The sequence below is a fragment of the Martinezella paranaensis genome (genome assembly GCF_014200235.1).
In the GTDB taxonomy this organism is placed as follows: domain Bacteria; phylum Pseudomonadota; class Alphaproteobacteria; order Rhizobiales; family Rhizobiaceae; genus Rhizobium; species Rhizobium paranaense.
Map to the genome: position 1 here is coordinate 1 of NZ_JACHBI010000023.1, position 57,671 is coordinate 57,671.

The following is a 57,671-nucleotide window of genomic DNA, read 5'->3' on the forward strand; positions in this document are numbered from 1 at the left end:
CGACGACGTCAATCGCCATCCCGTCATCCACACATGGTCCTATAAACTCGCCGACGCCGCCTGATAGGATTCGAACCACGAAAACGTTGAACTAGCTCGGGGCCTTCCTCGTCGCAGTCGTGATCTACTGGTGATCGCCTTTGCCGTAACCCAGATCGCCGATAGGACGGAGCGAGCCCTAAGGGTACGCCCCAAGGGGCGGCTCGCTAGGCTCGAATGAGGTGCTGCGGCCGTCAGAAATCTGTATTCCCTCAGCGCTCCTCTGGAGGTTTGTGGTGCCGGAACTGCAACAACAAGAGCAGATCGTAGGCGATCTTCAATGTTCCGCAGATGAGGAGCGGCCAAGCGCGGTACGATGCGGCGAACAGCACCCCTGCCAGCGCCGGGCTGGCGGCCGCGGCAAGGCTGCGCGGCACGGAGGTGAAACTTGCGGCCGCGGCCCGCTCCGCCTCCGTCACCACCGCCATCACGTAGGAAGATCGCGTCGGCACGTCCATCTGCGAAAGCGCGGCGCGGATTGTCAGCAGTAGCAGGACCTGTCGGCTCGAAGCTGGGATTTTGGCCACGTTGAAAGAACGTTGTGGGAATATGGCTGCGGTGATTGACGGTTGAATTCGTGAGGAATGACGGTCTGCTCCGAATTCTGGAGTAGATTGAGGGGTTGAGTCTTTCGAATGAGGATTTGATCGGGCGCTGGAGCCTGAGCTTTTCCGATATGGAATTTGTGAACGGCAAGCCGGCCCCGGCGCGACTGGGATTGGCGGTTCAGCTTAAGTTCTTCGCCGCGCACGCCTTCTTTTTACAGGACCATGCCTCGTTCCCGCCGACAGCGTTTCCTGGCTGGCCAAGCAGCTTGGTGTCGAAGCTGACGCCGTGACCCAGTATGATTTCTCCGGCCGGACTGCGCGCCGGCATTGTGCCGAGATTTTGCAGCATCTCGGCTTTCGACGCTTGAAGCCGTCCGATCGGGAAGAGCTGACGTTGTGGATCGCTGGCGAATTGTGCCCGACCGGGCAATCGGTTGGCACCATGCTCGAGCAGGTTTTTCTGTGGTGCCGGAACCGTTGTATATACGGCCCGTCGCACAAGGAATTGGAACGCCTGGTGCGTTCGCAACGGCAGCAATATCTCGATAGCTGGTTGACCGGGGTGAGCGCTCGCCTCTTTCAGCAGGCACGGTCGCATTGTTGAAGCGTCCATTGCCGATCCGGACGGCCAGACCGGCTTCAACACGATGAGAGCTGATGTCGGCCAGGCGTCGCTTGAAAACATCCTCAGCATAACGGCGAAACTTGCTTTCATTCAGAAACTTGATCTGCCACGGGATATTTTGGCGACGACCGGCAAGACATGGGTGGAACAGATTGTTCGCCGTGTCGCCGGCGAGAAGGCCTGGGAGATGCGGCGGCACGCGCCGGCCAGACAAATCGGCCTCTACGCGATTTATCTTTCGTCACGGCAAGCGCAGCTCACGGACGTGATGGTCGATCTGCTAATCGAGACGGTTCACAAGATCGCAACGCGCGCGAAACGCAAGGTGGTGGGCGATGTCGCGAAGGACATCGAGCGGGTCTATGGCAAGGAAAGATTGCTTGTCGAGATTGCCGTTGCCTCGATTGACGAACCGGCGGGGCGCGTCTGCGATGTCATCCTCCCATCGCCGGCAACGACAGGCTGGCGGCGATCGTCAAGGAAAGCCAGGCGAAAGGGGCTCTCGAGCGGCGCATATATAAGGTGATGCGCTCGTCCTGGGCCAATCATTACCGGCGCATGCTGCCCAGCCTGCTTTCGGTTCTGGAATTCCGGTCGAACAACACCGTGTGGCGCCCGGTTCTGGCGGCGCTGGATTGGATCAGGAGCAAGGTGGATGACGGCTGCCGGATTGTGCCGATGGAGGATGTGCCGAACGACGAGGTTATTCCGGCCAGATGGCGGAGTTCGGTCATCGATGACGATGGCCGTGTGAACCGGATCAGCTATGAGCTTTGCGTTCTCACCCAGTTGCGTGACCGCATCCGCTCCAAGGAGGTTTGGGTTGTCGGCGCGGATCGCTATCGCAATCCTGACGACGATCTTCCCAAGGACTTCGAAATCCGGCGTGACGCCTATTACACGGGCCTGAACCTGACCCCGGACGCGCAAGCGTTCACGACCGGCATCCGCCGGGAGCTTGAGCATGAGTTGCTGCTTCTGAACGAAACGATCCCGCGAAACGACAAGGTCCGGCTGCTATGGCGCGGCGAAAACCGCATCTCGATCACACCGTTCAAGCCTCTGCCGGAACCGAAGAGGCTGGAAGCGATCAAGGGCGAGATCGGTCAGCGCTGGCCGATGACGGGACTGCTCGACGTGCTGAAGGAAGCCGCCCTCGACACCGGTCTGCTGGAGGCCTTCGAAACATCGGCGTCGAGACTTGCCCTGTCGCGCGAGGCGCTGGATCGGCGGCTTCTGTTGTGCCTTTATGGTCTCGGAACGAATGCCGGGCTCAAGCGGGTCGCCGGCGCGACTGCGGATGTCAGCTACGAGGAGTTGCTGCATGTTCACCGCCGCTTCATCCATGCGCCGGCTCTGAGGGAGGCCTGCGCACGGGTGGCGAGCGCGACGCTGGCGAGCCGCGATGCCGCTGTCTGGGGAGACGCGGGGACGGCCTGCGCGTCCGATTCGACAAAGTTCGGCGCGTGGGACCGGAACCTTATGACGGAATGGCATGCCCGTTACGGCGGGCGCGGTGTGATGATCTACTGGCATGTCGAAAAACGCGCGACCTGCGTCTATTCGCAATTGAAACGGTGCTCATCCTCGGAGGTCGCCTCCATGATCGAGGGCGTGCTGCGTCATTGCACAGATATGGAAATCCAGCGCCAGTATGTCGACAGTCATGGTCAGAGCGCCGTCGGTTTCGCATTTTGCCACCTTCTCGGCTTTGAACTCGCCCCACGCCTGAAGGCGATTGCCCGCCAGAAGCTGGCCATCCCGGATGCGGCGATGCGCACAAGGCTGCCGAATCTGCTGCCAGTCCTTTCCGGCACGATCAACTGGGACGAGATTGAGCAGCAATATGACGAGATGGTCAAATATACGGCCGCCATGCAGACGAGAACGGCGGACCCGGAGGCGATTTTGCGCCGGTTTGCCCGTGCCGAAATAATGCACCCGACCTACAAGGCGCTGAGCGAGCTCGGCCGCGCGGTCAAGACGATATTCCTGTGCCGCTGTCTTCGCCAGGAATCGTTCCGTCGAGAAATCCACGAGGGGCTGAATGTCGTCGAGAACTGGAACAGCGCCAACGGCTTTGTCTTCTTCGGCAAGGGCGGCGAGATCGCCACCAATCGGATCGATCAGCAAGAGATCTCTGCCCTGGCTTTGCATCTGCTGCAAGCGTCGCTGGTTTATGTAAACACACGCATGCTTCAGACCGTGCTTGTGGAACCGAAATGGGCTGATCGGATGGCGCCGGAAGACTATCGCGGCTTCACGCCTCTGATCTACAGTCACGTCAATCCTTATGGCCGCTTCGATCTCGACTTGAATAGTCGGATCGATTTTGATCGGCTGGCGGCATAATTCTTGGAGACGATAGTGGTTAAAATTGCTGAAGCATGCCTGAATGTTCTCTACCAACATGGGTTGTCGTCGGCGCAGTTCCAGTTCTGTTTCGAGAGAGCAAAGCATGATCTCCTGGCCGATGACATGGCCTGCGACGCCATCGTTGCGGAGGTTATGCAGTCCATCGATGATCATCCGGATGCGGCAACCTTGTTGGGATTGTTGCTGGATGAGGCCCGAATGGGCGTCGAGAACGATAGCCCATATGGAAAGGCTTTCCTGGAAAATGCAGAGAAGGCGATCAACACTCACATTGCTGCCGGTACTGGCGAGCCACTTCATCGTTTGAAAATCGCTGGCTTGTATCGGCGTGCCGGTCTGCCCGTACCGGACATACTGATGCTCGACCCGGTTGGGGAAAATCCCGCCGACGAGATCCCGATGCCGGATCTTGATGGTGCGCTTGCCGTTTTAGCGGCAGAAGTTGAAGCTGAAGGCGGCGGCGCGTATGAGTTCTTCAGTGGCTTGGATGAAATGTCGGCAGGAATGCCCGAGGAGGTCAAAGCCGCGTTTGTCCGTCATCTGTTGAGGCTCGACAATCCCTTTCTGGAGCGCTGTGCGCTCTATTGGCTGGTGTCCGGCGCATCATTGACGCGAGAGGCCGTGGCTGCCGCCCTGCGCGAAAGGCTCATGCGCGGGAAGCTGGAGCCTGAAACTTTATCCTATTTGCCGATCATTCGCGGCTGGTTGCCGGCGACTGCCGCCCGGGTGGCTATTGATGACATTGGCAAGCTGGCTCGGCGACAAGGTCTTGCCGATGTTTCCAATCAAAACAGGGCGGAGCTGATAGTCAGCGACATCATGGCGACCACCGCTGACGGTGTCGGAGCGCAAGGCCTGACTATTGTCGGAAAACTGCAAGCCCGAACATTTGTCGCGATGATCCTGTTAAAGATCGGATACGGCATCAAAGATGCCTTTGTCATTCGTTGCCGTTCAAAGCGCGAAGCAACCAACATCGTCTCTTATGCCCGCCAGGAAGCAAACGGCGTCCGAATAGATCGAATGACTGCCGAGCTGCTGCTGGAAGCGGCTCTGGCGGATGGGATGGAAAACGGCCATCCACCAGCGCCAGGCTTCATTGACGTCATGGAGGCTTGCAGCTTGAGCCAATTGCGGCCCCAGGAAAGGGATCTGCAGGCTTTGCTGGATTACGTAGATCCGCAAAAGGAAATCCAGAATGCGACAGCGGCAGAGCTGGATCGGATGCTCCGCAACGAGCCTGCACTGGATGCGCTCGTCCCGTTCACCGACAGCTGGTTTGAAGACACAGGAGAAACACGCAGCATCATCCAAGGATCTCGGTCGGCAAGGACTGTTGAAAAAAGAATCTGGGCCTTTCTCGAAGGCCGGCGAGACATTTGGGCGAGACGATTTCTGCAAACCGCGATCATTCTTAAATCGGCGAAGAAGGAGCGGATGTCAAAAGCACTGGTAGCCGCGGCCTTCGCGCTGATGCACAAGCATCCTCTACAAGACATCCCGCTCGTGGAAGATATCGTTATGACCACACTGGACGCGGGCGGCGGATCTCCGTGGTGAGAATTTTGCGTATACCCATCATGAACGCGGCGCGAGCGGCAGGCTGAGGGTATCGCCGCTGCCAGGAAACGTGGCATCTACAAAGGTCGCCCACCGAAGATTGACCGCGCAGAAATCCTGCTTCGCCTCCAAAAGGGTCAGGGACCCAGCAAGATCGCCCGCGATCTCGGCATATCGCGTGGCACGGTCTATCAGGTACGCAACAGTGCTTCCGAATGAGCAAGGCCAACCGCATCACCCGTTTGACATCCGCCGCCTGCGAGCAGATTCAGGCCCGCATGCTTGAGGCTTGCAGACAGATCACCTCAGATCACGGATTGGTCATCGAAAGTGCCGGGTGGCGTGGCCTGGACGCGCCAGACGGTAAGCCTCTCAATCTGGTTAAGGAGATGTTCGCCTTGCTGGCCGAACAATACGGCCTGGAGGCTGCTGACTTCGAACGCGAGTTCATCACTAGCGGTGAGCGCTTCCGCATCACCGGCATTGATCCTCGAAGGCCCAAATACCCTATCTCCGTAGAGCGTATTCCCGATCGCCGCGGCTTCAAGTTCACCGCCGACAATGTTGCCATGCTGCTTAAAGCACAGGTTAAACCCTGACGTTCACCAATCGTTCTTCAACTTGGCCAAAATCCCAGCTTCGAGCCGACAGGGCCTTCCACGAGCCCTGCAAGCCTTGTTGCTGTGTGATGCTGACGCTTTGGGCCAAAAAGATTGCATAGTCCATCGAAGGGAACCAACGCCAGAGGCGAACAAAGACGATAAGCGTTAGCAGGTACTTAGCTATTCGCGCAGGTGGTTTCCAGTTCGATTCCGTTCAAGGCGAAGCCATTCGTGCTCTTTACTCAGACAGCTTCTTGGACCCATGAAAAGTACCGAGCCTACAAGCCGAAGATGCTTTGCCCGTTACGATCTTGCCTTGGATGGACTGATCCTGAAGGCTTCAGTTAACCAGCGGTGCCGACACTGGGTTGCGTTCAGGGTTAATGCCGAAGTTGGCTCGGCGGCGGAAACGACCCAACTGTCATTAACAGTGAGCGCGAAATTCAGAACGTTGGCCCGTGGGCCTGGCCACGCCTTCGTTTTCGTCGGTATGCCCGCCGACAACAGCAACAAGTCTATCGGCGTGTGAACCACATTGAGGAAAACACCACCCAATTGGAAAGTGACGCCTGTAACCAGTGCTGGAAGGACGACGGCGTTACTCAATTGGTTTGGTGTGGGGGATTCGAGGTTCAAACTAGGACAGCCAGCGATAAGAGAAGTGCGGGAACCATCACCACTAGCCCCACCTTCAGAAACGAGCTCGCGCTGACACTAAAGCCCTCCCGGCGAAGCGCAGAGAGCCACAGTATCGTCGCAAGCGAACCTGTCACAGAGAGGTTGGGGCCGAGATCGACGCCAATGAGGACCGCGCCTGCTACACGATCCGAAACCTGCGCGGTTTGAACGGCGCTCCCCGCGAACAGCCCGGCGGGCAGGTTGTTGACGAGGTTTGAGACAAACGCGACGCCGATACCGGCGATTGCGATTGCCCGCGCCTCGGACTGCACGCTAATCGTCCTCAATTCATTGGCAAGCATTGCGGTCATGCCAGCATGATTGATGGCATCGACGATAACGAACAAGCCGGCCACCAGCGGCAGCACGCTCCAGCTCACACCTCGGATAATGCCGATCGGATGTTGCCGGATGATTGTCATAACGAGCAGGGTCGTCAGGACTCCGGCGACAAAGGTGGGCAAGCCGAGGTCGAGATGCATCGCCGATGCCGAGAGGAGCAAGATCGCGGTCAAGATCAGGCCGCCTCCCGCCAGTTTGGCGGATAGGGTCAGTGGCGGGCGATCGACGTGCGGAGCAATCGTGTCACCGGCCAAGGCACGTCTCTGGGACCAGTAAAGCGCCACGAACGTCACGACGATCGACACGACAGAAGGCACCAGGAATATGCCCATCCAACGGGACAGCGGCGGCATTTCTCCGCCCGCGAAGATCACCAGATTGGCAGGATTGGAAATAGGCAGCACAAAGCTTGCGGCATTGGCGATGAATGCGCAGATCAGAAGATAAGGGAGTGGATCCTTTACGTTGGCCGCACGACATGCCGCGTAGACGGCTGGCGTCAGGACAACGGCGGTCGCGTCGTTTGAAAGCAATGCGGTCACGATGATGCCAACGACATAGACAAGCACGAACAGTCGTCGCGAAGATCCCTTGGCGTATGAGGTGGCGATAGCGGCGATCCAGTCGAATAGACCTTCCCGCCGAGCGAGTTCCGACAGCAGCATCATGCCGATTAGAAAGAGATAGACGTCGAAGCCCTTGGTGATCCCTGACCAGACTTCGTCGGGTGGTATGATGCCGAGGATGAGGATCAGCGTTGCCCCGGCGACAGCCCAGACGGCTTCGGGCAGTCGAAAGGGACGGGTGACCACCCCAGCGGCTGTGGCTGCGGCGATGGCTGAGGTATAGAGCGGTGTATTCATGCTTTGCCTCGGATATGAAACTGCTGATCGACGTCCTGGTCCGCGGATCGAGCTCTCATCTGCCCAGCGGCCCCGTTGCGAAGCCTGTCGAACAGTAGATAGATGACGGGGGTCGTATAAAGGGTCAGCAACTGGCTGACCAGCAGCCCGCCGACGACGGCATAGCCGAGTGGTTGGCGCAGCTCGGAACCGGTTCCATGCCCAATGGCGAGCGGGAGACCGCCGAGAAGAGCTGCCATCGTCGTCATCAGTATAGGGCGGAAGCGCATCTCGGCCGCTTTGACGATGGCGTCCTCGCTGTACAGGCCTTCGCCTCGCTCTGCCTGGATCGCGAAATCGACAAGCATGATGCCGTTCTTCGTGACGATGCCGATCAGCAGGATAATGCCGATCATCGCCACGAGACCGAAGTCGAACCCCGCCAACCGCAAGGCCAGCAACGCTCCTAGACCTGCAGAGGGCAGGGTGGATAAGATTGTTAATGGATGAATGAGGCCTTCATAGAGAACGCCGAGAATAATGTAGACTACCACCAGCGACGCCAGGATCAACAACGGCACTGTACCAAGCGAATCCTTGAAGGCCTTGGCGCTTCCGGAGAAACTCGTCTGCAGCGAGACCGGCGGATGCATGTCCGCGACGGCGTTCTCGATTGCCTGTGTCGCCTCCCCAAGTGCCACGTTTGGCGCCAGATTGAACGAGATGGTGACGGCTGGCGACTGGCCCTGATGCGCGATTGAAACCGGAGAGACGCCATCCGTCGTCCATTTCGCAACGACCGAAAGCGGCACCAAGGTGCCGTTATTTGCGCGGACCGAAAGGCGATCAAGCGTTGCAATGTCGCGCTGGAGATTTGGTAGGACCTCCAGCACGACCCGGAACGTATCCGTCTGCGTTGAGTAGGAGGCGACTTGCCGCTGACCGAAGGCGTCGTAAAGCGTCTCATCGATTGTGGACGGGAGGACGCCGTAGAGCGATGCTGCGGCACGGTCCATCTTGATCGACAGATTGGGGGCTTCGGCCTGCTGATCGCTGCCGACATCGCGCAGCGCCGAGATCCCCTGAAGGCGGTTCGTCATCTTCGTTGCCCAGTCGCCCAACTCCTGGATATCGGCGTCCTGCAGCGTGAACTGATACTGGGTCTTGGCCGGGCGTGCTCCGATGTTGATATCCTGCGCCGACTGCATAAACAGCTTGATGCCTTGCTGGGTGGCCAGTGCTGTGCCCAATCTGTCGATGACCTGTTTGGCACTTGCGTCCCGATCTTCCAACGGTTTCAACGTGATGTTGACGTGACCCTGGTTGAGTGCATTGCCACCATTGCCGCCACCGATGTCCATGAACACGCTATAGACGGCCGGATCCTTCATGATGATCGCGCTGACGCGTTCCTGCAGCTTGGTCATTTCCGTGAAGGAGATGTCGGGCGAGGCTTGGGACAGGCCAGCAATGAAGCCGGTATCCTGCTCGGGGAAAAACCCCTTCGGCGCAACAATGAACAGGTAGGCTGTTGCAACAATTTTGCCGATAAAGACGATGAGCGTCAGAAACCTGTGGCGGATGACGGGCTTAAGGCTGCGGATGTAGAGGGCGGTGAGCCGCTCGAAGAAGGCTTCGCCAACCTGATAAAAGCGTCCACGCTGATGTTTGCCGACTGGAGGAATGAACTTCGACGCCAGCATAGGTGTCAGAGTTAGAGAGACAACTGCGGAAATCACGATCGCGACCGTCAAGGTGATCGCGAACGCGCGAAACAGCCGGCCGACAATGCCACCCATTAGGAGGATCGGGATCAACACGGCGATCAGCGAAAGGCTGATCGAGATGATCGTGAAGCCGATCTCGCGAGCACCCGTGCGTGCTGCCTCGAGCGGCTTGACGCCATCCTCGATGTGCCGGGTTATGTTTTCGAGCATGACGATCGCATCATCGACGACAAAGCCGATGGCGACCACGAGTGCCATCAGCGAGAGATTGTCCAGGCTGAAGCCGAGAACCCACATCGGCGCGAGAGAGCCGGCGAGCGCGATCGGCAAAGTCAGCACCGGAATGATGGTGGCGCGCAGGCTTCGCAGGAACAGGAAGATCACGACGACGACAAGGCCGATCGCCAGCATCAGCGTGAATTGGACATCATCGACCGATGCCCTGATCGTGTTGGTGCGGTCCGTCACCAGATCAAGCTTGATAGACTTCGGCAGGGATGCCTGAAGTGCGGGTAGCTGCTTTTTCACCGCATTGACGACGGCAATGACATTGGCACCCGGTTGGCGGAAGACGTCGAGCGCGATGCCGCGCTCGCCGTTCGTCCAATGCGCCATCTTATTATCCTCGGCGCCATCGATTGCCTGACCGATGTCGCGGATGCGAACAGGGCCGCCGTCGCGATAAGCGATGACCGCATCATTCCATTCGGTGCTGCTGTTGATCTGATCGTTGGTATCGATCGGGAAGGTTCGCGTTGGATCGTCGATGTTGCCCTTGGGTGAGCTGAGGCTGAGATTGCCGATCGCGGTTCGAACGTCCTCCAGGGTGACATCCGCCTGAGCCAGCCGACCGGGATCGACGGCTATGCGGATTGCCGGCTTTTGCCTGCCGCCGATGTTGACGAAGGCGACTCCGGAAACCTGGCGGATCTTCGATGCGACGTTGCGTTCGATATATTCGTCGAGTTCCGGAAGGGTAAGGGTATTCGAACTGGCCGAGAGTTGCATGACCGGAGCGTCGGCGGGATTTGCCTTATGTACCGTCGGCAACGACGTCATGTCCTTCGGCAGTTGGCCGGCTGCTTCGCTGACGGCGGTTTGAACGTCGCTCGCCGCTGTCTGGATATCCTGATCGAGGCCGAACTGCACCGTGATTGATGTCGTCCCCAGCGAACTGTTTGATGTCAATTCGGTAATGCCGCTGACACGCGACAGAGCATCCTCGATCGGCTGCGCAACGCTCGCCGCCATCGTCTCCGGTGACGCGCCGGGAAGGTTCGCGGCAATCTGTATGGTCGGGAAGTCGATCTGGGGCAGAGCCGAGACCGGCATGAACGGATAGCAGATCGCTCCAAGCAGGAAGATGCCGCTCATGATCAGACCCGTCGCCACCGGATGCGTGATGAAGAAATCGAAGAACCCAATGGTCCTTGCCGGGCCGATATCTTGCTCGCTGATCATGGCGTTGCCTTCTCGGCGAGCTCACCCGTCGGCGATCCGGACCAGGGGGTGACCGAAACCTTGACGCCATCGCCGATACGCGACTGACCATCCATGACGACCTCATCACCGTCCTGTATGCCGTCGGTCACGAGCGCCTTTGCGTCCGTGACGAAAGCCGTTTTGACCTCCTTCTTTTCGACGTTGCCATCAGGCCTGATGATGTAAGTGTAGAGACCGTCACGGCCTCGAGCGAGCGCCTTATCCGGAACGACGATGCCGGTTCGTTTTTCCACTGTCAGCGTCGTCGCAACCGGGAGGCCCGGCCAGAGAATGCCACCCTTATTGTCGAAGATTGCCTTGAGGTGGATGGAGCCGTTTGAAGCGTCGACGGCATTGTCCAGGGTGGTCAGTTTCCCCTTGGCAAGGATGTGGCTGCCGTCCGTGCTTGTCAGCGTAACCTCGGCGATACCCTGGTTAAGCGCATCCCTGATTTCACCAAACCGGTCGCCCGGTGCTACGAAGGAGACGGCGATGGGGTCCATTTGTGTGATGGTCACGATCCCGTTGGCCGAACTCGCGCTGACAACGCTTCCAACATCGATCTGCTTGAAGCCGGTGCGCCCGGAGAGGGGCGCGGTGACCGTTGCAAATCCGAGTTGGGTCTCCGCGCTCTCGATAATGGCGTCGTCGTACCGCACCGCAGCCGCGTATTGCTCGCTGGACGCCGTTTTCTGTTCGAGCGTCGAGGCGGAAGCGATGCCTTTTTCGGCGAGTGCCGCATAGCGCTGCGCGTCTGTCCGCGCGCTGTTCAACTGCGCTTCGTCCTGAGCTTTTTTTGCCTTCGCGGAGGCCAGCGCCGACAGGAGCTCACGGTCGTCCAGTTTGAGGAGGACCGCTCCCTTCTCCACCATCTGTCCCTCGGCAAAGGGCATGTCGACGACTTGGCCGTCGATACGCGGACGAACGGTGACGGACTGAAGAGGCGCGACGGTGCCTATGCCGTTGATAACCCGGTCGATCGTCTCGGTGTGCGCCTTGATGGCGGTCACTGGAACGACAGCAGTGTCTCCCGCCGACAAGGGACTGGCATGGATGGCGACAACGCTTATCAACGCAACGCCGCACACGCTTTTGCCGGAGGTGGCAAGCCGTTGAACCAAAGGACTTATCATACCTGCCACTCCCTGAAGGTCGACTGATCGCGCCGACGAGGTTGGTTCAACGGCACTCTCAAGTCGCACCAGCCAGCTAATTACTGCACGATTACGGTCTCAATCGTTTGAGGAAGTCCTCAATCGGTCCGCCATGCGGAGGCCGGCGGGGCGGGGAACGAAGCACATCGGTCTTGCCGTCCTGATGGACGATGTAGCTCGCATGCAGAAAACCGTGATCGAAGCGGCCCTGTACACTGACGGTCTCGCCAATGCTGACAAGCTTGCTGTCGTCACCGGCCGGCCCCGTTTCGATCAATGCGCGTCCGCTGTCGTCCTGAACGATGAATTTGTTGCCGAAGATCTCGGCGACCTTGCCCTTTACGGTCACCACACTCAAATCATCATTCAGGCTCGATATGGACACGGGAGTCAAAGGTGCCAACTCGACATTTGGGCGGGTAAACTTCATTGCCGCCGCACCCCCTGCCGCTCCAATGGCGAGGATTGCGACAGCCGCAATGCCAAAGGCAGCAAGGTGCGTGGCAGGTCGGCGTCTCGGCCCTTTGCCCCGACCGTGCTCTGGCGATACTTGGGAAGTGTCGTTTTCGTCGGACATGGTATCGTCTCCAATTTGTTTGATTGGAAAACAATAGTCGGCGTGAGCTCGATCCACGCTGAATGTGGCGGTTCAGTTTCAGTTAAGCAACGTCGCCCTAGTTCATTGGGAACAACCGGTCACAAGCGAGTGTGCGATGCGAGTCCTCCTGGTCGAAGATGATGCCGATCTGTCCAAACGCATTGCGGCGAGCCTGCGGGCGGAAAACTTCGTGGTCGACATCGCCAGGAACGGAGAAGACGCCGAACACGCGGGCCTCACCGAGATTTTCGACGTCGTCGTGTTGGACCTCGGCTTACCTAAAATCGACGGCGTGACGGTGCTTAGGTCCTGGCGGAGCGCGGAACGGACCCTTCCGGTGCTTGTTCTCACAGCGCGGGATGGCTGGCCCGACAAGGTCGCCGCCTTCAAGGCAGGAGCCGACGATTTTCTGACGAAGCCGTTCAAAATTGAGGAACTCATCTTACGTCTTCGTGCCTTGGTGCGGCGGGCCACCGGTCACGCTGCCTCGGTGATCGCCTGCGGAGACCTTTCGTTCGACGCGCAACTGGGAACGTTCGAACTTGCCGGCCTTCCACTGAAGCTGACGGCATTCGAATGGCGAGTCCTCTCCTGCCTGATCCTTCGCAAGGACGTGATCGTGGATAGGCGCGAACTCATCGAGCGGGTCTACGAGGGAGACGCGGACGTAGATTCCAATTCGATAGAAGTGATCATCGCCAGGCTGAGGCGCAAGATCGGCGCCGGTAGGATCGAGACCGAGAGGGGACGCGGCTACATGTTGAGGACCGGCCAGTGAAGCTACCGTTGCCGTCACCGCGCAAAACAATTGCCGGTCGCCTGATCGCGTTTTCGATGTTCTACGCCATGGCGGCATTGATCGTCGCCGCTTTTGTCCTCTGGTTCATCGTCGCGGCTGTGGTCAGGCAACAGGTCGATCAGCGCCTCGATCTCCAAATCGATGCTGTTCGCAGCACTCTGGTTCTAGGACCCGATGGCGTATTTGGCCTATCAGGTAATCTTGATGGTCCTCCCTTCGATCGAACTGGCTCGGGTTGGTACTGGCAGGTCACCGCGGATGGCCGGCATCTATCCTCAAGATCACTTGATGGCGGTAGTATTGCCAGTCCGCCGCGAGCGCTTGACTGGAAAAGGCTCTTTATGGGCAAGCCACAGCCGGCGGTGGGGTCTGGAGATAATGGCGAAGCACTGTACTTTCGTGTGGCGCGGACCTTCGTGAGTGGCAAGGCAGTCGAGATCCTCGCGTCCGCCCCAAAGGTCGCGCTGACGGCTCCCGCTGCAAGAGCGCTCGCACTTCTGGTGCCGGCGATGCTGGCTCTTGGCGCCATTCTCGGCGTGGGGATTTTGTTTCAGGTTCGATATGGTCTCTTGCCGCTGCGTGCGTTGTCGGGACAGATTTCAGAAATTTCGTCAGGGCGGCTCCGTGAACTGCCGCAAACCGAAGTCGATGAGCTTCGCCCCGTCATTGGGGAAATCAATCGTCTGGTCGAGCACAATCGCAAGCGGCTTGCCGAGACCCGGCTCCAGTTTGCCAATCTGGCGCATGGACTGAAAACGCCGGTCGCGAGCCTTTATCTCGCGCTCGATGGCAAAAACGACCCGACCGGCGAGGCGCGACACCTTGTTGGTCGAATTGATCGAAGGATTCGACACCATTTGGGAAGGGCGAGGGCTGGAGTTTCGGAGGCGGGATTGGCTTCGTCGACAGATCTTCGGTCGCGCGTGGACGACATAGTGCAGATGATGTCGAAGCTTTATGCAGAGCGACGCCTTAGTGTCGTTACAACCGTCGGTTCCGATCTCCGCATAAGCTGTTCAGCGGAGGATACTGACGAGGTTCTCGGTGGGATCATCGACAACGCGTTCAAATGGGCGGCAAGCTCAGTTCGAATAACAAGCACCGCCGAAGGCGCTATGGTGCTGATCTCAATAGAGGACGACGGGCCAGGTATTGAGCAAAGCCGGATCGCCGAAGCGATGAAACCGGGCGTCAGGCTTGACGAGACCGTTGCGGGTGACGGCTTCGGGTTGTCGATCGCCAAAGAGGTCGCCGAGCTTTACGGCGGGTACGTCAAATTGCAAGCCAGGCCAGAAAACGGACTTATTGCCGTCGTGGCGTTACCAGATGCACATGCGCGCGATTTTGCGCGGTCTTCGTGAGGGCGCTTATCCTAGCCAACGCTCCCGGGTACTTGGATTCGAACCTCACCAAAAGCAAGGCAGTGCCAACTCCGATGGTTCCAGACACAGGCAGAGCCAAATGCTGAGTCTGTTTTAGCTCTGGCGGTTTTCCCAGAGTGTTGTTTGTCGCAAACGTCGGTCGACCCATCCCGAGGATGTGGCCACCGAGTGTTCATAGGCGCCGAACAGGGATGCGGGGTTCACAGGTGCTTGGCAGCCGTTCGTCACAATCTGCCGTCCTCTTTTTCGCCCGAGAGCATGACCAACATTCGGCTGAAAGGGTTCCAAAGCCGCAATGAGTTCGATCAATACATCGCCGAACTAGAAGAAGACTTCGATGTAGATATTGAGGAGTCTGAAGAACCGGACGAGCTAGAGGCTGCAAGGAAGAGATCGTGTGGCTGCGCAGGGAAGTAGCCGACCTCCGGCAGCGGCTAGCCGTCATCCGCGCACAGACGGAAGGAACAGTTAACAGCGAAAATCCCAATCTGTGGCCTGGAACTGCAACAACATTGGCGGCTATTTTTATGCTGGGGAAGATCGTACAGCATCTTCGGCGGGGCGATCTGCAGTTCGACTATTGCGGACCAAGGTGAGGCTGCGCCGATGCCTTCGGCAGCGTGTCACGGCGCATCTTCAAGGGGAGCCATGAATCCAAGAGTTCACGGCGTCCTCGAACCTGAAAAGGGAGCTCAAACAGCCTGCGCAACTGAGAGCGGCGCGATCTCTTGAGGACGTTCTTTTTTCCCTTTAATGACACTTCGAAGCTCGTGCAAAATTTGCGGCGATTACCGGGCTTCTCAACTCGGATCGCCAATTTATTCTTCCTTTCCGCATTGTTAGCAGCAACGTTGCGGGAGTGCTAATTTTTTTGTTTCCTCCCCTTGAAATCGAAAAATCCCAAAACCAGATCATTTCGCGCAAAAAGCTCGATCGAGGTTTTGCACCCGCCCGGACTGGTCATCCGGTCCGGCCAGGGGAACAACGTTACTATTGATTGTCCATCGGAGGAAAACATGTCGTTCCGACCACTTCACGATCGCATTCTCATCCGCCGGGTCGAATCGGAAGAAAAGACCAAGGGCGGTATCATCATTCCGGACACCGCCAAGGAAAAGCCGCAGGAGGGGGAGGTTATCGCCGTTGGCCCCGGCGCGCGCAGTGATGCCGGCCAGATCCAGGCACTCGATGTCAAGGCCGGCGACCGTATCCTGTTTGGAAAATGGTCGGGCACCGAGATCAAGATCAATGGCGAAGATCTCCTGATTATGAAGGAAAGCGATGTCATGGGCATCATCGAAACCCAGGCCGAGTAGAAGACTGCTTGAGCCATCTACCCGAAATCATCAGTCAGATAGCTGCCTATTGAGGAGTTGAAGAAATGGCTGCGAAAGAAGTCAAATTCCACACCGATGCACGTGAACGCATGCTGCGTGGGGTCGACGTGCTCGCTAATGCCGTGAAGGTTACGCTCGGCCCGAAGGGCCGCAACGTCGTGATTGACAAGTCCTTCGGCGCTCCGCGCATCACCAAGGACGGGGTCACCGTCGCCAAGGAAATCGAGCTCGAAGACAAGTTCGAGAACATGGGCGCGCAGATGCTGCGCGAAGTCGCTTCCAAGACCAACGACATCGCTGGCGATGGCACGACAACCGCGACGGTGCTTGCCCAGGCCATCGTAAAGGAAGGCGCCAAGGCGGTTGCTTCAGGCATGAACCCAATGGATCTGAAGCGGGGCATCGACCTTGCCGTCGAGGCCGTCGTCAAGGAACTGAAGACCAACGCCCGCAAGATATCCAACAATTCCGAGATTGCCCAGGTTGGTACCATTTCTGCCAATGGCGATGCAGAAGTCGGCCGATTTCTTGCCGAGGCGATGGAAAGGGTCGGAAATGAAGGCGTCATTACGGTGGAAGAAGCCAAGACCGCAGACACCGAACTCGAAGTCGTCGAAGGCATGCAGTTCGACCGTGGCTATCTCAGCCCCTACTTCGTGACCAACCCGGACAAGATGCGGGTTGAGTTCGAGGATCCCTATATCCTCATACATGAAAAGAAGCTGTCGAATCTGCAGGCCATGCTGCCCATCCTTGAAGCCGTAGTACAGTCGGGGAAGCCGCTCCTTATCATCGCTGAAGACGTCGAAGGCGAAGCGCTGGCAACGCTCGTCGTCAACAAGCTGCGCGGTGGCCTGAAGATCGCTGCCGTCAAGGCTCCGGGCTTCGGCGATCGCCGCAAGGCGATGCTGGAAGATATAGCCATCCTGGCGGGCGGCACTGTCATCTCCGAAGACCTCGGCATCAAGCTCGAGAATGTGACGTTGAACATGCTTGGCCGGGCAAAGAGGGTTACCATCGAGAAGGAAAACACGACGATTATCGACGGCGTCGGCTCGAAATCTGAGATCGACGCGCGTGTTGCCCAGATCCGGGCCCAGATCGAAGAAACCACCTCCGACTACGACCGCGAAAAACTGCAGGAACGCCTTGCCAAGCTCGCTGGCGGCGTTGCCGTCATCCGCGTCGGTGGCTCGACAGAAGTCGAGGTGAAGGAAAAGAAGGATCGCGTCGACGATGCACTGCATGCGACGCGGGCCGCCGTCGAGGAAGGTATCCTGCCGGGTGGTGGCGTGGCGCTGCTGCGCGCTGTCAATACTCTCGACGGACTAAAGACCGACAATGACGACCAACGCGTTGGCGTTGATATTGTCCGGCGGGCGATCGAGGCGCCGGTTCGCCAAATCGCTGAGAATGCTGGAGCGGAAGGCTCGATCATTGTGGGCAAGCTGCGCGAGAAAAGCGAGTTCTCGTTTGGCTGGAATGCTCAAACTAACCAATATGGCGACCTTTATGCCCAGGGTGTTATCGATCCGGCCAAGGTCGTGCGCACGGCACTTCAGGATGCCGCTTCGGTTGCCGGCCTGCTGGTGACGACCGAGGCCATGATCGCCGAAAAGCCGAAGAAGGAAGTCCTTCCCGCTTTACCTCCGGGCGCCGGAATGGACTTCTGATGCGACCAAAGAGGCCTGCCCTCGGGTGGGCCTCCCCTTCACATGATCAAACTATTCAAGTTCCATCGGTGAAGATCTATGGAGTCAACGATGAGAAAGGAAAGCATTAGCAACTCGATACCGGAGGAAGCCACGGCAGCGATCAGCGCCGCGCATCTGCTTCATCCGGCTAAACATTTCGAACACCCGCGTGATGTGCTTGCGGCCCCTGGCATCGGCAAGCAAGAGAAGCGGGCCATTCTTGCCTCTTGGGCATCCGACATCTTTGCCGTCGAGTCCGCTCCGGCCCTTCGCCTTTATCCCGGGTCGAACAAAGCGGTCTCCTATGATGAGATCATTGAAGCGTTGAAGGCATTGGACGAGGACGGCCAGCGATCTGTAGGCCAGGACCCATCCGGTTCCTTCAATCAACCGCATCGCCGACAACGGCAAACACGCGGGTTTGGCGGCTTTGGCCTATGTAGCTACCGGAAAGGAGACCGTCGCCCACCACCGCTTGAGATATAGGCCGTGCTTGCTGCCGCGCCGCTTTGAGGACGCGGACCTGATTTTTGCCGACGACTCTTTGCTCAATAGCGGAGGTTTTGCCGATGAAGATCGCACAGATAGCGCCGCTCGCTGAAAGTGTTCCGCCCAAGCTCTATGGAGGAACCGAGCGGATTGTCTCCTATCTTACAGAGGAACTTGCCGCCCAAGGCCACGACGTAACTCTTTTCGCCAGCGGCGATTCAGTGACGGGCGCCAAGCTCGTGGCGTGCTCGGACGTCGCGTTGCGGCTCAACCCGGCCGTCAAGGATAACCTGCCGCATCAGATCGTAATGCTGGACGAGTCCGCCGGCGTGCGCAGGAATTCGATATACTCCACTTCCATATCGATCTCCTACATTTCCCACTGATCCGCGATTTTGCCGACCGTACCATCACTACGCTTCATGGGCGGCTCGATCTTCCGGATTTAAAGCCATTCTATAAAGCTTTTCCCGACATTCCGCTGGTCTCGATCTCCAACGATCAGCGCCGGCCGATGCCGCCGGTCAACTGGTCCGGAACAGTTTATCATGGACTGCCGGTTAATCTGCTGCCCTTTACGGAAAAGCCGAAGGGCAACTATCTCGCGTTCCTCGGACGAATATCGCCCGAGAAGCGGCCGGACCGAGCAATCCAGATTGCTGTGAAAGTCGGCATGCCGCTGAGAATCGCAGCCAAGATCGATGATGCCGACAAGGCCTATTGGGAAACAGTGATCGAACCGATGGTCAGGAGCCATCCGAATGTCGAATTCATCGGCGAGATCAACGAGCATCAGAAAGCCGACTTCCTCGGCAACGCCCGCGCGCTGCTGTTCCCGATCGACTGGCCTGAGCCCTTCGGGCTGGTCATGATCGAGGCCATGGCGTGCGGCACGCCAGTCATCGCCTTCCGCTGTGCGCTGGTCGATAGCGTCGAGGAAGCAGTGGAACACATCGAATGGGTGCTGCGCTTCGATCGCCGCAGGGTTCGGGCTACTTTTGAGAAGCGTTTCACAGCTGAGCGAATGGCTCAGGACTATCTCAGCCTCTATCGACAATTGCCTGGCACCCTGACGAAAGCCGCGCGGCTTCGCCCCATCAAAGGCCAAGCAGTCGATCTACAGATCGTCGCTTAGAAAGGCCTAGGCCTTTAGCGATCGCTTCCGCGGACGGTATTCGACTGCACCCTGAAGAGCGGCTCGCCCTCCCGCGGCGGCGCATGCGCACCATTCGTTCACGCAAGGGTGGGAATACGACACAGGCGTTGGAAGACGTCCGCGTCATTCCTTGAAACCGAATATAATTACGGCGAAAATTAACTTTTTATGGGTAATTCCATTTCTCTTGAAAGCGCAAACCGCTGAATTATATTAGTATTGTTCGATTGCCCAATTGGGATCGACAAGTCCAGGAGACGCCACGTGCTCTTGGCGTCTCCTTGTATCCATGTTGCTTATAAGGAGGATATGGCTATGAGGACAAACCTCGATTTTTCCCCCTTGTTCCGATCGAGTATCGGTTTCGACCGCATGCTAAATGCGCTCGAGGCCGCAAGCCGCACCGAGATGGTCGACAACTGGCCTTCGTATGACATCGTCAAGACAACTGAGGACGATTACCGCATTGCTATGGACGTGGCGGGCTTCTCGCCGGACGAACTGACGATCACCCAGGAGCAGAACATGCTTTTGGTCTCCGGCCAAAAGACAAACGGTGAAGAGGTCCATTACCTGCATCGCGGCATTGCGAGCCGCTCGTTCCAGCGTCGGTTCGAGCTTGCCGACCACGTCAAGATCGTCGGTGCTGGCCTCGCCAACGGTCTGTTGACCGTCGATCTCAAGCGCGAAATCCCTGAAGAGATGAAGCCGCGCGAGATCGAAATAAAGACCAACATCGCTCTGCCGAAGGCGGAGAGCAGACAGATCGAGGCCGAGAAGGCGGCTTAGGCTCCCGATAGCAGAGTAAAAGCGCCGGGCCACGTCCGGCGCCTCCAGGAATTCCCCGAATTGTACAAACAGAAAGGAGAAAACCATGAGTGTTCGTGATCTGATACCCTGGGGCCGCGATAACGGCAACCAGGTTCCAAGTCTCTTCCGCGATGACGACCGTGATCCCTTCCTGTCGCTTCATCGCGAGGTGAACCGTCTTTTCGACGATGCATTCCGAGGCTTCGGTTCCGGCCTGCGATCCGTCGGAAGCGGCTCCGCTTTTGGAGCCGGCTGGCCAAGTGTCGAAATCTCCGACACTGACAAGGAGATCAAGGTGACGGCCGAAGTGCCCGGGCTGGAGGAAAAAGACATCGAGGTCCTGCTCAATGATGGCGTGCTGACGCTGAAGGGCGAAAAACGTTCCGAGAGCGAGGATAACAATCGGCAGTTCTCCGAGCGCTATTATGGCCGGTTCGAGCGCCGCATCCCCCTCGGCGTCGAGGTCAAGGAGGACCAGGTCGATGCGCATTTTAAGAACGGCGTACTGACCGTCAGCTTGCCGAAAAGCGAGAAGGCACAGTCGCAGGTCAAGCGGATCGCTATCAAGAGCTAATCAGTCCGACGCTATGGCGGCCGCGGGTATAAACTGCGGCCGCTCCAGCCAATTTTGCAGTTAGCTTGAGTTCTTCTACGCGATTGTCGAGTCAACTGGACTGTGAAGGCGCTATGCACACGTGGAAGCGCCCGCCGCCCGTAGATGAGTTCGGGCGGCGGGCATGGTCGCCCTTATAAACTGAACGACACGGTGGGCCGACCAACCCGGCCAGGACGCCAAACCAAATAAGCGAAACGTTGTTCCCATCTGATGTTCAACGTGATGGAGCAGTCGCGTGTGCTTGGAAAGAGGAATGAAAGCAAATGTTCGACACGAAGTTTGCCAAAAGCAGCGATGCACCGGCGCGATTCTGCCAATCACCCGGGTTCATCGACGTTCAAAGGCAATGGACGACTTTTCCGGTCCAGGTGAAAAGCAATCATGTCGCGATTGGCGTAGTGTATCAGCAGCGTCTCGTAAAAGGCTGCCAGAATGTGTTCTGCCAATTCGGTGTCTAAGCTCCCCTTGCGAAGTAAGGTAGGTTTCCGCTCCTGCTCCAGCACTTGTTGCTCGCATTCGGCGATATGGTGATCGACCATCTTAAGGTCGGCTTGGGTGAACATCTCCTCCCCTTTCAGCCTAGGCTGAGTGTCGCCGGGAAGTGAAAGCGTAGCAAAATGCTCTTCTGGAACTCCGTGTAACGATCATGGTTTGGTATCAGGAGGATGCGAAGATGACGCTGCAATGGTGGACCGTGCCCGTGACGATCGAAACGCGCCGGGTTGGTCGATATGTTACCATCAACAGCACCGAAAAAGCAGCCGAATATATGCTCGAGGAATGGCCGGGAAGCCAAAACGAAACGTCATTCCTCGTAGCAAAACAGGCTTTGATCGATGCTCACGAGGGTAAGATTTCAGCACAAGAAACGCGCCGCGCATTCTTAGCCGCGGCGGAAGACGCTCGAATCTTTTTCTTCAACCAATGAGACAAAAACGGCAGGGAAACGGGAGAGGTCCCTGCCGTGCTAAAGAGCTGCTGTTGACGGATGAAAGGGCGGAACGTCAACGCAGCTTGCCGCGCCGTGAGAGTGGCGGCTGGCGAGTAAGGCAATGGACTCGCCACTTGTCAAACATCTACCCGCTTCATTTGCTCCGCCAAAGACGCATCAGAGATCGATTTCCACTATAAGTACTTGTTCGTCAGAAGGTGTTGATGATGCCACTTGTGAGGGAGAACAACCACTGAAGCGACCCGGAGCGCGATGCTCGCGGCCGCAAAAGAGAGCGGTGTGCAGGAAATGGGGAATGAGGTCGTGCAGGGCATCCGTTCGCGACTGTTTTCCCGTCCAATGCGATTTGTCTAGAAGCTGTGCGCCAAGCTTTTAGTTTGACGGTCATCAATTGTGTGAGTTCCTGGCGGCAAGGGCTCGTCTTGTCTGCCGAGCAACTTGTTTGATTGCCTCATATGCACTGCCGTTCCTCCCAGAAGCCCACGAGAAGTCGCAACCGCGTCTGGAGTAAAGCAAGAGCGTTCCCGGTGACCGCGACCATGGCCCGATGCTGGCATCGCCGCTTGACCCTTTGGTTTGCACGCACCTAAAATTGGGTATGAGCGAGTCCGAAATTCCTCTCACAGGCGGCGCAGATTCGAATGTTGTCCGGATAGGCGACACGGTCCGGCGGCGTGGCCGGGCGTGGTCTTCTGCCGTTCTGAATCTACTTCGCCACATTGAACACCAGGGATTTGAGGGAGCGCCCCGTGCGTACGGCTTCGATGATCAAGGACGCGAATGTCTCACTTACATCGAAGGTGAAGTTGGCTTAGGCAAAGGATTCATTCCTGATCAATATGGCCGCTTCGACGTCCGGCTTCCTGATTACGTGTGGAGTGACCGGGCCCTTGTCCATTTAGGGAAATTGCTGCGATCCTACCACGACGCTGCAGCAAGCTTCCTTTGGAATGACCGCAACTGGCGTATTGAACCTCGCGAGCCCGTCGAGACGATCTGTCACAATGATTTGTCACCGTGGAATACCGTCTTCCAAGCCGGGCTTCCTGTAGCGTTTATCGATTGGGACGCTGCAGCACCAGGACCGCGCTCTTGGGACCTTGGTTTCATTGCGTGGCGTTGGGTGCCTTTTTGGCGTGATGGCAAATGCGAAGCGCATGGCTTGCCGAAAGGCGTCCGCGAGAAAGCGCGACGCTTCCAGTTGTTCCTAGACGCCTACGGGATAGAGCCCGACATTGAAATCATGAGGGCAGCAATCGAAAGGGTGCGGCAAATGCAGGAGCACATGCGCAATCTCGCTGCATCCGGCTCTCCATGGGAAATGGAATTGGAACGCCGCGGCGTACTTAATGAAGGAGCGCTCGAAATCGCTTGGATGGAAGAACATGCACGGGAATTGGTGCAGCGATTTAGTGCGTCGTCATAGGTCTGGATCAGACTGCGCGATCAAGCCAACACCCGGCAAGGTGCGAACGACACACCGGTTATAATGGTCTCGGAATCAAATCGCAAACGCCGCCTGAGCACGAGATCGCGATAGGCCCTTGAAGGCTCGGCGAGCAGTTCCAATATCATTTTCAGGCTTATGAGTGGCATGGAAAGGAGGAAGAAAATGCCGCTGAACGATATTCCGTGGGATCGTCCGGTAACGATCCGCCTCCAGTGCGGTTTGGAACGCACCTTCACCGGCGTCTATGATGCGCTGGATTTTCTCGAGAACGAATGGCCATTGCGACATGGAGAGCGCCACAAGCGTGCCATGAAAACCTGTCGCGGTGCACTCAATGGCGCCATTCCGGCGCTGATCGCTCGGGAAGCATTCATGGCCGCTTGCCTTGAAGCGGGAATGGCAACCGTGATGACCACGTCAAAAATGAAGCCGCATACTTACCCAGCCGCAGCCAAACGGATCAGTGCGATTTAATGTGGCATCTTAGGTCCCGCTCGGCTCGATGCGGGACCTGTGCTCTAGTTCCTCCCAGATTTTCCCTGGCGACAGTATAGGCTCCGCCGTTGGTTGGATAAGCCGCGAGTCTCTGCCGATAGGAAAAGTATAGGATGACAAGAACGGCGATGATAGGCAAAACCAAGCGTGCCGAGCGGTATCAAGATAGTCAGAGCCGCTTCGGGGCCGCAAGAACATGAACCAAGGCCATCCAGACCCAGCGCCGGCACTGCCTCTATCCAGCCGATCTTCTTGTCTTCATGCTCGCGATTGGCGAGCCGGCGGCCGAACAATAGGGTGAAAAGGGGCAAGACGGACTCCTGGTCGAGCAAACAGGAGCCTAACCATGGTGAAGTCTGCAAGTTCCGGCTCGGATGGGCGCGAGTCTTATGGGAAACAGATTTGCCTGCGAATGTTCTGGTTTCTTTTGCCAAATTGCCTCAATGATGCAGGAAGACTTTGAGGCCGCGGTTTTACGTCGCGGCAGTTGATCCCTTTACTCCGGTCTCGAAACCGGTCTCGATAACGGGAGTCCCACATTCCCACGAAGGATTGCTCTGGCACTCCCGGCCGTTGCGGGGGTCGATGCTTCGGCATGGTGAATAGATCGGCCGCCGCCGGGTTAAACCAGGGCAAACCTCCCGTGTCAGAGATGCGAGATTAATATCCACTGAGGTGTGTGCCGTTTCAGATCGCGGTCCGCAAAAACCTCAGTAATCGAAGCATTGAGATCGTAAGCCAAGCGAATTCTTCCGCCTCCCTGGGTTAGCCTCAGTGATCGCGAAGGAGCGACATGCCAAGCCGGCTCGAGCAGACATCGGCGTCGAGGTTAAGAAAGGTCACCTCAATGCCCGCTTCATGACAGTATTCCTCGCCATCAGACAGGCTGAGGTATCTGCCACGGGAACAACAACGCCTTGATTGGCTTTTCCGTTTCACGACGGCACATTTGAGAACCAGCCATGGCCAGCGATAAGTTATCGACTTACAGATCCAAACGCGACTTTCAGAAGACCGCTGAGCCGAGCGGCAAGAGGCCGATCAAGAAGACTAACCGCCGGCGCTTCGTTATTCAGAAGCATGACGCCACACGCCTGCACTACGATCTGCGGCTCGAGCTCGATGGCGTGTTCAAAAGCTGGGCCGTCACTAAAGGACCATCCCTCGATCCGCACGACAAGCGGCTGGCGGTCGAGGTTGAGGACCATCCACTCGACTACGGCGACTTTGAAGGCACCATCCCGAAAGGTCAATATGGTGGCGGCACAGTGATGCTCTGGGACCGCGGCTATTGGGAGCCTGGAGCGAGAAAGAGCCCAGAACAGGCGCTGGTCAAAGGCGACTTCAAGTTCACTCTGGAGGGCAAACGTCTGCATGGAAGTTTCGTGCTCGTGCGGATGCGCAACGATCGTGATCGCGGCAAACGCACCAACTGGCTGTTGATCAAGCACCACGATGAATTTTCCGTCGAGGAGGATGGCGCCGAGATCTTAGAGGAGAATGCCACCTCGGTGGCGTCGGGACGAACGATGGAGATGATCGCCGCGGGCAAGGGCCGAAAGCCGCGACCGTTCATGGTCGAAGGCAGAACTATCGAGGCCGACGCGGTGTGGGACAGCAATCATGGCCTTGCCGCCGAAAAGCGGAGATCGGAAGCGAGGAGCGGCAAAAAGGCCAACACGGTCACGCCTGTCCACATTCCGGATTTCATTGCGCCGCAGCTTTGCGAAACCCAGCAGCGTCCGCCGCCCGGCTCGGGCTGGATCCATGAGATCAAGTTCGACGGGTACCGCATCCAGATGCGTGTGCTCGATGGCGACGTTACGCTGAAGACCAGAAAAGGGCTCGACTGGACCGGCAAATATCCCGAGATTGCCGAAGCAGCGTCGACGCTGCCGGACTGCATCATCGACGGTGAGATCTGCGCGCTCGACGATCATGGTGCGCCGGATTTCGCCTGCCTGCAGGCGGCCCTCTCGGAGGGGAAGACCGGAAGTCTCGTCTACTTTGCCTTTGATCTGCTTTATGACGGCAGCGAGAATCTACGTTCCCGGCCTCTTATTGAGCGCAAGGCGCGATTGCAGGAGCTGCTCATCAAAGCAGGCGGCGATCTGCGAATCCGGTTCGTCGAACATTATGAGACCGGCGGCGATGCTGTCTTGCGGTCCGCCTGCAAACTCTCGCTCGAAGGCATCATCTCCAAGAAGGCGAATGCGCTATATCAGTCTGGCCGCACGGACACCTGGGCGAAGTCAAAATGCCGTGCCGGCCATGAGGTGGTGATCGGCGCTTATGCTAAGACCAACGGCAAATTCCGGTCCTTATTGGCGGGTGTTTATCGTGGCGACCGCTTCGTCTACGTCGGCCGCGTCGGAACTGGCTACGGCGTAAAGAAAGTCGAAACGCTACTGCCGAAGCTGAAGGCGCTGGAGGCCACGAAATCGCCGTTCACCGGCATCGGGGCGCCGAAGAAAGAACCCGAAGTCGTCTGGCTGAAGCCAGAGCTCGTCGCCGAAATCGAGTTCGCGGGGTGGACGACCGACGGTCTCGTTCGCCAGGCAGCGTTCAAAGGGCTGCGCGAAGACAAGCCGGCCAAAGAAGTCGAGGCCGAACGGCCGGCGCCCCCCGCGGAGGCAGACGTTCCAGAACCGGCTCCGCATGCCAAGGCAAAGCCGGCGCGACGGAAAGGGGCGAAGGCCGACGTCATGGGCGTGCTGATCTCCAATCCGGATAAGCCACTATGGCCTGACGCCAACGATGATAAACCCGTCAGTAAGGAGGACCTTGGGCGATATTATGAGGCGGTGGGATCGTGGATGATCGAGCATATCAGGGGCAGGCCATGCTCCATCATCCGAGCGCCGGATGGAATTGCCGGGGAGCAATTCTTTCAGCGCCATGCAATGCCGGGGCAATCGAACTTGCTCGATCTGGTCAAGGTGTTCGGCGACAAGAAGCCCTATCTACAGATCGATCGAATCGAGGGGCTTGCTGCTGTTGCGCAGGTCGCCGCCGTCGAGCTCCATCCCTGGAACTGCGAACCCGGTCAGCCAGAAGTGCCCGGCCGCCTTGTTTTCGATCTTGATCCGGGTCCGGACGTGCCATTCTCGACGGTAGTTGCCACTGCCCGCGAAATGCGCGACCGACTGGACGAATTGGGACTGATCAGCTTCTGCAAAACGACGGGTGGCAAGGGCCTGCATGTCGTCACCCCGCTGAGCGTCAATAAGCGCAAGCCGCTCTCCTGGGCTGAAGCAAAGGGGTTTGCCCACGATGTCTGTCAGCAGATGGCACGGGACAATCCCGATCTTTATCTCATCAAGATGACGAAGAGTCTGAGAGGCGGCCGCATCTTCCTCGACTATCTGCGCAACGATCGCATGTCGACCGCTGTTGCGCCCTTGTCGCCGCGCGCCCGGGCCGGTGCCACCGTGTCGATGCCGCTAACCTGGGCGCAAGTGAAATCCGATCTCGATCCAAAGCGCTTCACCATCCGCACGGTGCCGGCGCTTCTTGCCAAAAGCTCGGCCTGGAAGGACTATTGTGATGGCGAGCGGCCGCTCGAACAGGCCATTAAGCGTCTCGGCAAATCAAGACCGGCAGCGTAATTTTCAACGTGCCTTCCGGAACGGCGCGCGAGCACTCGCGACGGGGTCGGCCGCTCACCTTTGCTACAAACGTCAGGCGAAGGTGCCGCCTGGATTGGGGTCGGACGAAGGTTGCGCTGAGGTCCATGCATCAGCCTGCTTTTCCGTCGGCACGTTGCCGTTCGGGGTCAATTCGTTCACCGCCTGCGGAAGATCCCGAGACAATCGGCTCAGAATTTCCTGCCGCGAGAGGCCGGTCTTGGCTGCAAGCTCGTTGAGAGTTTCGTCGCCGAGTGCCTGGCTCAGCTCCTGATCATTTATCGGCTTGTTGTCGCCTGTGCTGACCCAGGATTCGACTTTGTCGCCCTGACCGTTGCGTTGGAACTGCTCCAGAAGACCTCCGAGCCGCTCAGGATGCCTCCGGCCGCACTGCTGCCAAAAAGATCGCCGAGCCCTCCGCCGCGCGCGAGATTGCCGAGCAGGTCGCCAATCCCGCCAGTGCCAGACAGCTTTCCTTCTGCGCCGGTCTGGCCGCTTTGTGCGCGCTGTCCAATTCCCTTTAAAACTTCCGCTATCTTATCGTGGTTCTGGTAGCCGGCGAGGGCCAACACGGCGAGCAGTGCGGTCAATGGTCCACGGGACATCTCCTAAGCGATTGGGATGGGTTCTCAGGAAACTAGTCGTCGGTCACAATGTTCCGCTCGGCTTCTCGCCCATGTCGAAGACTGCGGCGTCGTTCCTGGATGCCTTAGAAGCTCGATGGCCGAACGCTACGAAGATGGCGCGTCGTTTCCGCTGTGGCCCCACGTTCACATCATCATCGCTTAGATTAAGTGCCGGCGAGGCTGTCGCTTTCGTAATGAAAAACCGTCAGTTGAGAGGGGTCTGCTAGACAAGCGGGCCCACAATCGAATGGCGAAAAGGGACGTGCATCAGTCCGGCAATCCGGTGATAAAAAATTTTCGAGGACCGTCTTGAATCTGAAAAAAGCACAAACCAAATCGATACTACCGGCAGCCCAGGTGGGGGCCGGAAAGCCGGAGACGCAGGTTTCCGACGCGTCTCCTTTCCATCTCGCTTTACGGAGGATTTGGTTATGAGAAACGACTTCGACTTCGCACCGCTCTATCGGTCCAGCATTGGCTTTGACCGGGTGTTCAATCTCCTCAACAGTGCCCAGCGCCTGCAGGCCGTCGAGACCTGGCCGCCTTACGACATCATCAAGACGGGTGAGGATGACTATCGCATCCAGATGGCTGTCGCTGGGTTCGCAGATGCCGACCTAGACATCACGCAGGAGCGAAACGTGCTTATCGTGAAGGGCCAAAAGGCCGAACAGAAAGACGGCGAATATCTGCACAGGGGCATTGCCGGGCGCGCTTTCGAGCGCCGGTTCGAACTGGCCGACCATGTCAGAGTTGAGAATGCCGCGTTGACGAATGGCCTTCTGAGCATCGATCTAAAGCGCGAAATCCCGGACGCTATGAAGCCGCGCAAGATCGAGATCGGCAGCCAGCCGCAGGCAACGCCGCTTCAGATCGACGCCGAAAAACAGGTTGCCTAAGGACAGTGAGTGCCGCTCGCTCTCGGGCGGCACCTCTCAGTCAGAGACCTCGAAATGAAAACGATCGACATTCAAAAGGCGGTTTTCCTCGATGCCCGCGACCTCGCTGCCTGCCAGGTCGTCTTCGACGAACTGCTAAGGGAGATCGGGATGGCCAAGGACTGCGAAGAGGCCGAGCGCATCGGAGCCATCGTGATTGAGCTCTATCGGCAGGGTGTCCATGATCCCGCTCACCTCAAACTGATGGTCGAGAGCGCACGCGGCCTGTTCGGACGCGCCAAGCCGAGGACAACTGTATCAAGATAGTGTCACGGGGTCGCCCGGGATGCCGGGCGACCTTCTCGATGCCTCCTCGCAACCACGGACTTGCCGCACGCGCGCTCTGTGGCGATCTATCGGCGCGCGGTTGCAGATCGTGATGCGGGGACTTCTGTATCACCCAAAAGCGACGGACCGTGAACGGATCGTGCGCACGCCCATCATAGCTGGGGACGAATTTCAGAACGTCATTTTGCCGTAGACGGCGCATTCGTCATATTGAAGACGGCGGCATTGTCCTGAACCTCACGCAGGCCCTTGTAGGACGGATGACGCAGGTTCCCCTCATTCGTCCAGCCACGAAACTCGATCTCGGCAATCAATGTCGGTTGCGCGAAGACCAGGCGTTTGCCTTTCACCGGCACGACTGGCTTGTTCGTCTTGAGCCTATCCAACGTCCTGCGCAGCTCTTCGGCTTCTTTCCGATTAAAGCCCGTTCCGACGGATCCGACGTAGATCCAGTCGTGAGCTTTCCGTCCGGCAAGCAAAAGACTTCCGAGACCCCCGCGCGTGGTGGCGGACTGCTCGTAACCGACGATCATGAAGCTTTCGCTCTGAACGCATTTGATCTTCAGCCAGTCGCCGAGGCGGCCGCTGCGGTAGGGCCGATCGCGATGCTTGGCGATGACGCCCTCCAAACCATGGTGACATGCGTAGTCCAGTAGTGCCTCGCCATCGAACTGTAGTTCCTCCGAAAGCCGCAGGGCACCATCGGCGTTCTCCGGTATCAAACCTTCAAGCAGGTGACGGCGCAGCGAGAGTTCGGTGCGGGTGAGGTCGTGACCATCCAGATAAAGCAAGTCAAAGGCGTAGAGGATCGACTCGGTCGAGATGCGTTTGCCGCCGCGGCCGCCGAGCGAGTGCTGCAGGGCACCGAAATCCGACCGGCCTTGTTCGTCAAGGACAACGGCCTCTCCGTCGAGAATAGCCGTTGTAAGCCCGAGGTCTCTTGCCGCGGCTGCGATTGCTGGAAAGCGGTGCGTCCAGTCATGGCCGCCACGCGTGAGGATCCGAATACTCTTCGGTTCGATGTGGATCGCCAACCGGTAACCATCCCACTTCACCTCGTAAAGCCAATCCGGGCCTTGCGGCACGGTTGGCTTTAGCAGCGCCAGGCAGGGCTCCACGCGCGAAGGCATCGGATCAAAGGGCAGGCTTGGTTGATCGGGGTCGCGCCGCCGGATTGGCCGCGACTGAATTGTCGAATTCGCGTCACGCAGAAGGGCGGCGGAAGGCAGGCGCGGTCGGATCATTGCTTCAGTGCCTGCCGGAGCGGTTTTCAGCGTCTACGGATTTGCGCAGAGCATCCATGATATTGATGACATTGCTCGGTTCCGGTTCAGCCTTTTCCTTGCCCTTGGGCTTCGACTTGACCGGCTTCTTCATCTGCTTCTTCTTGGCCGCGATAATGTCGAGCAGCTTATCCTGAACCGGGTCCGAGGCCATTTTCGGGCTCCAGGGCTGAGTCTGTTTCTTGATCAATTGCAGCACGAGCGGCATCATCTGACTATCGGCAGGTTCATCGTCCACCTGCTCGAAATACGTGTTCGCATCCCGTACTTCGTCGCCGTAACGCAGCGTCCAGAGCACGATACCCTTGCCGCGCGGCTCCAGCATGACGGCCCGTTCGCGGCGGGAAATGACCAGCCGAGAAATGCCAACCATGTTCTCGGCCGCCATCGCGTCGCGAATGACCGAAAACGCCTCCAGGCCGACCGGATCGTCTGGCGAAAGATAATACGGGGTATCGAGCCAGATCCGTTCGACGCTGTCGCGCGGCGCGAAGATCTCGATGTCGATCGTCTTGGTGCTTTCGAGCGCGACGTTCTCCAACTCCTCGTCTTCGAGGATCACATATTCATTTTCCCCGCGCTGGTAGCCTTTGACTTCGTCCTGCTCCTTGACCTCCTTGCCGGTGACGGAATCGACATAGTGGCTGACGACGCGGTTCTGCGTCTGCCTGTTTAGCGTGTGAAAGCGGACCTTCTCGTTTTCGGAGGTGGCTGGCATCATCTGCACCGGGCAGGTGACGAGCGAGAGTTTCAGATAACCTTTCCAGTAGGGACGGATCGCCATGGCATCCTCCTATTACCCGGCGCGCCGGTGCTGGCCGCCGGAGCTGCGCGGTTTCGATGCAGTTGCCCGCGCGGTCTTTTGTCTGCTCTTGCCGGCATTGACATTGGCGGCCGTGGGCTTTGTCTTTGCGGGTGCGGACATGCCGGCGCTCTCGCGCAGCGCCTGCAGCAGGTCGCTCGGCTTCGAAGCCGGGGGCGCCTTCTTCTTCGGCAGTGTGCGGCCCTCGATCTTGGCCTTCACCAGTTCGGCGACAGCCTCTTCATAGCGGTCATCGAACTGCTTCGGATCGAAGATGCCCTTCTTAGTGCTGAGGATGTGCTTGGCAAGCTCCAGCATCTCGCCCTCGATCTTCAGATCGGGCATTTCGTCGAAGGCCTTTTCGGACGAGCGGACCTCGTAGTCGAAGTTCAAGGTGGAACCGACCAATCCTTTGCCGTGCGGACGGATCAGGAGCGTACGCAAACGGCGGAAGAGGACCGTCCGGGCGATCGCGGCGACGTTGGATTTTTTCATGCCATCGCGTAGCAGCTTGAACGCATCGCTGCCCATCTTGTCGGGGGCAAAGTAGTAAGGCTTGTCGAAATAGACGTCGTCGACTTTGTCGCAAGGAATGAAAGCCTCGATCTTCAGCGTCTTGTCGCTTTCGGGAACGGCGGCGGCGACTTCTTCCGCTTCAAGGACCACATACCGCCCATCTTCGATCTCGAAACCCTTAACCTGATCCTCGCGCTCGACCGGATCACCGGTTTCGCTGTCGACGAATTCACGCCGGACGCGATTGCCCGTCTTTCGATTCAGCGTATTGAAGGCGATCCGTTCGGACGAGGATGCGGCAGTATAAAGGGCGACCGGAAACGCCACTTCACCGAACTTTATGTACCCTTTCCAATTTGCCCTCGGCGCTACCATTTTACTCGCACTCCTCCAGCAACCAATGCGAGTCAACAGAATCACTCCACTTATTGTTCCGAGTCAAAAAGAATCTAAAGTCAATAGCTTGGCGCCTGTCCACCGCTCGCTTTCCGAGTCCTATCATGTCTTTGAATCGGAGGTATTTTTTGGCGCCGAAGGCCTTTCCATGGGACAGCAACCACGAGAACTAACATATGACCAAGCGCGAACTCATCGACACCGGAGCCGACAAGCGCTTTGTCCTAGATCAAGGGGTATTTACTATAGGGTCGCCGCGATCCCCTTCAGCAGGCTTAGCCCTTTTCGCCTTATGGCGCAGTCGGCAGAGAGTGAACCACCGACCTTATCCCACTCTTTGAACGGGCCCTTTTCGTAGCGGGCCAGACGTCACATATTTGTCAGAGCCTTGGGGTTTCTGCCGTCAAAGCTTCGATCGGCCCTTGTGGGTTCACCCACCGCTTCCTGGACCTCCGTCCTATCTTGCGACCCATCCTCTCGACCGTTATACTGTTTTTGAAAAACAGTATAACACCGGAGTCGAGTGCGCTCCGGTACGAGCCAATGGAAGAAGATCAGGAAGGCAACGCCGACCAGTGTTCAGCATCGCACCGACGGGCGTGAAGTCGAACATGCTGAACGATGTGCCGGTTATTTCCTGCCGCAGTCGCGAGACGACGATGTTGGGCGAAGTGCCGATCTGCGTCATCAATCCGCCGATCAGCGCGGCGAAACTCATCGGCATCAGATAGCGGGACGGCGAAATACCGATCTTCCTGGAAAACTGGAAAGCGACCGGCATCATGATCGCCAATGCGCCGATATTCTTGATGAATGCGCAGAGCAGGGCGACGACGATCAGCAGGAGCGCCAGTTGCATGTGAAGCGATTCAAGGCGCGGAAAAAAAGCACTTGATGGCGGAATCTACGATACCTGAGCGAGCCATGCCGGCGCTGACCACCAGTGCTCTGCCAACGATGATGACGATGTCGTCGCTGAAACCGGAAAAGGCTTTATCGAAGGGACCAATTCCGAGCGCAACCGACAGGATCAGCGCGCAGCAGGCCACTATGTCATAGCGGAATCGATCCCAGATGAAGACGATCATCACGAGACCGATAACGCCGAAGGCAAGAGCTTGCTGTGTAGACATGCTGCTCCAAAGGCTTGCGGCGTCCGTTCAATGTTGTGCGCCGGCAAAAGTTCCACGCAAGCCGACGCTTTCTGCTTCCCTCGTGACTCTCTCTCGTTGAGATGGGTCCAGTAGTGATCGGTGCAAGTTTGCGCTCGATAGCGGTCAGATATCTGTCCATGGTTTCCGCGAATGGGACCAGGGGCCAGCAGTTCGCCTCAACACACTTTTACTTGCGAGATCTGCGATCGCCGACAAGTGTTTGATCCCCATGGTCGCGAAGGCGAGCTGCTAGCGTCTGGAACGCATTCCACGGATTATCCTGGGCGCCGTCGGATTGATGTCGACCAACACGCCGTCTTTCTTGCGCATCGAGAGACCGTCGCCAATGGCCGCTGCCATCAGACAAGGAATTGGTCCACTGCGCTGACGAGCCAAAACTGCGCTGGCAATTTCTCATGGCGAATTTGATGAAGAAATTGGGCCACCTTCGGTGTGACATGGCGGCCCGGTCAGGCTGCAGAAGCAGCCACGTAGGTGGAAAGGAGTGCCTACCATTGTATAATACCATTCGATATATTCGTTTCAACGAATATTGTGATTAATTGAACTCCTTACCTAAACAGGGGAAAACTCTCTTGATGGGAGCATCAGGTTGGCCGCCCCTCCGTCCATCCCGGGGCCGGCCCATGTAGAGCAAATCTGAACTCTCAAGTGCAACCTGAACCGCCTTCCCGAGCACAGGTTTTGCCTGCCGCAGCAGGTTTACACCGAGCGCAAAAGGTCGATCGGGGCTCGAACGCGGTTGCGTAAGACGAGACATTGTTGCCGGTCGTGCCGGATGTGGAAGGCGAAACGAGCCGCTCCAGAGGAGGTTGCACCGAAAAGGTTCCCAAAGCCTTCGCCCGGCGAACCCGTCGGCTCCCGAACTGGATCAATCACGAAGTTTGCTTCGGATACGAAGCATGCGCTTAGTTGGACGACGGCAGATTTCCAATCACGATCTCTCAATTAAAAGCGCAGGGTTGTAAATATTACCTCGGCCCCTAATTCACACGTCTAAGTCCTCGTGGTGAATTAACGTCTCTGAGTGACCGGCGCTTTCGCACGAGGTAAACGCTTATCCGTAGCGATGCAGTCCTGTCGGGATACGATCTTGGAGGTGTGTGAGCTGGTGTTCTTACTTACAGGCGCATTTCCGGGCGCGGTAAACTGGCCGTCGGGCCAATTTGAGTTTTGTTCTGGTGCTAATGACCATGCCAGTTGTGCGGCTTGATGGGCAGCTCTCGTTCATTCGGATGAGCCTTGCGCCCTGTGAGGTGCCAAAACTTTTGGAGCGGCATCGAGACCGCTATAAAGGTAGCGACAAGGTCGAGCAGCGCGCGACGAAACTAATTGCGGGAAATTTTCCGGCTGCTGATTCCCTGGCTTTCATCGAGGCAGTCTGTAAATTGGGACGGGGCCAGCGAAACTTCAGCCGAATTGAAGTCGCCGGAGGGGCAAGAATTGCGCAATCGCTTGCATCAGCGACCAAGGCAATCGAAGGCGGTGACGTAACGCTCGCAATCGGCGAGCTAAGTAGGCTGCCGCATCTTGGGTTTTCGTTCGCTTCAAAGGTCGCTCGTTTCCTTGCTCCCGATAAATGCGTCGTCCTCGACAGCGTAATCAGGAGCCGGATCGGTTATCTCGATAGCAATGTGGGCTACACCCGGTTCCTTCAGGATTGCTTTCAGCTCTTGCAGTTACTGCAGCAATCGTCCGACCTTGAAAGCACTCTCCGCGACAGCTTGCGTGTCTGTGATGTCGAGGCCGCGGTTTTCATGAAAGCTAAAGAAGAACAATAGTCCATAGTCATGGCAATTAGTCCAAGATTTCCTGTGCCGGGTGCCGGGTGCCGGCGGTCGATGGCGACACACAGCGTGTCCAGAAACATGCTCGGCGATATGGATGTTGAAATCAGCGAAGTTCAAAGTCTAGGCGGCGGCCGCACTCGACAAGGACATCGCTAAGCAGCTTCTAAAGGCGACGGACTGCCGGGTCGCCTCGCACCCGCCGCTCTCGTGTAGCGGCCCGGGCGGCGGGTATTACAGTTGGACAATGGTCTCGCGACTAGTTTTGGTTCCGAGGGCAACCTCATACTTTAGAGCGGGAATGGCCGCAATCATCGCCAAAAGTATTCGCCGCGTAATCATACGACACCTGATGAGCACTTGGATCACGTTAGCTGCCGATAGCTGTAACCCGCAAAGAGGAGAATGGTTTCAATGAAGCAAGGTGGTCGGCAACGCGCCAAGCTCGCCGATCGCGCGACCCCAACGAGAAAACGGCGCCGACCTTACGATGCCCGGTCCCAGAGCCAATTGATCAAGCCTGCTAAGTCAGTCCCCAAAAAGGACCCGCGGCAAATCTATGTGACGCCGACGATAGCTTGCCGGGCTGCCCGGAAAGTCCTGGGCTCAACTCGGCCGCAGCGTCTTGCCCGATGTCGCATCAAAAAGATGAAGCTTGCCTGGGCGGGGCGCTATCGTCACAACTTGGCCTGGTTCAAAATCGTGGCGTTCGGAAAACACTGCGACAAGCTCGCCAGGTCCGTAGCGCAAGAAAACCATCGTCTCATGGCCGGTAGGTTCGGTGACGTTGACAGACGCCCTCAGGCCGCTCTCATTGAGTGACAAGTGTTCAGGCCGCACGCCCAGGAGCACTGATTGGCCGTCGGAGGCGTCCGGGGTGAAACCGAGCGCGATCTCATCGCCGGTCTCGGTGACGAAGATTGCGCCATCAGCCTTGTATCGACCTTTCAGGAGATTCATCGATGGCGAGCCGATGAAGGTTGCGACGAACGTGTTACCAGGCCGATCGTAAAGTTCCAGAGGTGTGCCGATCTGCTCGACATTGCCGCGCTGCATCACCACGATCTTGTCGGCCATCGTCATCGCTTCGACTTGGTCGTGGGTGACATAGATGGTGGTGGTCTTCAGCCGCTGATGTAGTTCCTTGATCTCCTTGCGCATCTGTACGCGCAGCTTCGCGTCGAGATTCGACAGCGGCTCATCGAACAGGAACACTTGCGGCGACCTGACGATCGCTCTGCCCATCGCCACGCGCTGCCGCTGGCCACCCGAAAGCTGACGCGGATAACGGTCCAGATAGGGCACGAGGTCGAGTGTTTCGGCCGCCGCCTGCAGGCGCTGTTTAATGACGTCGGCTGGCTGCCTTTGTAGGCGCAGCGCGAAAACCATGTTTTCGGCAACCGTCTTATGCGGATAGAGCGCATAGCTCTGGAAGACCATCGCGATATCACGGTCCTTCGGCGGTAGATTGTTGACGATCCTTGCCCCGATCGAAATGGTGCCGCCGGTGATGCTTTCGAGCCCTGCGACCATGCGCAACAAAGTCGATTTGCCGCAACCAGACGGACCGACGAGCACCACAAACTCGCCGTCGCGAATTTCTATGTCGACACCATGCAGGACATTTAAGCCGCCGTAAGCTTTCTGCGCTCCTGAAATAACTACCTCAGCCATCTCGCTCCCACTTGCTTGTCCGGCGACCACCTCTTGTGCGGGCGGTCGCGGGACTATGCACTGTTCTTGCCGTGCATTTTTCGTGCATCTAGCCGGGCAAAACAACCCGACTTCTCTGCTTCAAAAGCACCGGCAACCTCCTCCGTGAAACGTTTCATTTCGTATTGACTTTTTACGGCCGCCGTCTCATCCTCAACGAGGAGACTGAGAGGAGCGGTTTTCAAAATCAGGATATGAAACGTTTCATTTCTTGCTTACCAGATAGTTCTGCTTGAGGCCAGTCTTAAAAACTGGCGGAGCCCGATCGGCAAAGACCGATCAGGCGGCAGTGCAAATAAACGTGGAGGATGACATGAAAGTGGAAATATATGATGCACTGATGCGCCATCAGGCAAGCCGCCGCGACGTCTTGCGCGGAACCGCCAGCGCCGCGGCTCTACTCGGCGTGTCGAGCGCATTGGCCGGAATTCCTGGCATGGCTTTCGCGGCCGATGATGTGCGCGCTCAGATCCTGCAAATTCCAGGTGTTGGCAAGGGTTCCCCAACGGATGCAGATTGGCAGAAGGTGGGGCAACTCTGTCTCGGCCCGACCAAGACCAATGTCAAGCAGGGCGAGTTTGCCGGTGTCGAGCTAACCTTTATGGGTCTCAACAACCAGAACCTCCACAACTTCCTATTCCGCGGCTTCCTGAAGCCGTGGGAGGCCTATACGGGCGCCAAGATCAATTGGATCGATCTTGCCCAGGCCGACTACAATGCCCGCCTTCAGCAGTCGATTGCGACCGGCACAGTCGACTTCGACATACTCGAAATGGGCGCGCCCTTCGAAGGCGACACGGCAGGCCGCGGGCTTTTGGACGAAATGCCAGATTGGGTTGGAAAGCAGATCGAGTCCGACGACTTGGTGAGTTATCTGAAGCCACCGGTCGGCACTTGGGGTGGCAAAACCTATCGAGTGACCATCGACGGCGATTGCCACACCTTCGCCTATCGTAAAGATTATTTCGGTGAAGGCTCGATCAGCGGCATGGCCAAGCCGCCGAAGACCTGGCAGGAAATCAATGAAGTTTCCAAAAAGCTGATCGGCAAGAAGGACCCGCTGACGGGCCAGCCGGCTTATGGCTATCTCGACCCACTCAAGGGCTGGGGCGGCTTCGGCTTCTACTTCATCGAGAACCGCGCGACGGCCTACACCAAATATCCGGGCGACCCAGCCTGGCTGTTCGATCCGGAAAACATGAAGCCGCTGGTCAACAACCCCGGATGGGTCCAAGCGATCCAGGATGTCTTGGATCTGATCGCGGCAAAAGCCTATCCGGCTGATCAGATCAATGCGGACCCCGGCACCACGGCCTTCTCGCAGTTCCTGGCAGGTACTGGCTCAATGCTGATGTGGTGGGGCGACGTTGGGTCAAGCGCACGCACTTCGGACACCTCCGTCGTAGGTGACGTAGTCGGCTTCGGCATTAACCGCGGTTCGGATCGTGTCTATAACCGCAAGAGCGGGCAGTGGGAAAACAAATATAACGAAGCGCCGAATATGGCCTACCTCGGCTGGGGCATCTATGTCACCAAGCGAGTCTCCAGCGACGAAAAGAAGCGCAAGGCGGCCTGGTCAGCTGCGGCCCATCTCGGTGGGAAGGATTTGTCCCTGTGGACTTCGGCTTATCCGTCTGGCTTCCAGCCCTACCGTCAGTCCAATTTCAACTATGATGAATGGGAAAAAGCAGGCTACGACCGAGCCTATATCCAGGACTATCTGGGTTCGAACGCCGACAGCTACAACCATCCGAACGCCGCCATCGAACCGCGCATCCCCGGCATCTTCCAATATTATTCTGTTGCCGAGGACGAGCTGGCCAAAGGTTATGCCGGAAAGTACAAGTCGGCCCAGGAAACCGCTGATGCGATTGCCGCCGCGTGGGAAAAGATCACCGACCAGATCGGCCGCGATAACCAGCTGAAACTCTATCGGACAAGCCTGGGGCTGTGACCGGTTGAAGAAAACGCCGACGGGCCGGAAGCGGCTCCGCCGGCGCCTATTCTGCGAGGAATATCATGTCTACAGTCCAAGGCGATCTGCTTCACACGGTCGAAGCCGGTTTCATTTCCGCGAGCCGTCGTTTCTGGGGCCGCACGGCTCTGTGGCTCAGCGCCATATGGTTCATAGCATCGTTTGTATTGCAGGCTTTCCACGAATTGGGCTGGACCAGTTGGGGCTTCGAGAATTGGCGCCCGGTTCTTTATGCCTATTTTCTCTGGGCAGCAGTTCTCTGCGTTACTCGCGTCGTCATTTATGGTGAGACAGGCAAGAAGGCGCTTTTTGTGCTGCCGGCCGCGCTTTTCGTCGTGTCAATGGTGGTCTTCCCGCTGCTCTTCGCGCTCTGGATCGGCTTTTCAGACTGGAACCTTGCCTCGTCTGCCGGGCGGCGCTTCAACGGGCTCGACAATGTGCGCCGGATGATCTCGGATCCGTTCTATGCCAACGCGCTGCTCAACATGATCCTTTATTGCCTGGCGATTGCGGTCGAATACGCGATCGCGTTCGGCTTGGCGCTGCTTCTCAACCAGGAAATCGTCGCCCGCAAGTTCTGGCGCGTAACCTTCCTGGTGCCGTTGATGCTGTCGCCGGTTGCCGTGAGCTGGATGGTCGGCAAGTCGATGCTGGAGACCCGCTTTGGTCCGGTTGCGCGTTTTGCCCGCTGGCTTGGCTGGGAAAATCCCTCCTTTTTCGGCGATCCGCTGACGGCGAGGCTATCGATCATCATCATGGATGCCTGGACCTTCATTCCCTTCATGATGATCATGCTGCTCGCCGGATTGCAGGCCCTGTCCAAGGAAGTGCTGGAGGCGGCCGAAGTTGATGGCGCCACAAAGTGGCAACGCTTCTGGCAGGTCATTTTCCCGCTAATGCTGCCGGTTTCCGTCACGACGGTGATGATCCGCATAATCTTCAAGCTGAAACTCGCCGACATCATTATCACGGTAACGGCCGGCGGTCCCGGCGGGGCGACTGATTCCGTTACCAGCTTCATCTATCGCGAATATCGCGACCGTTCAAATGTCGGATATGGAACCCTGCTCGCGCTTGTCTATCTCGTGATCATCGTTTTCGGCATGACGCTGCTGATGAAGATTTCAGACCGTGTCGTGAAGCGTATGACAGGAAGGCTCTGATGGTTTCGATCGATTTCGAAAAATACGCACGCGGCCAACGCATTCGGTGGTGGGCCATGCGTTTCGTCGTCTACGGCCTCCTCGTCATCTGGGCGTTTGTCTGCATCTTCCCGTTGTTCTGGACGGTTTCGACCTCGTTCAAGACTGCAGCGGACGTCATGAGGGGCAATCTTGTGCCTTGGTTCAATTTTAGTCCCAGCTGGCTCGGCTGGCGTTCGTTAGGGCTTTCCCCTGATACGATTTTCCAAATATCGACGGTGCGTGACGAGTTTATGCGCAGGCTGTGGAACAGCGTCGTCATTTCGGTGACGGCATCAGCTCTCGCGGTAGTGCTCGGATCGCTCGCCGCTTACGGCCTCAGCCGCTTTTCCTATAAGTTCGGATATATGCGAAACTCCGATATTTCTTTTTTCTTCCTGTCGCAGCTCATCATGCCACCGGTCGTTTTGGCACTTCCCTTTCTGGTTCTCTATAAGGAGCTGGCGCTGCTTGACACCTATGCAGGTATGATCGCCGTCTATACTCTGATGGTCCTTCCGATCGTCGTGTGGATCATGCGCGACCAATTCGCCACTGTGCCTGTCGAGCTCGAGGAAGCTGCGCTTGTTGATGGCCTATCGATATGGGGTGCGTTTGCCCGCATTATCGTGCCACTCGTCCTGCCGGGCATGGTGGCCGCCTTCCTCCTGGCGTTGATCCTGTGCTGGAACGAATATTTCTTCGCAGCACTACTGACCTCCACCAATACTAATACCTTGCCGGTGATGATCGCCAGCCAAACAGGCAGTCAGGGCATCAACTGGTGGTCGATGGCCGCCCTTTCCACCGCCGGCATTGTTCCGCTGGTCTTTGTCGGCGTCGTGCTGGAAAAGCACATCATCGCCGGAATGACCGCCGGCGCGGTGAAGTAGCTCCGGGACCGTCGGAAATGTCAAAGATGCCCACCGTCAAGGATGTCGCCGTCTATGCGGGCGTCTCCGTGGGCACCGTTTCGCGCGTGCTGTCTGGCGAAACCGCGGTCAAATCCATCCTGCGCGAAAAGGTCAACGACGCCGTTAATGCGCTAGGGTACCGGCCGAATGTCACGGCGAGAGCTCTGCGTACCAGCAGAACTGATGTCATCGGTCTCATTGTTCCCGACATCACCAATCCCTTCTTCGCGCAGCTTGCGGCAAGCGTAGAGCGTGCATCGCTCGAATGCGGGCATAGCCTTATGCTGGCAAGCTCGCATGACGATCGCGAGGCGGAACAGAGCCACGTAACGGCGTTTCTCGACCGATCGGTGCGCGGCATCATCGTGGTGGCTTCAAGCGACAGCCCGGGCCTCCACTTTGAAGCACCGGTCCCGGTCATATCGCTGGACCGGCGGTTTGGCACCTTTCCTTTGGTGTCGACCAACCATGCGCAAGCGGCTGCGCTGATCGCGGACCATCTCTATAGGCTCGGTCACCGCCGCATCGCCTATATCGCCGGGCCAACCGACACTGAGGCCGGACGCATGCGCAAGGAGGGCTTCGTCACCAGAATCGCCGGCTTTGGTAAGGTTGGCGAGTCCGTCGAACTGGAAATCGCCCATGGCAAATTCGATTACGATTCCGGTGAGAGAATAGCCCGCGAGTTGCTTTCGCGCCCGCCCCAGGACCGCCCCACGGCGATTGCGGCTGCCAGCGATCAGCAGGCTATCGGCGCGCTACGCGCTGCCCGAGACCTGAAGATCGACGTGCCGCGAAAGCTCTCTGTTACGGGTTTCGACGATATCTCGCTCGCCAATCTTGTCGTGCCGCGGCTGACAACCATACGCCAGCCGGCCGACACGCTTGCACGGCGCGCGGTCAGTCTTCTCCTGGAGGAGCCGCCGGGCACGGAAGACGAAATGGTTGATGGATCGCTGGTGGTACGCGGTTCAAGCGGCCCGTGCCCGCAACTAAAGGTTATTGCGGGTGACATAAATTGAAGCGCAGCGCCGGTTCTTCGGCTACCTGAAAAGGATGAAAGATCAATGCTTAAGGGAATTCGGGTCGAACTTAACGGCGACATTCTTCAAGCGCTTTGCAACATGGGACACGGCGACTATCTCGTCATTTCAGACATGAATTTTCCATCGGAATCGATAGCCAGCCACACCCGGCTGGGTAAACTGCTAACCATGGAAAACATTCCCGCGTCGCAAGCGGTCGATGCGATCCTTTCAGTCTTTCCGCTGGATACACCGATCCAGCCATCGGTAGGGCGCATGGAAGTGATAGGCAAGCCGGCGGAAATTCCGCCTATTCAACAGGAGGTCCAGGCTATTGTCGACCGCGCGGAAGGTAAACCTTCGCCAATGTATCCTATCGAACGGATGGCATTTTACGACATCGCTAAGAAAGCCTATTGCGTCATTGCTACGGGCGAGCTGCGGTTCTACGGATGCTTCCTTCTGACTAAAGGCGTCATTTCAGTGGAGGAGGTCGTCAGATGAGCGAAAAAAGCGGAATCGTCATTCTGGGTATTTTTGCCGCGGACACTGCGTATAAGGCCAAGCGTCTGCCCTACATTGCCGAGACGCTGATGGGATCGGGTTTCACACTCGGGCCAGGAGGCAAGGGCTCCAATCAGGCGATTGCCGCAGCCAGGGCTGGTGGCAAAGTGACGTTCATTTCGCGGGTCGGAAACGACCCGTTCGGCGAAATGGCCATTGCGGCCTACGCAGCAGCAGGTGTTAAGGCCAATGTAATGAAGATGGAAGGCGCCTCCACAGGCGCCGCCTTCATCTTCGTCGATGAAGTGAGCGGCGACAATGCCATCATCGTCGTGCCAGGTGCGGCAGGTCTTATCGGTATCGAAGATGTCGATGCCAACCGGTCAGAGATCGAACGCGCCGCGATTTTCATGACGCAGCTCGAGCAGCCACTCGAGGCGGCCATGCACGCGCTGTCGATAGCAAAAAAAGCAGGGGCGACGACGATTTTCAACCCAGCACCCGCCCACGCCATTCCGGACAGTATTTATGGCTTATGCGATTTCATCGTACCGAACGAAGTGGAAGCCGCCGAACTTGTAGGCCACGCGATCGAAACCGATGAACAGGCGCGTGCGGCGGCCGACATCCTGTTGAAGCGTGGAGCGCGGGCGGCTATTATCACGCTCGGCGCACGAGGCGCACTCTATCACACGGCGGGGCACAGTGAATTCGTACCTGCATTTTCGGCGGGCATTGCGATCGACACAACTGGGGCCGGGGACGCCTTTCTGGGCGGCTTCGCGACGGCGACATCAGAAGGACGGGCACCAGTCGAGGCCGTTCGATACGGCTGCGCGACTGCGGCCATCGCTGTAACGCGACCGGGCACCGCCCCCGCGATGCCATCACGAGTCGAAATCGAGGCTTTGCTGCGCTCCTCATGAATGACCTAACCGCGGGTGCGGCGAACGCCAACTTGAAGTCCTCAGCAGACGCATAGGACGATTTGGCTCTCGTACCTAATGTCGAGTGTCGTGTTTGTCATGTTCCAAATGAGCAACTCCGCCAAATCCTTCGCAACACGCGTTTACCCAGTCCGGCAAGAACGACGACGCAATAGGTCACTGCATCCTCAGTGCTGACCTCTATGACTGATCAGCATTTTCCTTACTGCACCGCACTATATCTTACACAAGCCATTCTCCACCTCCGAAAAAGAAGGCGGTCCAAGCGACGAGAATCCCGTAGGCAGCAGTCCCAATGCATGCGGTTTTGGCTTATTTAAACTGGTGATGTCGCAATCTGGCGCCAGTCCTCTCAGAGCTCCTTCGGAAACCATAATGGCGAGCTGGCATCGCTCATCGTTCGGGTGAACACTAAAGAGAGTGGGTAGTTCCATCGGCTTACGAATGACGCCAATTGGCCAACTGCAATATTGGGCTGTGCTGATCTACGATCACGAGCATGAAGAACGCACATATCAATCCTTTCAGATATGCCTGGGCTTTGCTTGCGACAAGACGCCCGGGCCTTCGCTCGCATCCCGCCAATGCTCCTTGGTTCCGGGATTTATACAAGAACGATGCCTCCGCGGTGATGCATCGGGATCGGTTACCGGTGGCATTGATCACTGACGATTTACGAGAATACGAGGAAATCTGCGTCAATTTAGAGAAGGAACTCAAAATCTATCTCATCCAGTTAAATCAGGAGTCACATGCGTTGATTCGGTGAGGCCGATAAAAGAACAGCTTCGATGATGATGACGGCGGCTCATGCGCCCCAGATCGCCGTCGCCCGTGAAGACCTGGTTATCCCACTTGTGGTCAATGACATCGACCACGAAGTGGGCGCCTATACTGACACCAGCATGATCCCGTTAAGCAGAAGCAAAGAGTCTTGCTCGACGGAGCAAGACTTTTCCATGTTATTTTTTTGCCGGTGCGGAGCATCGCTGTGGCATTTGCAGGCTCGCATCGGAACGGCTACAGCAAGCTCTGGTCACCGAATATGCACCGGGCGCTGACCGCTGGCACAAGGACGAGAAAGCGTTCGGCAGGGTCGTGGGCATTTCGTTGCTGTCGGCTTGTACGTTCAGGCTGCGACGGCGGATCTGCAGCAAATGGGACCGCGGCTCGACGGTTGCAGCGCTCGGCTCGGCCTACGTGCTCTCGGTCCCGCGCCATCTGGGCGACCGCATCGTCACGGGCGATCAGCGTGTGCCAGGCCGCTGCGGAAAGGTGCAGTGCGACCATCGCAAGGATGATGCTTGACCCCACGACATGATATGGCGCGATACCGAACCAGCCGTAGCTCGCTACGAATCCGATGCAGGCCTGCGCTACGCAGAAGGCGTGATGAAGCACCGTTGCGGCCCATCCGACCCATGTGTCAAAAAAGCCGCCGTCGTGGCGACCGCTGCGACCTCACGGCCTTCCTGTTGCTCGGCGTCGGTCATGGCAACCCGCTCGGTCGCCCAGCTCGCGGCAAACGGCAAGCGGCTCAAGCCAAACGACGTCGTAGCGACGGGATCCTGTACGACGATCCTTCAGGTTCTGCCCGAGCAACATCTTGCTGTCTATTTCGAGCTGCTTGGCCAGGTCGGGCGCGTCTTTGCTTGAAACGAGTTAGAAATTGAAAGGACGAACTATGCGTCCGCAGCGAAACGGTGCTTGATATGTATCAAGTGTGATAGCGAGCAAAGCTTGTACACAGTTTGGGTTTCATCCTGTTAGTCGCTCCTATGATCACTCTATCGTTTGTTCTGACGTCCATCATCATTCTGCTCTCGCCGGGCCCGACCAATACGGTCCTCGCTGCGTGCGGTGCCTCGCTCGGGTTGCGACGAGCGGCCATCATGCCCCTCGCAGAGGCGATGGGGTATATCGTCGCGGTGTCAGTGTTTGCGACAGTCGCGGATTCGCTTCGAGGGAGCGCTGTGGCTTTTGCCACGATAAAGCTGACGGCAGCAGGCTGGCTGCTTTACTCGGCTTTCAAGCTCTGGGGGATGTCGTTCCACACGGACGCGCGGCCGGCGCGGGAGGCGTTTATTCGAATCTTCCTGACAACACTGGTCAATCCGAAGGCGATCCTGGTCGGTACCGTTCTCATTCCTGTAGAGGCGGTTCATTTTGCGATTTGGGTATTGACCTATGCGCTTCTTTCGACAGTCGCCGGTTTGGGATGGGTCGCATTCGGGGCGAGCCTACCGTTCAGTGTGCGTCGTCACACGTACAAACTGGCATCGCTGGTGCTGGGTGGATTTTCGTTGGCAGCGGTTGCGAGTGCGTTATCCATCTGAACGTCGCGGGCCAGAAGGTGGGGCTACTGGGGTCAAACTGCCCGAGCTCGCGAGACGGCAGCCTCTCCATCGACGACCGGCCTTAGTGGCGCCCATGATATGACATCGGATAATATGTTATGCCAGCTATGCACGCAGCACCTTCTGCGCCTGTGATCGCTGACCATCGAAAAGCACAAAACCGAGCTTCGTCCGCTCTTCGGATTAAATCATGGAACTGTAAGAGTTACCGTGGTTCGAGTCTCTTCAAGAGCTCGCATTCCCTTTTCCACCCCAGCGATGGTCACGTTGACTTCGCATGATTTGCAGCAAGATTGCGGCCTCGGCTGGTTCCGGCAAAATTTGCAGCAATATCGAAGCGGCGTTTCATGCTTGATTACGAAAGGATCAACGTCACGCTTTTCTGATTCAAAATCCTTGCGATCTTGGCCAACCGGTAGCTCACCTGGTAAAAGGCCAGGGCGATTGAGCTCCCTGGCCGCAGCGCCCTAGGCTGCGCCAAGCGGCGGTCCTGTGAAGCGGAGGCTGTACCTGCCGGCAGATTTCGCGATTTGGTCCATGTCCTGCGGGATTTGGAACTGGCCTGCAGCCATATCGGCGAAAAAGCCCTCGAAGCCGCCCGGCGTCAGGATCACGAGATGCCGTGAAGATCGGTTGCCAACAACCCTGAAGGTATGCTCCGTTCCGCGCGGCACGAAGACGGTCTCGCCCGGCTTCTTGGTAAATGTCTCACCCTCGATCCAAAATTCGCAAGAGCCGGAAAGAAGGATGAAGGTTTCCTCCTCTCTTTCATGAATGTGTCGCGGCGGCCCACTGCCGACCGGCGAGAAGCTGTCAACGATGGACATCGCCCCGCCGGTTGCTGCGGTCGCAAGAATGGTTCGGTAATGAACCCCGAGCCATTCAATCGTATCGGGGTATTCAAGTAGGTCAATCATCGTTTCCTCCGTTGTCGAATGAAACGAAAGCGCTTTCGTCTTGCAGTTCTTAGCATCTGGACCATTATTGGAAAAATCGTTTGATTATATAGAAGCTATCGGTGAAATGAATTTTGCGACCTTTGATCTCAATCTGATGCGGGTACTTGACGCGTTGTTGCGGGAAGGGTCGACCGTGAAGGCCGGCCAAAAGCTTGGAATATCGCAGTCGGCCGTTTCCGGCGCACTTTCCAGACTGCGTTATGCGCTCGATGATCAGTTGTTCGTTCGTCACGGCCAAGGTCTGCGTCCCACGGATTATGCGAGAAGTTTGGCCATGCCTCTTCGCGAGACGCTCGACAGAATGGAGGCGATGTTGAGTACCACCTCCTTTGATCCCAGGAGCGCCAGCATCACTCTTAAGCTCGCAGGCAGCGATTTTTTTGCCGAGATGCTGATGCCACGGCTGGCGCGAGAAATTCACGAACGTGCACCGGGTATTCGGGTACAATTGGTCGACCTCGTCCCAAACAGCTACATCGACTCTCTTGAACGGTATGAAGCCGACATGGCTCTCATTCCTGATGCAGAATTCCCAGACTGGATCGACCGACGTCCACTATTCCGATCGTCCTTCACAACTATCGCCCGCAGAGGAAACGCCTCAATATAAGCGGCCGGAATAAAGCTCGGCGAAACCTTGCCCATCGATCTGTTCTGCGATCTCGGACATATCCTCTTCTCGCCCGAAGGAAAAACGAAGGCCATGGGTGATGCGGCATTGGCCAAGATCGGACGCTCCCGGAAGGTAGTGATGACGGTTCCCGTTTTCTTCGGCGTCTGCCGGGCTGTGAGCGAGAGCGATCATATTGCACTCGTCCCGCGCCAACTGGCAGAGCGGTTGGCCGATCTTTTCGGGCTCTCCCTTTATACACCGCCTATGCCGCTTCCGCCGGCGCTTATTGTCGGTGTGTGGCACAAGCGCTCTACCGGGAACCCGGCTCATCGCTGGATCCGTAACCTGATCGCAGAGACATTGCTGCCGCTTAATGTCGGGGAGCAACCTCTACCAAACGAAACGCGTTGAGGGTGCTTTCCGCTGCCAATCAGCGCCGTGGTGGGCACCGCGTAAATCCGACAGTTCGGAACCGGAAGACGCGTCAAATTACAAACTGAAGAAGCTGCGAAAGGTCGGAGGCAGAACTTGATTCACTGGTGGAACTGAGGGCCACCAGCCGACTTGCCATACTCACTCCGCCAAAGCCTAGATAGACCACCGTGGCTTACGGCACCGTCACCAACTGAGTGCACAGATCACACGTTCAAAACCCCGACCGGATTCAATTTAATCATTCAAAACCCGCGTAGTTGGAATCCTCTCGCCAGAGGACAGGCGGCACATGGCCCGACTTAACGGCGAGGAATCTTGGGTAGCGCCTACTCCATTCAGCCCGCAGGATCGATCCTATTTGCCGAATGGAGTGGAAAGTCGAACGTTACTAAAATGTGCGTATGAAGAAGCTGCGGATCAATTTCGTCCAGATGCTCCTCGTGGTCGTCGGCTTTCTGGCGACTTTGGCCGTCGCCGTGAACATCCCAGATGTGCCGTCGGGTACGGGGCATGATGAACTGTACGGGATGGTGATTTCGATCACCTTGCCCGACAGGGTTGGTGATTGCGCCGGCATCGACCACGACATCGGAAGCAAGCAGAAGCACCTGCCAACCAAGCGCCACAAATGCTGCCACGTCGCCTGTGCTGTTTATGGCTTTGTCGGCTCGCTGTATCTCGCGCCACAACCCAGGAACGGGCACCCCTTTTTCGCGTCGCGACAGCCGATGCCTTCTCCATCCGACCCGCGAGACATTCAGCACCCCCCGAATACCGCAGTGGTCTGAGCCCACAAAGCGCCTTGGCGATCGGCGGGTCTTCTCGCTGAGCCCCTCTTGTTTCAGATTATAGCTGAACGCGCTACCAAGTCGCCCTGGGCCGTAATTTCCTGTTCCGATCCAACTCGAACCCTCTTTGTCTGTCCGAGCTCCCATGATCGGCGGCACGTTCGAAGGAGTTTTCGATGCTTATTAGCGTGACTGCTATCAACACCCTCTGCCAAGCTCCCCGTCGCCTTTGTCGAGTATTCTGGGCGTCGATCCCGAGTTCGATATGGCGCACATCATTCAATTTCGGCATCGCAGAAATATACCGAAGGACCACCACGAGTAGTATCCGAGTTCAGCGCCGTTACGCCTATTTCATGTGCGACCCGCCCAGGTTGTTGCTCATCAAAACGCTCCCATATCCGCTCAATGGCAGCGTCAAATGCAAAATCGACTCCGCCGTCGAGCCGCGGCACGATGAGGCGTGCGATCACGGCTGGATCCCAGTGGTGGATCCGATGCGGCCGCAGGATGCCTTCACCACCTGCCGCAAGTGTGGAGTAAGACGATAAGGGTTTTCCGATGGGCGACACGGGCTTCTGCGGCAAACGTCGTGCAGGTGCAGATCCTCATGCTCGGCCGTCTGCCCCGGCGATGCCCTTCTAGGCAGCCATGCTTGTCGTGTTCTGGCGAGAGTTCCGGAAATTACCTCATTGCGACGTGAAGGGTCCGCAGTGAGAGATTGTGGTAATCGTCGAGCGTGTCGAAGAGATAGCGGTTCTTGGCGCTTCGATAGATGAAGCGGTGAATGCGCCGGTCGAGCGCGAGCAGGGCGTCGAGGTCCGAGGGCAGGGACAGGGCTTTCAATGCTTCGATCAGCTTGCCGGCTTCCAGACGTTCCGGCTCGCATGCGTTCTGCCGCTAATCGGGTCGCCCAGGATTCGATCCTTGCCCGGGCTTCATAGATGGCCGTCAGGTCGCTGATGTCGATCCTGCTGACGAATGTGCCGCGACGCGCGTTGACATCCACAAAGCCATCACGCTGAAGGCAGGAACGCCTCTCGCACAGGCGTGCGGCCGACGTCCAGTCGGCTGCAAGGGGGCGTGAAGGAATGGCGTCGAAATAAAGCCCATGCCATGATCTTCGGCGCGAATTCTCAAACAGGTCAACTCTCGGCGACTCGAATGCTTGCAGCAGAAAGGAGCAATCTTGTGAGGCAATGATCCAAAAGATCAGGAACATTCACAAATGAGGCAATACCGCGTCTTAACCTGATCGTCGCGCTATACCTAAGGTCCGAGATTGACAGCATTCTGCAATTTCCCGGCGTCCTTGCGTGGTGGTGCGCCGAACAGCCTCTTGTATTCGCGACTGAACTGCGAAACGCTCTCGTAGCCAACCGCGTACGCCACGCTCGCGGCTTCCGAGCGATCGGCGATGAGGCGCCGACGTGCTTCATGCAGTCGAATTTGCTTCTGGTACTGAAGCGGACTCAATCCGCTGATCGCCTTGAAGCGGCGATGGAACACCGACACGCTCATGCCGGCCACCATGGCCATAGCTTCAATGCTCAGATGCTCCGTGTAGCGCTTCCGAATCCAAGCCATGGATCTGCGGACATGCGACAGGTGACTGCTGGTGCCGGCAATCTGCCGGAGGAGCGGGCCCTGTGGCCCCATGAGGAGGCGGAACATCAGTTCATGCTCCCTGTGATGCGCCATGACCGGGATTTCAGCTGGATGGTCGAGCAGTTCCGCGAAGCGCCGCCACGCCTCGATCAATGCCGGCCCAGCGGGGCTATATCCGAACCCTTTATCCAGTGGTGGTGCCGGCATGCCGCCCATCTCCTGGAGCAGCGCCGAAATGACGTCCGGATCGATGGAAAGGTTGAGCGCAATATAGGGCCGCTCCGGTGAAGCCTCGCTGATCTGCCCCATGGCAGCAAGTTCGGCTGCAACCACCATGCAATCGCCAGCACCATAATCTAGCACCTGGTCGCCGATGAAGACCTGCTTGGAGCCTTGCAGCACGAAGCAGACTACGGGATCGTAGACTAGCCATCCGGGCTCGGAGGGTCGGTCGAAGGTGCTGATTCTGACCCGCGGCAAAATGGGTTGCGACTCGCCGATATGGCGCAGAACAAGGGCTTGGAGTTGAGCAAGATCGGTCATGAGACCATTTGCTCCCGTGCGCCTGGAAACGTCAAGCGATCGGCAGGATTAGGCAAGCAATGAGCAGAATCGAGCATCGTCTCGCTGACACGCGACAGTCACATTGGGGTATCGCATACGGAGGGATATTACAATGCAGCAACGCAAGCTTGGGCGGCACGGCCTTACGGTCGGCGCCATCGGTTACGGTGCCATGGGTACCGCCATCGGTTACGGCCCTAGCGACGACCAGGAATCGATCAATGCGATCCGCCGCGCCCATGAACTCGGCGTCACCCACTTCGACACCGCCCGCATGTACGGCTGGGGTGAAGGTGAGAAGCTGCTTGGTGTTGCCCTGCGGCCAATTCGCGATCAGGTGACGATCGCAACGAAGTTCGGTCTGACTGAAAGCTACGCCCCCGACTCCCGGCCGGAGACCATCCGCCGGATCGTGCACTCCAGCCTAAAGAATCTGAACGTCGAGACAATCGATCTGCTCTACCAGCACATCCCCGACCCCAACGTCCCGATCGAAGACGTAGTGGGCGTGATGCAGGAGTTTGTCCAGGCCGGCAAGGTGAAATATCTCGGTCTCTCCAACTCGGACGAGGACACCATCAGTCGCGCCAGTGCCGTCGCCCCGATCTCAGTTCAGCAATATCAGTATTCTATCTTCGCCCGGGAGGTGGAGTCGCTCCTGCCTGTCCTTGAAGAACTGGGCATCGGCCTGGTTGCCTATTCGCCGCTGGCGCGTGGCTTCCTTACCGGGGGTGTCAAGTCTCGCGACCAGTACAGCGCCGATGATTTTCGGCAGAATCTCGGATGGTGGGCACCGGGGAATTTCGCCAAGAACGTGGAGATCGCAGAGGAGCTTCACTCGCTCGCCATGGCCAAAGGTGTCAACCTCTCTCAGCTTGCGTTGGCTTGGCTATTGGCACGAAAGGACTACATCGTCCCGATACCAGGCTCTCGTAACTCTCAACGTGTGGCGGAGAACATTTCTGCTGCTGAACTCGTACTCACCGATGCGGACCTCAAACGGATTGATGAGATCGCTCCTAAGGGGGGAATTGGCGGACTAGTCTGGGGTGAATAATATTCATGTTAGTCGATTTGTGATGGGGTGAGCTCGCCAATATCCTCGAAGCGAGCGCAAATGCGGCATAGCTGGAAGCACCTCTACGTCATCCATTGTGGAAACAGCGGAAGTAAGACAGACGAGCTGGAGCCCAATTAAGATCTCCGATTGTCCTTCGCTACGAGGTTGGCAATTTTGGCGACCTCTCGCTGTTCCTATCACGTCGTGGCAAAGAAATTGTTTGCTGCCGCCAGAAAACCTCCTTCTTGTCAAAGCCCAGGGCCAGCTTAGAAGGTCTACACATGCGGCAAAACCACTCCGGCGGGCTCAAAGGCAAGGTCGAACTCTCCGCCGCGATCCCGTTCGATGCAGCTTGCCATCGGCCGGCTGCCGATCCGGCGGCGTGTGCGCCGAGGTACGGGTGGGCCTCTGTACGGGGTCGAGTTTGAGGGAATATCGATCGAAACGGACCCGATTACTTGCGTCACCGACAAGAGGCAGCACATCCGCCGGTCGCGTCAAGACGTGCTAAGATGAAACAAACTAACAGGGAACAAAGGTGTCCATAAGAGGACCAGACAAACGCGAGGCCTCCAAGTCTTACAGACGGAGTGAGACTTAAAATCCTATTACCGGGCTTTGTTGAATAGATCTCGGGGCGAGCCTTCGCTGATAAGCGCATTGAGCATGGAGCCGGCCGCGCGCCGCTCTAGGCCCGTAAGGACGATCCTCTTGAACTCAGCGGGCTTGCCGCTGCTAGTGTCCCAGACCGACCAAAGCTTGTGTCGTTCAGGGCGCAGGATGTAGCGAACCGTGATTGGAGATTCCATTTTCGTATCCTTGATCGGATCGCTGATGGCTTCCGGCAAACTTTCAAGCGGAAGGGATCAGCTTTCCCGATCGGGTTTCTTTCTTGCTCTCATAGCAAAAACCCAACGTCCTTGCCCTTGAGATGTTCCCATACAACTTTGAAGCGCCCGATGAACATAGTTGAGCGAAGGCCATGACCCTCCGAGGAGGTTTATGGCCAAAGCGCGGTGGGATGAGGCGTGACCCTCAACGCACCGGCACCACTTGCGACCATCACGAACTGGCTGAATTCAATTCCAGCGTTCCTGAACTGGATGACTGGCTGCGTCGTCGCGCCCGCGCTAATCAGGCAGGCGGCGCATCCCGCACCTTCGTCGTGTGCGAGGGCGAGCGTGTCACCGCCTACTATGCGCTTGCCTTCCGCAGCGAAGCTGCCGGAAGCAATGGGCCGTTTCCGCCGCAACATGCCCGACCGGATTCCGGTTGCCGTCCTCGGCCGGCTCGCCATCGATCAGGCCTATCACGGGCGCGGTATCGGCAGGGCACTGGTGCGCGACGCGGGCCTACGCCTGCTCAATGCCGCTGAAGTTCTCGGTATCCGCGGCGTACTGGTGCATGCGCTCTCTGAAAATGTGCGAGCGTTCTATGAGGCGGTCGGTTTCCTGCCTTCGCCGTCCGGCCTGATGATGCTAATAGCTGGACTGCATGATCTCAACGGCGCGCTGAATTCCTGACCCGTCAGCTCGCTCTCACATTGGGGCCGATCTTGGTGTGAAGCGTCAGGAAAGCCGCTGCGCTTCTTCACGTCGGAAGCAAGGCTTGCCGACTGCTATGCCTATGGTTTGCCGTATCCTGACAACTATTATTGACGATTCATCTTCATGAAAATTGGGCCGCCTTTGGGGGGATGGGCGACCCAGTCCGGCTGCAGGAGCAGCCACGTAGGCGGAAAGGAATGCCTACGATTGGATGATATCACTCGATATTTTAGCTTCAACGAATATTTCGAATTAATTTATTGAACTTCTTAGCTAAACAAGGGCAAATTGGAGGATATGTGATCGAAGCACCAGGTTTGGCCAAGGCCGGCTGAATGCGGCCGAGTGGCCGGTGCACACGAATAGCGGCTTTCTCAAGCGGCTTCGATCAGAGCGACGCTGCCCTTGCCCTGCGATGTACGCCCGCCGCCCACTTATGTACAACCTCGACCCGTCCCGGACATAGGTTCGTCGCTCGTCTCGCGACGAACCGAGGAGACATCCAGCGTGTGGTGCACGTTGAGCTAGGCCGCCGCAACCGGCCCTTCAATGTCCTCGAACATCTGATTGAGATTGAGGAAGCAGACCATTCCCTGCTCAAGCGGGATGATGCCGTAGGCGTAACTGGCATCGAAGGACCGCGCAAGAAGGGGCAATTATTGAATGTCGCCGCTGGAAATCGACAAAATATCGGAAACCTGATCGACCACTAAGCCTACGGTACTCTTTCCGACTTCCGCAACGACGATGGCGCTGCGGCTCGCGTCGGTATGGCTGCGCATGCCGAGCTTGGCGGCCAAATCGATAATCGGGATGACCATGCCGCGAAGGTTCATCACACCGATGACCTCGGGTGGCGCATGGGGCAGCGGCGTTGCCGCTGCCCATCCCCGGATTTCCCGGATTGAAGTGGTCCTGATGCAGAATTGCTGATCGCCAGGGTGAAAGGCGATAATTTCCATGGTCTCCTGATCAGTCATCACTGTTTCTGTGCCGGTCATCAAAACTCCTCCCAGTCGCTTTTGGCGGCCAGTGCCGTGTTTCCGGCGAAGGCGCTTGAGAGCTTGCGGCCAAGTGCGCGCGCCGGCGAGGCGATCGGACGGTTGCTGGAGGTGACAGCGCGCGGCACCGATTGGCCAGCTTCGAGCTGGAAGCGGGCGATCAACCGGGCAAGGTTCGCTGCTTCATCGGCCAGCCGGTTGGTCGACGCCGTCGATTCCTCCACCATGGCCGCGTTCTGCTGCGTCGTCTGATCCATCTGGTTGACGGCCGTGCTTACCTCTGAAAGTCCCGTAGACTGTTCCTTGGCGGCGGTAGCGATCGAATGCACGTGTTCATTGATCTTCACGACATGGCCCTGGATCAGCGTCAGCGCCTCACCGGTCGCCGTCACCAGCTTGACGCCGGCTTCGACCTCGCCGCCCGAACGCGAGATCAGCGTCTTGATATCCTTGGCGGCAGTGGCGGAGCGCTGCGCCAGCTCACTGACTTCTTGAGCGACGACCGCAAATCCCTTGCCTGCCTCGTCGGCTCGGGCCGCTTCGACACCAGCGTTGAGCGCCAAGAGGTTTGTCTGGAAGGCGATTTCGTCGATGACATTGATGATCTGGCCGATTTCGCCGGAGGCCTGTTCGATGCGACCCATCGCCGAAACCGCTTCCTTGACGACGGGGCTCGATTGTTCGGTGCTGCGCCGTGCTTCATCGACCATGTGGCTGGCTTCCGTTGCCCGCTCCGTCGAACTCTTCACCGCTACCGTGATCTCTTCCAATGCCGAGGAGGTTTCCTCCAGCGATGCTGCCTGCTGCTCGGTCCGCTTGGACAGATCCCCGGACGCTGTTCTCATCTCGCCGGCGCCGCTGTTGATCGTGTCGATCGCGGCACGAACTTCGCCGAGCACCGTCCTCAGATTGGCCATCGTTGCATTGACGTTTTGCTGCAATTCGCCGAAGGCGCCCTGGAATTCGCCCTTCATGCTCTCCGTCAGATCCCCTTCCGGCAGCGCCGAGATAACCCGGCGGGTTTCAGCAACGCCGCGATCGACGGAGCTTACCAGTTCGTTCACCTGAGCGGCGAAACGGTTGAGGTCGGCATTGTCGTAATCCTTGGAAATGCGGCGGGTAAAATCGCCGGCAACCGCCGCAGAAACAACTTGCCCCATGCTTGATTGCAGAATCGGCGCTCTTGGCCTGCAGTGCCGATTCCCGCGCATTCATCTCGCGCACTTTGATGCCATTTTGCTTGAATACCTCAACCGCACGCGCCATTTCACCGAGTTCATTTCTGAGATCCGTGAATGGAACCGCGACATCGAGATTGCCGTCGGCGAGGGCGCGCATCGTGTGCGTCGTATTAGCGATTGGCGCTGCGATCCCGCGATAGAGAGCAAATCCGGCGATCAGCGCGAAAGCGGACATGCCCACGAGACCACCAATGCTAATCCAATCGGAAGAAGAGACTGCGGCCTTTCCGGCGGCGCTGCGTTCAATAATGAGAGAACGCTCCGCATCCTGAATTTCGTTGATCAGCCCACGCAAGCCGTCCATATAGGTTTTGCCGGCGCCTCGTGCTTCCATCGCTCGCGCTTCCTCGACCGTCTTGGAATCCCGCGTGAGCGCGATAACTTTTTCGGCAACATCATTGCGCCAACCCAGTGCACGGTCGTTCAAAGCCGCAAGCCGCGTCTGTTGCGCCGGGTTATCGGCCGTAAGTTCCTTCACTTGCGCAAAGCTGCTTTCGTAATCCTTGATGCCATTGTGATACGGCGCAAGGAAATCGTCCTTGCCTGAGACGAGATAACCGCGAACGCCGGTCTCCTGATTGGCCATGCTCAGCAGGATAGTTTTGAGGGAGAGCATCATGCGAGCTCGAAGCGGCGGATCTAAAATTTGCGGAAGGAATTATTCCAGCGGTCAATACACCCAGTAGAGTTTAGGTCCGCAGAGTTCATCATAAGGAAGAACCTGCGCGGCAGCGGGGCTCAGGCTTTATGAACCCCCCAGATGAGAACTTTCGATCACAGTCGCCGATAGCTTCGTGGTGGAATTGGTTTCACGAAGTGCTTGCGCGCACAGCGCCTCCAGGTAGTTCGTACATGGACCAGCCGGCTGCGGAGATGAGCACAGGTGGAATCTTTGTAGATCTTCAACAGTAAGGTCCTGGCCGGCCGCATTACCACAGCACCGAAGATTTTATCGATCATCTGAATAGCGAGATCGACGTCTTGTCGGTCGGGAAGGTGGAAAGGAATGCCTACTCTAGCGCGTTTGGCCAGGGCTGCGCCGAGCCCGAGCCGAGCGCTGACCAATGCACCCGATCCGGAACTCTTGAGTGGCCTCGACTGATCCCCTCGAGGGCAACCTGCACCGTCTTGCCGAGCACACCGCAGACCGGACTCGGTTCGCCGATTTTAGCATCTGACATTGCCTCATCCTTTCGCGGTTGAAAGACTCCAAAAATACTGCGGCGCGCAAAAGTTCCATTCTCCACATCCTGGGCGCGTCGAACCTTGCCTGGCAAGAAGTTGATTAAAATGCGCCCTTAAGTAGCAAAGTTGTTGAAGAAGTTTCGAGCTAACCTGTCTTCGGAAACAAGGCAGATGCAAGTCTCGAGGACAGCATGCGAAGTGTTCTGGGTGTTTTTTCGATCGATGATAGCCTCGGTGCCACTGCGATCCTGGAAGGGAGATCAAACCTTCCAATTGGAAAAGAGCTTCGAGCCGAGATTCATGTTCCAGGTAGACCGGTTATCAAGGCTAGGGCGTATAAAGCTTGGCCCGATCCAAGGCCTTATGAGAATTACTTTTTTGTAGGGGTAAACAAAGCAGATCTGATTGATGGAGCAGCCGTTACGCTTGAGCTTTGTGGCGATTGAACGACGGCGGAATTTGGGCTGTCTACCGGGCCGAAAATGAGCAGTGATCAGCTTTCCAGTAGAGTCAATCTGCAATGACGCGTCTCTAGCTGCGTTGTTTTTCCGCATCCGATTGCTGCGGAATCCTCAGTTTTATACTCAGCCCATGCGTTTTCCAGTGGCGAGCGATTGAACCCTTGATGGCATCGATGGCCGCACGCTCAAGTCGTGACCCGAAACCGTTCGGCCCGGCGGGGACCTTAACGGGAGGTCCGCCCGTCTCCTTCCATTCCAACGAGAGACCATCTTCCTCCCGCACGTCAACTTCGATATAGCCTTCGGCTGTCGAAAGCGCTCCGTACTTTATCGAATTGGTGACGAACTCGTGAAGAAGCAACGCGAGCGGAGTAAGCAAGGAAACATCCACGGAAATGTCATC

45 protein-coding genes and 11 pseudogenes (1 of these 56 running past the window's edge) are annotated in these 57,671 nt (G+C 57.5%); 33 read left to right on the forward strand and 23 right to left on the reverse strand.

From position 1 onward, the window contains the following. Positions 1–251: 251 nt before the first annotated feature. Positions 252–533, reverse strand: a pseudogene (locus GGD50_RS30515) (MFS transporter); the annotation flags it as partial. 182 nt (positions 534–715) lie between these two features. Between GGD50_RS30515 and GGD50_RS30520 the strand changes: the two are divergent. From GGD50_RS30520 to GGD50_RS30535, 4 genes and pseudogenes are all read left to right on the forward strand, one after another. Beyond that, positions 716–3,564 (forward strand): annotated as a pseudogene (locus GGD50_RS30520) (Tn3 family transposase). Between the two features lie 15 nt (positions 3,565–3,579). After that, positions 3,580–5,148, forward strand: coding sequence for a hypothetical protein (locus GGD50_RS30525; protein ID WP_107107276.1), 1,569 nt, complete (start codon positions 3,580–3,582; stop codon positions 5,146–5,148). Between the two features lie 117 nt (positions 5,149–5,265). Further along, positions 5,266–5,367, forward strand: a complete 102-nt coding sequence (locus GGD50_RS33065; protein WP_245407423.1) for a helix-turn-helix domain-containing protein — start codon at positions 5,266–5,268, stop codon at positions 5,365–5,367. Further along, the gene (locus GGD50_RS30535; RefSeq protein WP_107107275.1) at positions 5,364–5,747 is read left to right on the forward strand and encodes a hypothetical protein; all 384 of its coding nucleotides are present in this window, start codon (positions 5,364–5,366) and stop codon (positions 5,745–5,747) included. The genes GGD50_RS33065 and GGD50_RS30535 overlap by 4 nt, the downstream gene beginning before the upstream one ends. A 635-nt stretch (positions 5,748–6,382) precedes the next feature. On the opposite strand, the gene GGD50_RS30540 is transcribed toward GGD50_RS30535, so the two are convergent. The 4 genes from GGD50_RS30540 to GGD50_RS30555 form a co-directional block, all read right to left on the reverse strand. Then, positions 6,383–7,633 (reverse strand): arsenic transporter, encoded by a 1,251-nt coding sequence (locus tag GGD50_RS30540; RefSeq protein ID WP_107107274.1) that lies wholly within the window; start codon positions 7,631–7,633, stop codon positions 6,383–6,385. After that, complete coding sequence (locus GGD50_RS30545) at positions 7,630–10,800, reverse strand: efflux RND transporter permease subunit (RefSeq protein ID WP_245407421.1); 3,171 nt, start codon at positions 10,798–10,800, stop codon at positions 7,630–7,632. The genes GGD50_RS30540 and GGD50_RS30545 overlap by 4 nt, the downstream gene beginning before the upstream one ends. Next, a complete protein-coding gene (locus GGD50_RS30550; protein WP_107107273.1) occupies positions 10,797–11,954 on the reverse strand; it encodes an efflux RND transporter periplasmic adaptor subunit in 1,158 nt (385 codons plus the stop codon). Before GGD50_RS30550 ends, GGD50_RS30545 begins: the two co-directional genes overlap by 4 nt. A 91-nt stretch (positions 11,955–12,045) precedes the next feature. Then, on the reverse strand, positions 12,046–12,552 hold the full coding sequence (locus GGD50_RS30555; RefSeq protein WP_107107272.1) for a hypothetical protein: 507 nt from the start codon (positions 12,550–12,552) through the stop codon (positions 12,046–12,048). Positions 12,553–12,688: 136 nt separating this feature from the next. On the opposite strand from GGD50_RS30555, the gene GGD50_RS30560 reads away from it, so the two are divergent. From GGD50_RS30560 to GGD50_RS30595, 8 genes and pseudogenes are all read left to right on the forward strand, one after another. Continuing rightward, complete coding sequence (locus GGD50_RS30560) at positions 12,689–13,351, forward strand: response regulator transcription factor (RefSeq protein WP_107107278.1); 663 nt, start codon at positions 12,689–12,691, stop codon at positions 13,349–13,351. Then, positions 13,348–14,733: a sensor histidine kinase gene (locus GGD50_RS30565; RefSeq protein ID WP_245407420.1), complete on the forward strand. Its 1,386-nt coding sequence runs from the start codon at positions 13,348–13,350 to the stop codon at positions 14,731–14,733. The genes GGD50_RS30560 and GGD50_RS30565 overlap by 4 nt, the downstream gene beginning before the upstream one ends. A 1,037-nt stretch (positions 14,734–15,770) precedes the next feature. Beyond that, positions 15,771–16,070 carry a co-chaperone GroES gene (groES, locus tag GGD50_RS30570; protein ID WP_107107270.1) on the forward strand — a complete coding sequence of 100 codons (300 nt, stop codon included), beginning with the start codon at positions 15,771–15,773 and terminating at the stop codon, positions 16,068–16,070. Positions 16,071–16,135: 65 nt separating this feature from the next. Beyond that, complete coding sequence (gene groL, locus GGD50_RS30575; RefSeq protein WP_107107269.1) at positions 16,136–17,764, forward strand: chaperonin GroEL; 1,629 nt, start codon at positions 16,136–16,138, stop codon at positions 17,762–17,764. A gap of 90 nt (positions 17,765–17,854) precedes the next feature. Continuing rightward, a complete protein-coding gene (locus GGD50_RS30580) occupies positions 17,855–18,271 on the forward strand; it encodes a hypothetical protein (protein ID WP_107107268.1) in 417 nt (138 codons plus the stop codon). Positions 18,272–18,354: 83 nt separating this feature from the next. After that, a pseudogene (locus tag GGD50_RS30585) lies at positions 18,355–19,409 on the forward strand (glycosyltransferase family 4 protein). A gap of 336 nt (positions 19,410–19,745) precedes the next feature. Then, positions 19,746–20,219 (forward strand): Hsp20 family protein, encoded by a 474-nt coding sequence (locus tag GGD50_RS30590; RefSeq protein WP_107107267.1) that lies wholly within the window; start codon positions 19,746–19,748, stop codon positions 20,217–20,219. Between the two features lie 85 nt (positions 20,220–20,304). Then, positions 20,305–20,814 (forward strand): Hsp20/alpha crystallin family protein, encoded by a 510-nt coding sequence (locus GGD50_RS30595; RefSeq protein WP_107107266.1) that lies wholly within the window; start codon positions 20,305–20,307, stop codon positions 20,812–20,814. Between the two features lie 359 nt (positions 20,815–21,173). Here GGD50_RS30595 and GGD50_RS30600 read toward each other — a convergent pair whose 3' ends face one another. Beyond that, positions 21,174–21,419 carry a hypothetical protein gene (locus GGD50_RS30600; protein ID WP_107107265.1) on the reverse strand — a complete coding sequence of 82 codons (246 nt, stop codon included), beginning with the start codon at positions 21,417–21,419 and terminating at the stop codon, positions 21,174–21,176. 110 nt (positions 21,420–21,529) lie between these two features. Here GGD50_RS30600 and GGD50_RS30605 point away from each other — a divergent pair, with 110 nt between their 5' ends. The 4 genes from GGD50_RS30605 to ligD (GGD50_RS30620) all read left to right on the forward strand — a co-directional run bounded on the left by GGD50_RS30605 (position 21,530) and on the right by ligD (GGD50_RS30620) (position 27,361). Continuing rightward, positions 21,530–21,784: a DUF982 domain-containing protein gene (locus GGD50_RS30605; RefSeq protein ID WP_181316010.1), complete on the forward strand. Its 255-nt coding sequence runs from the start codon at positions 21,530–21,532 to the stop codon at positions 21,782–21,784. Positions 21,785–22,406: 622 nt separating this feature from the next. Beyond that, positions 22,407–23,234 (forward strand): aminoglycoside phosphotransferase family protein, encoded by an 828-nt coding sequence (locus tag GGD50_RS30610; protein WP_107107277.1) that lies wholly within the window; start codon positions 22,407–22,409, stop codon positions 23,232–23,234. Positions 23,235–23,420: 186 nt separating this feature from the next. Beyond that, entirely contained in the window at positions 23,421–23,732 is a 312-nt protein-coding gene (locus GGD50_RS30615; RefSeq protein WP_107107263.1) for a DUF982 domain-containing protein, read from the forward strand. 983 nt (positions 23,733–24,715) lie between these two features. After that, positions 24,716–27,361: a DNA ligase D gene (gene ligD / locus GGD50_RS30620; protein ID WP_107107262.1), complete on the forward strand. Its 2,646-nt coding sequence runs from the start codon at positions 24,716–24,718 to the stop codon at positions 27,359–27,361. 72 nt (positions 27,362–27,433) lie between these two features. Here the strand turns inward: ligD (GGD50_RS30620) and GGD50_RS33440 are convergent, their stop codons facing one another. Both GGD50_RS33440 and GGD50_RS33445 read right to left on the reverse strand, forming a co-directional pair. Then, complete coding sequence (locus GGD50_RS33440) at positions 27,434–27,733, reverse strand: YidB family protein (RefSeq protein ID WP_343070044.1); 300 nt, start codon at positions 27,731–27,733, stop codon at positions 27,434–27,436. Continuing rightward, a complete protein-coding gene (locus GGD50_RS33445; RefSeq protein ID WP_343070041.1) occupies positions 27,658–27,969 on the reverse strand; it encodes a hypothetical protein in 312 nt (103 codons plus the stop codon). Before GGD50_RS33445 ends, GGD50_RS33440 begins: the two co-directional genes overlap by 76 nt. 467 nt (positions 27,970–28,436) lie before the next feature. Between GGD50_RS33445 and GGD50_RS30630 the strand changes: the two genes are divergently transcribed. Both GGD50_RS30630 and GGD50_RS30635 read left to right on the forward strand, forming a co-directional pair. Then, a complete protein-coding gene (locus GGD50_RS30630; RefSeq protein WP_107107261.1) occupies positions 28,437–28,904 on the forward strand; it encodes an Hsp20 family protein in 468 nt (155 codons plus the stop codon). A 54-nt stretch (positions 28,905–28,958) separates the two neighbouring features. Then, positions 28,959–29,210, forward strand: a complete 252-nt coding sequence (locus tag GGD50_RS30635) for a hypothetical protein (protein WP_107107260.1) — start codon at positions 28,959–28,961, stop codon at positions 29,208–29,210. Positions 29,211–29,410: 200 nt separating this feature from the next. Here GGD50_RS30635 and ligD (GGD50_RS30640) read toward each other — a convergent pair whose 3' ends face one another. The 4 genes and pseudogenes from ligD (GGD50_RS30640) to GGD50_RS30655 form a co-directional block, all read right to left on the reverse strand. Further along, positions 29,411–30,475 carry a non-homologous end-joining DNA ligase gene (ligD, locus tag GGD50_RS30640; RefSeq protein WP_183940929.1) on the reverse strand — a complete coding sequence of 355 codons (1,065 nt, stop codon included), beginning with the start codon at positions 30,473–30,475 and terminating at the stop codon, positions 29,411–29,413. Positions 30,476–30,479: 4 nt separating this feature from the next. Further along, positions 30,480–31,298 (reverse strand): non-homologous end joining protein Ku, encoded by an 819-nt coding sequence (gene ku, locus GGD50_RS30645; RefSeq protein WP_183940931.1) that lies wholly within the window; start codon positions 31,296–31,298, stop codon positions 30,480–30,482. Positions 31,299–31,310: 12 nt separating this feature from the next. Then, complete coding sequence (ku, locus tag GGD50_RS30650; RefSeq protein WP_183940933.1) at positions 31,311–32,207, reverse strand: non-homologous end joining protein Ku; 897 nt, start codon at positions 32,205–32,207, stop codon at positions 31,311–31,313. A gap of 543 nt (positions 32,208–32,750) precedes the next feature. Then, positions 32,751–33,361: pseudogene (locus GGD50_RS30655) on the reverse strand (SLC13 family permease); the annotation flags it as partial. A gap of 1,208 nt (positions 33,362–34,569) precedes the next feature. On the opposite strand from GGD50_RS30655, the gene GGD50_RS30660 reads away from it, so the two are divergent. Then, the gene (locus GGD50_RS30660; protein WP_246451638.1) at positions 34,570–35,184 is read left to right on the forward strand and encodes a hypothetical protein; all 615 of its coding nucleotides are present in this window, start codon (positions 34,570–34,572) and stop codon (positions 35,182–35,184) included. Positions 35,185–35,796: 612 nt separating this feature from the next. Here the strand turns inward: GGD50_RS30660 and GGD50_RS30665 are convergent. Next, on the reverse strand, positions 35,797–36,864 hold the full coding sequence (locus tag GGD50_RS30665; protein WP_183940935.1) for an ABC transporter ATP-binding protein: 1,068 nt from the start codon (positions 36,862–36,864) through the stop codon (positions 35,797–35,799). Positions 36,865–37,216: 352 nt separating this feature from the next. Here GGD50_RS30665 and GGD50_RS30670 point away from each other — a divergent pair, with 352 nt between their 5' ends. The 8 genes and pseudogenes from GGD50_RS30670 to GGD50_RS33070 all read left to right on the forward strand — a co-directional run. Next, a complete protein-coding gene (locus GGD50_RS30670; protein WP_183940937.1) occupies positions 37,217–38,857 on the forward strand; it encodes an extracellular solute-binding protein in 1,641 nt (546 codons plus the stop codon). Between the two features lie 65 nt (positions 38,858–38,922). Beyond that, the gene (locus GGD50_RS30675) at positions 38,923–40,041 is read left to right on the forward strand and encodes a carbohydrate ABC transporter permease (protein WP_183940939.1); all 1,119 of its coding nucleotides are present in this window, start codon (positions 38,923–38,925) and stop codon (positions 40,039–40,041) included. Further along, a complete protein-coding gene (locus tag GGD50_RS30680) occupies positions 40,041–40,952 on the forward strand; it encodes a carbohydrate ABC transporter permease (protein ID WP_183940941.1) in 912 nt (303 codons plus the stop codon). The genes GGD50_RS30675 and GGD50_RS30680 overlap by 1 nt, the downstream gene beginning before the upstream one ends. 17 nt (positions 40,953–40,969) lie before the next feature. Continuing rightward, on the forward strand, positions 40,970–41,995 hold the full coding sequence (locus tag GGD50_RS30685; protein ID WP_183940943.1) for a LacI family DNA-binding transcriptional regulator: 1,026 nt from the start codon (positions 40,970–40,972) through the stop codon (positions 41,993–41,995). A 45-nt stretch (positions 41,996–42,040) separates the two neighbouring features. Next, entirely contained in the window at positions 42,041–42,502 is a 462-nt protein-coding gene (locus GGD50_RS30690) for an RbsD/FucU family protein (RefSeq protein WP_183940945.1), read from the forward strand. Next, positions 42,499–43,428 carry a ribokinase gene (rbsK, locus tag GGD50_RS30695; protein WP_183940947.1) on the forward strand — a complete coding sequence of 310 codons (930 nt, stop codon included), beginning with the start codon at positions 42,499–42,501 and terminating at the stop codon, positions 43,426–43,428. The genes GGD50_RS30690 and rbsK overlap by 4 nt, the downstream gene beginning before the upstream one ends. 520 nt (positions 43,429–43,948) lie before the next feature. Continuing rightward, complete coding sequence (locus GGD50_RS30700; protein WP_183940949.1) at positions 43,949–44,218, forward strand: hypothetical protein; 270 nt, start codon at positions 43,949–43,951, stop codon at positions 44,216–44,218. A 201-nt stretch (positions 44,219–44,419) separates the two neighbouring features. Continuing rightward, positions 44,420–44,664: pseudogene (locus GGD50_RS33070) on the forward strand (alpha-ketoglutarate-dependent dioxygenase AlkB); the annotation flags it as partial. On the opposite strand, the pseudogene GGD50_RS33075 reads toward GGD50_RS33070, so the two are convergent. Beyond that, positions 44,656–44,874 (reverse strand): annotated as a pseudogene (locus GGD50_RS33075) (hypothetical protein); the annotation flags it as partial. The pseudogenes GGD50_RS33070 and GGD50_RS33075 overlap by 9 nt on opposite strands. A 66-nt stretch (positions 44,875–44,940) precedes the next feature. Here GGD50_RS33075 and GGD50_RS30710 point away from each other — a divergent pair. Together GGD50_RS30710 and GGD50_RS30715 are read left to right on the forward strand one after the other, a co-directional pair. Continuing rightward, positions 44,941–45,105 carry a hypothetical protein gene (locus GGD50_RS30710; protein WP_183940953.1) on the forward strand — a complete coding sequence of 55 codons (165 nt, stop codon included), beginning with the start codon at positions 44,941–44,943 and terminating at the stop codon, positions 45,103–45,105. A gap of 122 nt (positions 45,106–45,227) precedes the next feature. Next, a complete protein-coding gene (locus GGD50_RS30715) occupies positions 45,228–45,785 on the forward strand; it encodes a LysE family translocator (RefSeq protein ID WP_183940955.1) in 558 nt (185 codons plus the stop codon). Between the two features lie 488 nt (positions 45,786–46,273). Here GGD50_RS30715 and GGD50_RS30720 read toward each other — a convergent pair whose 3' ends face one another. Beyond that, the gene (locus GGD50_RS30720; protein WP_183940957.1) at positions 46,274–46,723 is read right to left on the reverse strand and encodes a cupin domain-containing protein; all 450 of its coding nucleotides are present in this window, start codon (positions 46,721–46,723) and stop codon (positions 46,274–46,276) included. Positions 46,724–46,859: 136 nt separating this feature from the next. Between GGD50_RS30720 and GGD50_RS33080 the strand changes: the two are divergent. Both GGD50_RS33080 and GGD50_RS30730 read left to right on the forward strand, forming a co-directional pair. Next, positions 46,860–47,789, forward strand: a pseudogene (locus GGD50_RS33080) (LysR family transcriptional regulator). A gap of 425 nt (positions 47,790–48,214) precedes the next feature. Further along, the gene (locus GGD50_RS30730) at positions 48,215–48,601 is read left to right on the forward strand and encodes a hypothetical protein (protein WP_183940959.1); all 387 of its coding nucleotides are present in this window, start codon (positions 48,215–48,217) and stop codon (positions 48,599–48,601) included. 275 nt (positions 48,602–48,876) lie between these two features. Here GGD50_RS30730 and GGD50_RS30735 read toward each other — a convergent pair whose 3' ends face one another. From GGD50_RS30735 to GGD50_RS30745, 3 genes are all read right to left on the reverse strand, one after another. Next, the gene (locus GGD50_RS30735) at positions 48,877–49,074 is read right to left on the reverse strand and encodes a hypothetical protein (RefSeq protein ID WP_183940961.1); all 198 of its coding nucleotides are present in this window, start codon (positions 49,072–49,074) and stop codon (positions 48,877–48,879) included. A gap of 211 nt (positions 49,075–49,285) precedes the next feature. Further along, positions 49,286–49,447, reverse strand: a complete 162-nt coding sequence (locus tag GGD50_RS33085; RefSeq protein ID WP_246451640.1) for an FCD domain-containing protein — start codon at positions 49,445–49,447, stop codon at positions 49,286–49,288. A gap of 423 nt (positions 49,448–49,870) precedes the next feature. Then, positions 49,871–50,752, reverse strand: coding sequence for an AraC family transcriptional regulator (locus tag GGD50_RS30745; protein WP_183940963.1), 882 nt, complete (start codon positions 50,750–50,752; stop codon positions 49,871–49,873). 133 nt (positions 50,753–50,885) lie between these two features. Between GGD50_RS30745 and GGD50_RS30750 the strand changes: the two genes are divergently transcribed. Beyond that, a complete protein-coding gene (locus GGD50_RS30750) occupies positions 50,886–51,830 on the forward strand; it encodes an aldo/keto reductase (protein ID WP_183940965.1) in 945 nt (314 codons plus the stop codon). Positions 51,831–52,861: 1,031 nt separating this feature from the next. Further along, positions 52,862–53,356 (forward strand): annotated as a pseudogene (locus tag GGD50_RS30755) (GNAT family N-acetyltransferase). A gap of 548 nt (positions 53,357–53,904) precedes the next feature. Here the strand turns inward: GGD50_RS30755 and GGD50_RS30760 are convergent. From GGD50_RS30760 to GGD50_RS30780, 5 genes and pseudogenes are all read right to left on the reverse strand, one after another. Beyond that, positions 53,905–54,381 (reverse strand): annotated as a pseudogene (locus GGD50_RS30760) (chemotaxis protein CheW). Then, positions 54,381–55,755 (reverse strand): annotated as a pseudogene (locus tag GGD50_RS33305) (methyl-accepting chemotaxis protein); the annotation flags it as partial. The pseudogenes GGD50_RS33305 and GGD50_RS30760, both read right to left, overlap by 1 nt. Before the next feature lie 159 nt (positions 55,756–55,914). Next, positions 55,915–56,241: pseudogene (locus tag GGD50_RS33610) on the reverse strand (CHASE3 domain-containing protein); the annotation flags it as partial. A gap of 391 nt (positions 56,242–56,632) precedes the next feature. Beyond that, a complete protein-coding gene (locus GGD50_RS30775; protein WP_183940967.1) occupies positions 56,633–56,803 on the reverse strand; it encodes a hypothetical protein in 171 nt (56 codons plus the stop codon). Between the two features lie 535 nt (positions 56,804–57,338). Continuing rightward, positions 57,339–57,671: the final stretch of a sensor histidine kinase gene (locus GGD50_RS30780; RefSeq protein ID WP_210319020.1), read on the reverse strand. 747 nt of this gene lie beyond the right edge of the window; the window shows 333 of its 1,080 coding nt (coding positions 748–1,080); its start codon lies beyond the right edge, outside the window — the gene reads right to left on this strand; the stop codon is at positions 57,339–57,341.

Coding starts and splice junctions, on each gene's coding strand:
- GGD50_RS30535 (WP_107107275.1), top strand. CDS start 5,364: ATGAGCAAGGCCAACCGCATCACCCGTTTGACATCCGCCGCCTGCGAG.
- GGD50_RS30540 (WP_107107274.1), bottom strand. CDS start 7,633: ATGAATACACCGCTCTATACCTCAGCCATCGCCGCAGCCACAGCCGCT.
- GGD50_RS30545 (WP_245407421.1), bottom strand. CDS start 10,800: ATGATCAGCGAGCAAGATATCGGCCCGGCAAGGACCATTGGGTTCTTC.
- GGD50_RS30550 (WP_107107273.1), bottom strand. CDS start 11,954: ATGATAAGTCCTTTGGTTCAACGGCTTGCCACCTCCGGCAAAAGCGTG.
- GGD50_RS30555 (WP_107107272.1), bottom strand. CDS start 12,552: ATGTCCGACGAAAACGACACTTCCCAAGTATCGCCAGAGCACGGTCGG.
- GGD50_RS30560 (WP_107107278.1), top strand. CDS start 12,689: ATGCGAGTCCTCCTGGTCGAAGATGATGCCGATCTGTCCAAACGCATT.
- groES (WP_107107270.1), top strand. CDS start 15,771: ATGTCGTTCCGACCACTTCACGATCGCATTCTCATCCGCCGGGTCGAA.
- groL (WP_107107269.1), top strand. CDS start 16,136: ATGGCTGCGAAAGAAGTCAAATTCCACACCGATGCACGTGAACGCATG.
- GGD50_RS30580 (WP_107107268.1), top strand. CDS start 17,855: ATGAGAAAGGAAAGCATTAGCAACTCGATACCGGAGGAAGCCACGGCA.
- GGD50_RS30590 (WP_107107267.1), top strand. CDS start 19,746: ATGAGGACAAACCTCGATTTTTCCCCCTTGTTCCGATCGAGTATCGGT.
- GGD50_RS30595 (WP_107107266.1), top strand. CDS start 20,305: ATGAGTGTTCGTGATCTGATACCCTGGGGCCGCGATAACGGCAACCAG.
- GGD50_RS30600 (WP_107107265.1), bottom strand. CDS start 21,419: ATGTTCACCCAAGCCGACCTTAAGATGGTCGATCACCATATCGCCGAA.
- GGD50_RS30605 (WP_181316010.1), top strand. CDS start 21,530: ATGACGCTGCAATGGTGGACCGTGCCCGTGACGATCGAAACGCGCCGG.
- GGD50_RS30610 (WP_107107277.1), top strand. CDS start 22,407: ATGAGCGAGTCCGAAATTCCTCTCACAGGCGGCGCAGATTCGAATGTT.
- GGD50_RS30615 (WP_107107263.1), top strand. CDS start 23,421: ATGCCGCTGAACGATATTCCGTGGGATCGTCCGGTAACGATCCGCCTC.
- ligD (WP_107107262.1), top strand. CDS start 24,716: ATGGCCAGCGATAAGTTATCGACTTACAGATCCAAACGCGACTTTCAG.
- GGD50_RS30630 (WP_107107261.1), top strand. CDS start 28,437: ATGAGAAACGACTTCGACTTCGCACCGCTCTATCGGTCCAGCATTGGC.
- GGD50_RS30635 (WP_107107260.1), top strand. CDS start 28,959: ATGAAAACGATCGACATTCAAAAGGCGGTTTTCCTCGATGCCCGCGAC.
- ligD (WP_183940929.1), bottom strand. CDS start 30,475: ATGATCCGACCGCGCCTGCCTTCCGCCGCCCTTCTGCGTGACGCGAAT.
- ku (WP_183940931.1), bottom strand. CDS start 31,298: ATGGCGATCCGTCCCTACTGGAAAGGTTATCTGAAACTCTCGCTCGTC.
- ku (WP_183940933.1), bottom strand. CDS start 32,207: ATGGTAGCGCCGAGGGCAAATTGGAAAGGGTACATAAAGTTCGGTGAA.
- GGD50_RS30665 (WP_183940935.1), bottom strand. CDS start 36,864: ATGGCTGAGGTAGTTATTTCAGGAGCGCAGAAAGCTTACGGCGGCTTA.
- GGD50_RS30670 (WP_183940937.1), top strand. CDS start 37,217: ATGAAAGTGGAAATATATGATGCACTGATGCGCCATCAGGCAAGCCGC.
- GGD50_RS30675 (WP_183940939.1), top strand. CDS start 38,923: ATGTCTACAGTCCAAGGCGATCTGCTTCACACGGTCGAAGCCGGTTTC.
- GGD50_RS30680 (WP_183940941.1), top strand. CDS start 40,041: ATGGTTTCGATCGATTTCGAAAAATACGCACGCGGCCAACGCATTCGG.
- GGD50_RS30685 (WP_183940943.1), top strand. CDS start 40,970: ATGTCAAAGATGCCCACCGTCAAGGATGTCGCCGTCTATGCGGGCGTC.
- GGD50_RS30690 (WP_183940945.1), top strand. CDS start 42,041: ATGCTTAAGGGAATTCGGGTCGAACTTAACGGCGACATTCTTCAAGCG.
- rbsK (WP_183940947.1), top strand. CDS start 42,499: ATGAGCGAAAAAAGCGGAATCGTCATTCTGGGTATTTTTGCCGCGGAC.
- GGD50_RS30700 (WP_183940949.1), top strand. CDS start 43,949: ATGAAGAACGCACATATCAATCCTTTCAGATATGCCTGGGCTTTGCTT.
- GGD50_RS30710 (WP_183940953.1), top strand. CDS start 44,941: ATGGCAACCCGCTCGGTCGCCCAGCTCGCGGCAAACGGCAAGCGGCTC.
- GGD50_RS30715 (WP_183940955.1), top strand. CDS start 45,228: ATGATCACTCTATCGTTTGTTCTGACGTCCATCATCATTCTGCTCTCG.
- GGD50_RS30720 (WP_183940957.1), bottom strand. CDS start 46,723: ATGATTGACCTACTTGAATACCCCGATACGATTGAATGGCTCGGGGTT.
- GGD50_RS30730 (WP_183940959.1), top strand. CDS start 48,215: ATGAAGAAGCTGCGGATCAATTTCGTCCAGATGCTCCTCGTGGTCGTC.
- GGD50_RS30745 (WP_183940963.1), bottom strand. CDS start 50,752: ATGACCGATCTTGCTCAACTCCAAGCCCTTGTTCTGCGCCATATCGGC.
- GGD50_RS30750 (WP_183940965.1), top strand. CDS start 50,886: ATGCAGCAACGCAAGCTTGGGCGGCACGGCCTTACGGTCGGCGCCATC.
- GGD50_RS30775 (WP_183940967.1), bottom strand. CDS start 56,803: ATGTCAGATGCTAAAATCGGCGAACCGAGTCCGGTCTGCGGTGTGCTC.